At 38.7% G+C, this 57,671-nt stretch carries 59 protein-coding genes, 1 tRNA gene, 1 other RNA gene, 2 pseudogenes, 1 riboswitch and 1 other annotated feature (1 of these 65 running past the window's edge); of the genes and pseudogenes, 14 read left to right on the top strand and 49 right to left on the bottom strand.

The annotated features are described in order from the left end of the window. The 6 genes from IV86_RS07760 to IV86_RS07735 form a co-directional block, all read right to left on the bottom strand. A protein-coding gene (locus IV86_RS07760) for a glycosyltransferase family 4 protein (RefSeq protein ID WP_002833898.1) crosses the window boundary here: on the bottom strand, positions 1-930 show its 5' portion. It extends 87 nt beyond the left edge of the window; 930 of the gene's 1,017 nt are visible here — the first part of the coding sequence; its start codon is at positions 928-930; its stop codon lies off the left edge, out of view. Between the two features lie 49 nt (positions 931-979). Continuing rightward, entirely contained in the window at positions 980-2,155 is a 1,176-nt protein-coding gene (locus IV86_RS07755; protein WP_056979518.1) for a glycosyltransferase family 4 protein, read from the bottom strand. Between the two features lie 89 nt (positions 2,156-2,244). Beyond that, on the bottom strand, positions 2,245-3,018 hold the full coding sequence (locus IV86_RS07750) for an alpha/beta fold hydrolase (protein ID WP_002833900.1): 774 nt from the start codon (positions 3,016-3,018) through the stop codon (positions 2,245-2,247). A gap of 72 nt (positions 3,019-3,090) precedes the next feature. Continuing rightward, positions 3,091-4,815, bottom strand: a complete 1,725-nt coding sequence (ptsP, locus tag IV86_RS07745; RefSeq protein WP_002833901.1) for a phosphoenolpyruvate--protein phosphotransferase — start codon at positions 4,813-4,815, stop codon at positions 3,091-3,093. Continuing rightward, a complete protein-coding gene (locus IV86_RS07740; protein ID WP_002833902.1) occupies positions 4,815-5,081 on the bottom strand; it encodes a phosphocarrier protein HPr in 267 nt (88 codons plus the stop codon). The genes ptsP and IV86_RS07740 overlap by 1 nt, the downstream gene beginning before the upstream one ends. 145 nt (positions 5,082-5,226) lie before the next feature. Further along, on the bottom strand, positions 5,227-5,415 hold the full coding sequence (locus IV86_RS07735; protein ID WP_002833903.1) for a hypothetical protein: 189 nt from the start codon (positions 5,413-5,415) through the stop codon (positions 5,227-5,229). 204 nt (positions 5,416-5,619) lie between these two features. Here IV86_RS07735 and IV86_RS07730 point away from each other — a divergent pair, with 204 nt between their 5' ends. Further along, positions 5,620-7,839 carry an ATP-dependent Clp protease ATP-binding subunit gene (locus IV86_RS07730; RefSeq protein WP_041526957.1) on the top strand — a complete coding sequence of 740 codons (2,220 nt, stop codon included), beginning with the start codon at positions 5,620-5,622 and terminating at the stop codon, positions 7,837-7,839. A gap of 54 nt (positions 7,840-7,893) precedes the next feature. Here IV86_RS07730 and IV86_RS07725 read toward each other — a convergent pair whose 3' ends face one another. The 8 genes from IV86_RS07725 to recX form a co-directional block, all read right to left on the bottom strand. Further along, a complete protein-coding gene (locus IV86_RS07725; protein ID WP_002833905.1) occupies positions 7,894-8,256 on the bottom strand; it encodes a DUF1634 domain-containing protein in 363 nt (120 codons plus the stop codon). After that, positions 8,256-9,101, bottom strand: coding sequence for a sulfite exporter TauE/SafE family protein (locus tag IV86_RS07720; RefSeq protein ID WP_002833906.1), 846 nt, complete (start codon positions 9,099-9,101; stop codon positions 8,256-8,258). Before IV86_RS07720 ends, IV86_RS07725 begins: the two co-directional genes overlap by 1 nt. A gap of 67 nt (positions 9,102-9,168) precedes the next feature. Continuing rightward, positions 9,169-11,343: an LTA synthase family protein gene (locus IV86_RS07715; RefSeq protein WP_002833907.1), complete on the bottom strand. Its 2,175-nt coding sequence runs from the start codon at positions 11,341-11,343 to the stop codon at positions 9,169-9,171. A gap of 105 nt (positions 11,344-11,448) precedes the next feature. Then, on the bottom strand, positions 11,449-13,017 hold the full coding sequence (locus IV86_RS07710; protein ID WP_002833908.1) for a peptide chain release factor 3: 1,569 nt from the start codon (positions 13,015-13,017) through the stop codon (positions 11,449-11,451). A gap of 67 nt (positions 13,018-13,084) precedes the next feature. Continuing rightward, positions 13,085-13,489 (bottom strand): glycerol-3-phosphate cytidylyltransferase, encoded by a 405-nt coding sequence (gene tagD / locus IV86_RS07705; RefSeq protein ID WP_002833910.1) that lies wholly within the window; start codon positions 13,487-13,489, stop codon positions 13,085-13,087. 75 nt (positions 13,490-13,564) lie between these two features. Then, positions 13,565-14,695 (bottom strand): AI-2E family transporter, encoded by a 1,131-nt coding sequence (locus IV86_RS07700; RefSeq protein WP_002833911.1) that lies wholly within the window; start codon positions 14,693-14,695, stop codon positions 13,565-13,567. Positions 14,696-14,776: 81 nt separating this feature from the next. After that, the gene (locus tag IV86_RS07695) at positions 14,777-15,331 is read right to left on the bottom strand and encodes a DUF402 domain-containing protein (RefSeq protein ID WP_002833912.1); all 555 of its coding nucleotides are present in this window, start codon (positions 15,329-15,331) and stop codon (positions 14,777-14,779) included. A gap of 102 nt (positions 15,332-15,433) precedes the next feature. Continuing rightward, on the bottom strand, positions 15,434-16,210 hold the full coding sequence (gene recX / locus IV86_RS07690) for a recombination regulator RecX (protein WP_002833913.1): 777 nt from the start codon (positions 16,208-16,210) through the stop codon (positions 15,434-15,436). Between the two features lie 93 nt (positions 16,211-16,303). On the opposite strand from recX, the gene IV86_RS07685 reads away from it, so the two are divergent. Next, positions 16,304-16,759 carry a flavodoxin gene (locus IV86_RS07685; RefSeq protein WP_002833914.1) on the top strand — a complete coding sequence of 152 codons (456 nt, stop codon included), beginning with the start codon at positions 16,304-16,306 and terminating at the stop codon, positions 16,757-16,759. Between the two features lie 101 nt (positions 16,760-16,860). On the opposite strand, the gene wecB is transcribed toward IV86_RS07685, so the two are convergent. Beyond that, positions 16,861-17,973: a non-hydrolyzing UDP-N-acetylglucosamine 2-epimerase gene (gene wecB / locus IV86_RS07680; protein WP_002833915.1), complete on the bottom strand. Its 1,113-nt coding sequence runs from the start codon at positions 17,971-17,973 to the stop codon at positions 16,861-16,863. Between the two features lie 93 nt (positions 17,974-18,066). Between wecB and IV86_RS07675 the strand changes: the two genes are divergently transcribed. After that, positions 18,067-19,305 carry an aminopeptidase gene (locus IV86_RS07675; RefSeq protein ID WP_002833917.1) on the top strand — a complete coding sequence of 413 codons (1,239 nt, stop codon included), beginning with the start codon at positions 18,067-18,069 and terminating at the stop codon, positions 19,303-19,305. 433 nt (positions 19,306-19,738) lie between these two features. Here IV86_RS07675 and IV86_RS07670 read toward each other — a convergent pair whose 3' ends face one another. Further along, positions 19,739-20,716, bottom strand: coding sequence for a GMP reductase (locus tag IV86_RS07670; RefSeq protein WP_002833918.1), 978 nt, complete (start codon positions 20,714-20,716; stop codon positions 19,739-19,741). Between the two features lie 238 nt (positions 20,717-20,954). Here IV86_RS07670 and IV86_RS07665 point away from each other — a divergent pair. After that, a tRNA-Arg gene (locus IV86_RS07665) sits at positions 20,955-21,028 on the top strand. A 263-nt stretch (positions 21,029-21,291) separates the two neighbouring features. Here the strand turns inward: IV86_RS07665 and IV86_RS07660 are convergent. The 5 genes from IV86_RS07660 to IV86_RS07640 all read right to left on the bottom strand — a co-directional run bounded on the left by IV86_RS07660 (position 21,292) and on the right by IV86_RS07640 (position 25,559). Beyond that, positions 21,292-21,546, bottom strand: a complete 255-nt coding sequence (locus tag IV86_RS07660; protein ID WP_029257834.1) for a helix-turn-helix domain-containing protein — start codon at positions 21,544-21,546, stop codon at positions 21,292-21,294. A gap of 299 nt (positions 21,547-21,845) precedes the next feature. After that, on the bottom strand, positions 21,846-22,085 hold the full coding sequence (locus IV86_RS07655; RefSeq protein WP_002833920.1) for a hypothetical protein: 240 nt from the start codon (positions 22,083-22,085) through the stop codon (positions 21,846-21,848). A gap of 22 nt (positions 22,086-22,107) precedes the next feature. Further along, positions 22,108-23,136, bottom strand: coding sequence for an LCP family glycopolymer transferase (locus IV86_RS07650; RefSeq protein ID WP_011673176.1), 1,029 nt, complete (start codon positions 23,134-23,136; stop codon positions 22,108-22,110). Between the two features lie 92 nt (positions 23,137-23,228). Next, positions 23,229-24,545, bottom strand: a complete 1,317-nt coding sequence (locus IV86_RS07645) for a DEAD/DEAH box helicase (protein WP_002833922.1) — start codon at positions 24,543-24,545, stop codon at positions 23,229-23,231. A gap of 6 nt (positions 24,546-24,551) precedes the next feature. After that, positions 24,552-25,559, bottom strand: a complete 1,008-nt coding sequence (locus IV86_RS07640) for a Gfo/Idh/MocA family protein (RefSeq protein ID WP_056979517.1) — start codon at positions 25,557-25,559, stop codon at positions 24,552-24,554. A 175-nt stretch (positions 25,560-25,734) separates the two neighbouring features. Here IV86_RS07640 and IV86_RS07635 point away from each other — a divergent pair, with 175 nt between their 5' ends. Next, complete coding sequence (locus IV86_RS07635) at positions 25,735-26,097, top strand: DUF4828 domain-containing protein (protein WP_002833925.1); 363 nt, start codon at positions 25,735-25,737, stop codon at positions 26,095-26,097. A gap of 30 nt (positions 26,098-26,127) precedes the next feature. On the opposite strand, the gene IV86_RS07630 is transcribed toward IV86_RS07635, so the two are convergent. Both IV86_RS07630 and IV86_RS07625 read right to left on the bottom strand, forming a co-directional pair. Continuing rightward, positions 26,128-26,901, bottom strand: coding sequence for a GH25 family lysozyme (locus tag IV86_RS07630; RefSeq protein WP_056979516.1), 774 nt, complete (start codon positions 26,899-26,901; stop codon positions 26,128-26,130). Positions 26,902-26,979: 78 nt separating this feature from the next. Beyond that, positions 26,980-27,621, bottom strand: coding sequence for an FMN-dependent NADH-azoreductase (locus tag IV86_RS07625; RefSeq protein ID WP_056979515.1), 642 nt, complete (start codon positions 27,619-27,621; stop codon positions 26,980-26,982). An 88-nt stretch (positions 27,622-27,709) separates the two neighbouring features. On the opposite strand from IV86_RS07625, the gene IV86_RS07620 reads away from it, so the two are divergent. The 4 genes and pseudogenes from IV86_RS07620 to IV86_RS08640 all read left to right on the top strand — a co-directional run. Next, on the top strand, positions 27,710-28,588 hold the full coding sequence (locus IV86_RS07620) for a helix-turn-helix transcriptional regulator (protein ID WP_056979514.1): 879 nt from the start codon (positions 27,710-27,712) through the stop codon (positions 28,586-28,588). A gap of 109 nt (positions 28,589-28,697) precedes the next feature. Continuing rightward, positions 28,698-30,020 (top strand): APC family permease, encoded by a 1,323-nt coding sequence (locus IV86_RS07615; protein ID WP_056979513.1) that lies wholly within the window; start codon positions 28,698-28,700, stop codon positions 30,018-30,020. Between the two features lie 34 nt (positions 30,021-30,054). Next, complete coding sequence (locus IV86_RS07610) at positions 30,055-30,576, top strand: VanZ family protein (protein WP_036673118.1); 522 nt, start codon at positions 30,055-30,057, stop codon at positions 30,574-30,576. Positions 30,577-30,699: 123 nt separating this feature from the next. Then, positions 30,700-30,869, top strand: a pseudogene (locus tag IV86_RS08640) (DNA/RNA non-specific endonuclease); the annotation flags it as partial. 72 nt (positions 30,870-30,941) lie between these two features. Here IV86_RS08640 and IV86_RS07605 read toward each other — a convergent pair. From IV86_RS07605 to thiM, 20 genes and pseudogenes are all read right to left on the bottom strand, one after another. After that, positions 30,942-32,360 (bottom strand): oligosaccharide flippase family protein, encoded by a 1,419-nt coding sequence (locus IV86_RS07605; protein ID WP_056979512.1) that lies wholly within the window; start codon positions 32,358-32,360, stop codon positions 30,942-30,944. Between the two features lie 3 nt (positions 32,361-32,363). Beyond that, complete coding sequence (gene glf / locus IV86_RS07600; protein WP_056979511.1) at positions 32,364-33,485, bottom strand: UDP-galactopyranose mutase; 1,122 nt, start codon at positions 33,483-33,485, stop codon at positions 32,364-32,366. An 11-nt stretch (positions 33,486-33,496) separates the two neighbouring features. Continuing rightward, complete coding sequence (locus IV86_RS07595) at positions 33,497-34,642, bottom strand: hypothetical protein (protein ID WP_056979510.1); 1,146 nt, start codon at positions 34,640-34,642, stop codon at positions 33,497-33,499. 75 nt (positions 34,643-34,717) lie between these two features. Further along, on the bottom strand, positions 34,718-34,864 hold the full coding sequence (locus IV86_RS08920) for a LicD family protein (protein WP_269780362.1): 147 nt from the start codon (positions 34,862-34,864) through the stop codon (positions 34,718-34,720). 14 nt (positions 34,865-34,878) lie between these two features. Further along, positions 34,879-35,415 (bottom strand): LicD family protein, encoded by a 537-nt coding sequence (locus tag IV86_RS07590; RefSeq protein WP_056979509.1) that lies wholly within the window; start codon positions 35,413-35,415, stop codon positions 34,879-34,881. 108 nt (positions 35,416-35,523) lie between these two features. Next, entirely contained in the window at positions 35,524-36,438 is a 915-nt protein-coding gene (locus IV86_RS07585; RefSeq protein WP_056979508.1) for a GT-D fold domain-containing glycosyltransferase, read from the bottom strand. Between the two features lie 11 nt (positions 36,439-36,449). Then, complete coding sequence (locus tag IV86_RS07580; RefSeq protein WP_056979520.1) at positions 36,450-37,328, bottom strand: glycosyltransferase family 2 protein; 879 nt, start codon at positions 37,326-37,328, stop codon at positions 36,450-36,452. A 7-nt stretch (positions 37,329-37,335) separates the two neighbouring features. Then, a complete protein-coding gene (locus tag IV86_RS07575) occupies positions 37,336-38,211 on the bottom strand; it encodes a beta-1,6-N-acetylglucosaminyltransferase (protein WP_056979507.1) in 876 nt (291 codons plus the stop codon). Positions 38,212-38,230: 19 nt separating this feature from the next. Next, a complete protein-coding gene (locus IV86_RS07570) occupies positions 38,231-39,010 on the bottom strand; it encodes a DUF4422 domain-containing protein (protein ID WP_056979506.1) in 780 nt (259 codons plus the stop codon). Between the two features lie 2 nt (positions 39,011-39,012). Continuing rightward, on the bottom strand, positions 39,013-39,648 hold the full coding sequence (locus tag IV86_RS07565; RefSeq protein ID WP_056979505.1) for a sugar transferase: 636 nt from the start codon (positions 39,646-39,648) through the stop codon (positions 39,013-39,015). An 11-nt stretch (positions 39,649-39,659) separates the two neighbouring features. Further along, positions 39,660-40,448 (bottom strand): tyrosine-protein phosphatase, encoded by a 789-nt coding sequence (locus IV86_RS07560; RefSeq protein ID WP_056979519.1) that lies wholly within the window; start codon positions 40,446-40,448, stop codon positions 39,660-39,662. A 2-nt stretch (positions 40,449-40,450) separates the two neighbouring features. Next, positions 40,451-41,182: a CpsD/CapB family tyrosine-protein kinase gene (locus tag IV86_RS07555; protein ID WP_056979504.1), complete on the bottom strand. Its 732-nt coding sequence runs from the start codon at positions 41,180-41,182 to the stop codon at positions 40,451-40,453. 9 nt (positions 41,183-41,191) lie between these two features. Beyond that, positions 41,192-41,977 (bottom strand): YveK family protein, encoded by a 786-nt coding sequence (locus tag IV86_RS07550; protein ID WP_056979503.1) that lies wholly within the window; start codon positions 41,975-41,977, stop codon positions 41,192-41,194. A gap of 15 nt (positions 41,978-41,992) precedes the next feature. Beyond that, the gene (locus IV86_RS07545) at positions 41,993-43,120 is read right to left on the bottom strand and encodes a serine hydrolase domain-containing protein (RefSeq protein WP_056979502.1); all 1,128 of its coding nucleotides are present in this window, start codon (positions 43,118-43,120) and stop codon (positions 41,993-41,995) included. Positions 43,121-43,292: 172 nt separating this feature from the next. Continuing rightward, on the bottom strand, positions 43,293-43,994 hold the full coding sequence (locus IV86_RS07540; RefSeq protein ID WP_055126127.1) for a matrixin family metalloprotease: 702 nt from the start codon (positions 43,992-43,994) through the stop codon (positions 43,293-43,295). A gap of 89 nt (positions 43,995-44,083) precedes the next feature. Continuing rightward, entirely contained in the window at positions 44,084-45,838 is a 1,755-nt protein-coding gene (gene recQ, locus IV86_RS07535) for a DNA helicase RecQ (protein ID WP_056979501.1), read from the bottom strand. 119 nt (positions 45,839-45,957) lie between these two features. Continuing rightward, positions 45,958-46,632 (bottom strand): thiaminase II, encoded by a 675-nt coding sequence (gene tenA / locus IV86_RS07530; protein WP_056979500.1) that lies wholly within the window; start codon positions 46,630-46,632, stop codon positions 45,958-45,960. Positions 46,633-46,643: 11 nt separating this feature from the next. Beyond that, positions 46,644-47,294, bottom strand: coding sequence for a thiamine phosphate synthase (gene thiE, locus IV86_RS07525; protein WP_056979499.1), 651 nt, complete (start codon positions 47,292-47,294; stop codon positions 46,644-46,646). Then, positions 47,291-48,107, bottom strand: a pseudogene (gene thiD, locus IV86_RS07520) (bifunctional hydroxymethylpyrimidine kinase/phosphomethylpyrimidine kinase). Before thiD ends, thiE begins: the two are co-directional and overlap by 4 nt. 3 nt (positions 48,108-48,110) lie before the next feature. Then, complete coding sequence (thiM, locus tag IV86_RS07515; RefSeq protein WP_056979498.1) at positions 48,111-48,908, bottom strand: hydroxyethylthiazole kinase; 798 nt, start codon at positions 48,906-48,908, stop codon at positions 48,111-48,113. An 80-nt stretch (positions 48,909-48,988) separates the two neighbouring features. Continuing rightward, positions 48,989-49,094: riboswitch (TPP riboswitch) on the bottom strand. A gap of 140 nt (positions 49,095-49,234) precedes the next feature. On the opposite strand from thiM, the gene IV86_RS07510 reads away from it, so the two are divergent. Continuing rightward, complete coding sequence (locus IV86_RS07510) at positions 49,235-49,450, top strand: CsbD family protein (RefSeq protein ID WP_002833966.1); 216 nt, start codon at positions 49,235-49,237, stop codon at positions 49,448-49,450. Between the two features lie 44 nt (positions 49,451-49,494). Here the strand turns inward: IV86_RS07510 and IV86_RS07505 are convergent, their stop codons facing one another. Beyond that, positions 49,495-50,466 carry a DUF916 domain-containing protein gene (locus tag IV86_RS07505; RefSeq protein ID WP_056979497.1) on the bottom strand — a complete coding sequence of 324 codons (972 nt, stop codon included), beginning with the start codon at positions 50,464-50,466 and terminating at the stop codon, positions 49,495-49,497. Positions 50,467-50,523: 57 nt separating this feature from the next. Beyond that, positions 50,524-51,012: a hypothetical protein gene (locus tag IV86_RS07500; protein WP_056979496.1), complete on the bottom strand. Its 489-nt coding sequence runs from the start codon at positions 51,010-51,012 to the stop codon at positions 50,524-50,526. Between the two features lie 463 nt (positions 51,013-51,475). On the opposite strand from IV86_RS07500, the gene IV86_RS07495 reads away from it, so the two are divergent. Then, entirely contained in the window at positions 51,476-52,099 is a 624-nt protein-coding gene (locus IV86_RS07495; protein WP_002833969.1) for a MarC family protein, read from the top strand. A 64-nt stretch (positions 52,100-52,163) separates the two neighbouring features. On the opposite strand, the gene asnS is transcribed toward IV86_RS07495, so the two are convergent. Continuing rightward, positions 52,164-53,558, bottom strand: coding sequence for an asparagine--tRNA ligase (gene asnS, locus IV86_RS07490; protein ID WP_011673134.1), 1,395 nt, complete (start codon positions 53,556-53,558; stop codon positions 52,164-52,166). 63 nt (positions 53,559-53,621) lie between these two features. Next, positions 53,622-53,861 (bottom strand) — a binding site (T-box leader). A gap of 62 nt (positions 53,862-53,923) precedes the next feature. Next, a complete protein-coding gene (locus tag IV86_RS07485; RefSeq protein ID WP_056979495.1) occupies positions 53,924-54,391 on the bottom strand; it encodes a MerR family transcriptional regulator in 468 nt (155 codons plus the stop codon). A gap of 80 nt (positions 54,392-54,471) precedes the next feature. Here IV86_RS07485 and IV86_RS07480 point away from each other — a divergent pair, with 80 nt between their 5' ends. Continuing rightward, positions 54,472-55,203, top strand: coding sequence for an SDR family oxidoreductase (locus IV86_RS07480; protein ID WP_056979494.1), 732 nt, complete (start codon positions 54,472-54,474; stop codon positions 55,201-55,203). Positions 55,204-55,221: 18 nt separating this feature from the next. Here IV86_RS07480 and IV86_RS07475 read toward each other — a convergent pair whose 3' ends face one another. Together IV86_RS07475 and IV86_RS07470 are read right to left on the bottom strand one after the other, a co-directional pair. After that, positions 55,222-56,007, bottom strand: a complete 786-nt coding sequence (locus IV86_RS07475) for a TMEM175 family protein (RefSeq protein ID WP_011673132.1) — start codon at positions 56,005-56,007, stop codon at positions 55,222-55,224. 15 nt (positions 56,008-56,022) lie between these two features. Beyond that, positions 56,023-56,835 (bottom strand): LicD family protein, encoded by an 813-nt coding sequence (locus tag IV86_RS07470; protein ID WP_023440168.1) that lies wholly within the window; start codon positions 56,833-56,835, stop codon positions 56,023-56,025. Positions 56,836-56,962: 127 nt separating this feature from the next. Between IV86_RS07470 and IV86_RS08810 the strand changes: the two genes are divergently transcribed. Then, positions 56,963-57,112: a hypothetical protein gene (locus IV86_RS08810; RefSeq protein ID WP_011673131.1), complete on the top strand. Its 150-nt coding sequence runs from the start codon at positions 56,963-56,965 to the stop codon at positions 57,110-57,112. Between the two features lie 42 nt (positions 57,113-57,154). After that, positions 57,155-57,523, top strand: a transfer-messenger RNA (tmRNA) gene (gene ssrA / locus IV86_RS08630). The last annotated feature ends 148 nt before the right edge of the window (positions 57,524-57,671 follow it).

Below are 57,671 nucleotides of genomic sequence, written 5' to 3'. Positions count from 1 at the left end.
CTTAAACTTATTCAGCCTTTCTTTATCTTCTGATACTAATTTGAGTTGAGTATTCATATCCTCATAATCTTGAGTAGGTATATAGTACCCCTTAATAATGGAATGATACAACTCTAAGTCCCTCAACATGACTGGAACACCACAGCTAAAGGCTTCTAAAACCGACATTGGAAATAACTCGTTGTATGAAGGTAATAGAAATAGGTCGGCCGCATTATAGTATTCTACCAACGCATTACGATCTACAATCCCCGTAAATTTTAAATTACGAGGTGGATTATCAACCACCTGCTTCAAATCGGCATATCCATCGGTTAATCGACCAAATGAAAAACCTCCTGCCCAGATAAAATACTTATCAGGGTTATTCTCCGCAAGTTTGATAAAATCTTTAACCCCTTTACGTTCTTGGACTTGTCCGATGCCTAGCACGGTAAAACGGTTATTAACCTCCAAACGTTCCCGTACCGCATCCCGATTTGCCTCTGTAAAACGGTAAAATTCATTCTTACGGACAAAATTGGGAATATAAGTAATAATATCCCGACTAATCCCATAAGCAACTAATTTATCAATAAATGTGGGGTTCACCACTACAATATGATCCATTCGCTTATAAAACGAGATAATGTATTTATAAAAAATAGAACGGAAAGGTTGTGGAATATTTAAACTTCCCTCAATCGTTTCCGGTAAAAAGTGCACATAACCGACCTTAATTCCCCTTTTTTTAGAAAAGGTTGATAAATAGAAATTAGGGTCGATGGTGTGATAGTGACTAATATCAGCCTTAGTAAATTTATTGATTGAAACATCGATTTGCTTTGGAAAATGGGTCTTCAACAAACGAATGAGTTCTTCATACGCACTGCCGACACCTTGCCCCTTTACCTTACTAGCTGATGAAAACATGTTGACCTTAATTGGCATACCTTAACCCCTAACATTAAACAAAATTATTCTGATTTTAACCCCGATTCTATTCAGAATCTTCGTCTAACTCTAAATCTGTATGTGTACTAATTGCACTACTATAGTAATCAACAACTTGCTTACCAAAATAATCCGCTGAAATCTCATAGAGTTTCTTTTCACGTGGTGCTGGATCATTATAAGCATCTGGATGTTCAATGTAGTCCTTGATTGCAGCTACTAATTGATCTTCAGTATTAAACACTTTTCCTAAAGAAATATCATCTAGTAGTTCATCTGTATAAGGACCTGACTTAGCAACCACCTTTAAGTTCGATGCTAAAGCCTCAATATATGTAAGACCTTGTGATTCAGTATCTGAAGCTGAAACAAATAAATCAGCTAGTTGATAAAAACCATAGACGTGATCATTGTTGATTTCTCCGGTAAATTGGACACTATCTTCTAAATGTAAGTCATGCACTTGGTTTTCCAGACTGGTGCGCGCTGGCCCATCCCCTACAATTAGCAGTTGTGCATTGGGTACCTCTTTTAAGATGGCTGGAAAACTATCAATCACTTCTTGAATATTCTTCTCGTAGGCTAAACGACTTAGTGAAAGAAGAATAGGACTACTTTCGTCGGAACCCAATTTTTCTCGCCACTGCTTACGCTTGTTTGGTTTTTGATACTGTTCTAGGTTGACCCCCGTTGGGATTACTCGAATCGGAACGTTAATGCCATATCCTTCAATCGTATCTAAAACTCGTTCACTAGGAGCAACAATTCCGTCGATATGATAACAAAAGGCCCGCGTCATCTGTTTAACATGATATGGCTTGAGCAATTTACCATTAGCAACGTAGTGCAAGTAGTCTTCGTACATGGTGTGATATGTATGAATAAGTGGTATTTTCAAAGACTTAGCCACAAACTTTCCCATCCAGCCTAGTGAAAACTCAGTTTGCGTGTGAACAATGTCCAAGTTTAACTCTTTGGCCAGCTGAGCAGCCCGAATAAATCCACTAACTGCAATCCTCCGATCTGTAAAAGATACGAACGGAACACTCGTAAACCTAAAGATGTTCCGTTCGTATACATTGGTATCGACCTTAGGATCTGTAGTAGTGAAGATATACACTTGATGACCTTGCTTTTCAAGCTGGTCTCGTAGTGTTTTTATCGATGTAGCTACTCCGCTTACCTGCGGAAAGTAGGTGTCGGTAAATAATCCAATATTCACAGCAAATCTCCCTTTCCATACTAAATAACTATGTGTTGGTGTTAATTATATTGGTTTAAAATGTGATATGCAAACCTCGCCCGTCAACCTTAGACAAATTGTAATACTAATCGATTGAATTCAGTGGGATCCTCTGCCATCGGAATGTGCCCCACATTTTTCATTACATTAACCGTGATATTAGCATTTAAGGCAGATAGTTCAGCGGTCTTGGTGCTATCAAAGAAGGGGCTTTTTTCCCCCATTATAAACAACACTGGTTTCGTCGCCTGTTCTAAGACAAAGCGCCAATCCTTTTTCGCATGCCCCTTAACCAAAGCTCGGTTCCGAGGTTGAGAAAATGGATAGGCCGAATCAATGGCCTTAGAATTTTTGAAGACAAAATCATCAATGTGTTTATAGGCTGGACGGACAATCGGTTCGTTCATTACTTCATCAAAATTATCCTCCGCTAAATTTTTAAATCCGAGGTGCCACTGTTGGTCATTTAACATCTTAGGTGACTGATCCACAAAGATGGCCTTACTCAAGAAATCCCAGCCTCGAAGGTTAATAATATTCCACAATACTGCTGCTCCCATCGAGTTACCAATTCCGATGGGTTCTTTTAATTGTAAATAATCTACTAATTGTAGAACTTCATCCGCTAAATCTCCGATTTGAAGTTCACCATCTACTCGATCAGATTGACCATGATTTAGATAATCTAATCGAATCACTCGATAGCCTCTTTGCAAAAAGAAGTTCACTTGTCCCGACCAAATTTCAGTATTGCCTCCAAAGCCCGTTAAAAACAGAATAGGTGTACCTTGTCCTTCATCTTCAAAAAAGATTTGGGCTCCCGACTTTAATTTTAATTTCATTGATTTTCCTCCTAGAGAATAAAAAAGAACCGCGACACTAAGGTCAGCGGTTCTAAAATAGTTTGCTTTAGATTAAATGTTGTCAACAGTTTCTTGAACTAACTTGATTACATCTTCGTTAGTTTCAGCTTCTGTAACAGCCTTTTCAGCTAACTTCTTCATATCGTCAGTTGTTAACTTCTTCATCAATGAACGGGTCTTCAAGATTGAAGTTGCACTCATTGAGAATTCGTCTAAACCAAGTCCCATTAAAATTGGAACAGCGATTTGATCGCCGGCCATTTCACCACACATACCAGTCCACTTGCCTTCAGCATGTGAAGCATCAATAGTTTGCTTGATTAAGCGAAGCAATGATGGGTTATATGGTTGATACAAGTATGAAACCTTTTCGTTACCACGATCAGCAGCGAATGAGTATTGAATCAAATCGTTTGTTCCAATACTAAAGAAGTCTACATACTTAGCCAACTTATCAGCAATCATAGCAGCAGCTGGGATTTCCATCATCATACCGACTTGGATTTCACCAACTTCTTGTCCAGCATCGACCATCTTTTGACGTTCGTCATCATAGATAGCACGGGCCTTCTTAAATTCGGCTACTGTAGCAATCATTGGGAACATAATTGCTAGCTTACCGAATGCCGAAGCACGGAGCAAAGCACGAAGTTGTGTACGGAATAAATCTGTACGATCCAAACTAATTCGGATTGCACGATAACCCAAGAATGGGTTCATTTCTTCTGGAAGTGGTAAGTAAGGAAGTTCCTTGTCTCCACCGATATCCATTGTACGAACAACAACTTGCTTGCCGTTCATGCCTTCAACAACCTTCTTATAAGCTTCGAATTGTTCATCTTCTGATGGTAATTCGGAAGCATTCATGTATAAGAATTCAGAACGGAACAAACCAACGGCTTCACCACCATTGTCAAGAACACCTTGTAAATCATCCGGTGTACCGATGTTAGCAGCTAAGTCAAAATGAACGCCGTCTTTTGAAACGGTCTTTTCATTCTTAAGTTTTTCCCATTCAGCTTTTTGAGCCTTAAATTCTTCACCCTTTTGTTGATAAGCTTTGATTTCGTCATCAGTAGGTGCAATAATTGCATCCCCAGTAAGTCCATCAACAATCATCATTTCGCCTTGTTTTACGCTAGTAGTAGCCTTTTCAGAACCAACAACTGCTGGAATTTCAAGGGTACGAGACATGATTGCAGAATGTGATGTACGACCACCAATATCTGTAATAAAGCCTTTAACGTAACGACGATCCAATTGAGCTGTATCACTTGGAGTCAAGTCGTGCGCAACAATAACGACTTCTGAATCAATCAAAGCGGGGTTAGGAAGTTCCACACCCAACAAGTGACTCATCAAACGTTTAGTAACGTCACGAATATCTGCGGCACGTTCTTGCATATAAGCATTATCAGTCATTGCTTCAAACATTGAAATAAAGTTATCCGTAACTTCTTTAGTAGCTTCTTCTGCATTAATTGTGTCGTTTTTAATTTTGTCTTCAATATTACCAATCAATTCTGGATCAGAAAGAATGGTTAAATGAGCTTCGAAAACTTCTGCCTCTTCAGCACCAAGGTTTTCTGCAGCCTTAGCTTTGATGAGTGAAAGTTCTTCTTTAGACTTTTCCAAAGCATCATGAAGGCGTTTGATTTCTGCATCAACGTCAGTAATGTTTTTCTTTTCAAAAGAAAGATCTGGATCCACCATCAAATATGCTTTAGCAATGGCAATCCCATCACTGGCCGCAATACCTTTTAATGTGCCAGCCATTAGTCAGATAGTCCTTCCTTTTTCATTGTATCTTCAAGTGCTGCGATTGCGTCTGCTTCGTCATCACCATCAGCTGAGATAGTAACGTCTGCGCCTTGGCCAACACCAAGTGACATAACACCCATGATTGACTTCAAGTTAACTGATTTGTCTTTGTAAGTTAATTGAATGTCTGAGTTGAATTTGCTAGCTGATTGTACCAACAATGTTGCTGGACGTGCATGAATACCTGTTTCTGCAATTACATGAAAGTCGCGTTTTTCCATAATAAAATATCTCCTTTTGATTACACATATATTTTTGACCCAAATAAGTAGTGAACGTACACTAATTATTTATAAGCCTTTGATAAGAATAATATCAATTTATTAGTTGCAAAGCAAGCCCTTACATAAAACTTAAATAAATCCGTTATTTATCTTTGATACGTTCAAAGTGATAAACAACAATCCCGCCACGGTCTGCTTTTCCAATTACTTGCTTTCTTTCAGGAAATTCCATAAAACGTGGCTGGAAATCTTGGAACTCCTCTGCAGTAATCTTTAGCTCTTTGATTGAACCATCCTTCAAATCATTCAAAAGCTGTAAATAATCTCGCATGTTGTCACCTCACTTCGGTCTATTTATTCTATACCATTAAGTACTTTGTTATCAACAATAATATTACCTAATTATCCATCTTTTTTTCAAATCAAACTACTTGCACTCTGAAATAGAGTGTGTATAATTTAGGTATGGTCAATATTGGTCAAACATCATTTGACTAATTATCGTTTCACATTTTTGAAAGAAGGGAGACAGCAGATGCTTTGTCAAAACTGTCAAAAGAACGAAGCAAGCATTCACCTCTATACGAACGTGAATGGTCAACGTACAGAAGTTAATCTGTGTCAGAATTGCTATCAACTTTTAAAAAATCAACGAAATAATAACATTAATAGAAACGGAGGTGCTCGTATGGCACAAGATCCATTTGGATTTGGAAACTTAGATGACATCTTCCGTGCGATGCAAGGCGGCAATATGGGACAACCCGAAAACCTCTATGGACAACAAGTTCCCCCTACTCAACCAGGTGGTGGAAATGGTTCAGGTGGTAATCCTAACAACCGTGGCAACGGCGGATCACTTTTAAGTCAGTATGGCTTGAACCTAACTGATTTAGCTAAACAAGGTAAGATTGATCCCGTGATTGGTCGTGACAGCGAAATTGAACGGGTCATTGAAATTCTAAACCGTCGTACTAAAAATAACCCAGTTTTAATTGGTGAAGCTGGGGTTGGTAAAACTGCTGTCGTAGAAGGATTGGCTCAGCGGATTGTGGAAGGTTCTGTTCCTCAAAAGCTAGTTAATAAACAAATCGTGCGTTTGGACGTAGTTTCTCTAGTTCAAGGTACTGGAATTCGTGGTCAATTCGAACAACGTATGCAACAACTAATGAAAGAAGTTCAAGCTAACAAAGACATGGTCGTCTTCATCGATGAAATCCATGAAATTGTTGGCGCTGGTAATGCTGAAGGCGGCATGGATGCTGGTAACGTTCTTAAACCAGCCCTTGCCCGAGGCGACTTCCAATTAGTCGGTGCTACAACGCTTAAAGAATTCCGGGACATTGAAAAGGATGCGGCCCTTGCCCGTCGTTTACAACCAGTACAAGTCGATGAACCTAGTGAAGAAGAAGCTATTAAGATTCTAAAAGGAATTCAAAAGAAATACGAAGATTATCATCATGTTCACTACACGGATGATGCAATCGAAGCAGCCGTAAAATTATCAAAACGCTACATTCAAGATCGCTTCCTTCCTGATAAGGCCATCGACCTCCTTGATGAAGCTGGTTCTAAGAAGAATCTAACGATTAACATCGCTGATCCAGAAACCATTCAAAAGAAGATTGATGAAGCGGAAGCTCAAAAGAAAGCTGCCCTTCAATCAGAAGATTACGAAAAAGCAGCTTACTACCGTGATCAAGTTTCTAAGCTTGAAAAGAACAAAGATGGTGCAACAAGTAGCGAAGAACAACCAACGGTCACTGAAGAAGATATGGAAAAGATTATCGAAACTAAGACTGACATTCCAGTTGGTGACTTGCAAAAGCAGGAACAAGAACAACTTCAAAATCTTTCAGAAAACTTGAAAGATCACGTCATTGGACAAAATGAAGCTGTCGATAAGATTTCTCGGGCCATTCGTCGTAACCGGATTGGTTTAAACGGAACTGGTCGTCCGATTGGTTCCTTCCTCTTCGTCGGTCCTACCGGAGTTGGTAAGACTGAGTTAGCTAAGCAACTTGCGCAACAATTGTTTGGTTCTAAGGATTCTATGATTCGCTTTGATATGAGTGAGTACATGGAGCCTCATTCAATATCAAAATTAATCGGTTCGCCTCCAGGGTACGTTGGTTACGAAGAAGCGGGTCAATTAACTGAACAAGTTCGTCGTCATCCATACAGCTTAGTTCTCCTAGATGAAGTGGAAAAAGCTCACCCAGATGTCATGCATATGTTCTTGCAAATCTTGGATGATGGTCGTCTAACTGATTCACAAGGTCGGACAGTAAGCTTCAAAGATACCATCATTATTATGACTTCTAATGCCGGAACTGGTGACGTACAAGCTGATGTTGGTTTTGGAGCAGCTGCTCAAGGTAAGACCCACTCCGTCCTTGACAAACTGGGAAATTACTTCAAGCCTGAATTCTTGAACCGTTTTGACGACATTGTTGAGTTCCAAGCCTTAACTAAGGAAAACTTAATGCAAATTGTCGACTTAATGATTGCAGACGTTAATAGCATGTTGGCAACCCAAGGACTACACGTTGATGTAACCAAACCAGTTGAAGAACGCTTAGTTGATTTAGGCTACAATCCTAAGATGGGTGCTCGCCCATTGCGTCGGGTAATTCAAGAACAAATTGAAGATCGCATCGCGGACTTTTATCTTGACCATCCAGCAGAAAAGCAACTAAACGCTAAGATTAAAGATGATCAAATTGAAATTACTGGTGCTCCTAAAAAAGATTAAATAATAAAAAGAGGTTAGGTAAACCAATTATGGTTTACCTAACCTCTTCTTTTTTTATCCGCGATAACCAATTGCCATACCAATAATTAGAATTACTAGTACGATTGTAGTAATGACCACGTACAAACGGTCGCCTTCTTTAGCAAAGGCATAAATTGAAACAATTACTCGTAGAACGGGTGTCAAAATTAATAAGAAAATTCCAAACATCAAAACCGCATAAGGTTTAAAAGCTAACACCCCATGAAAGATAGGCGTAATCCGAGTCGGTAAAGCCCCCGAATATCCAGAACCATTCTTAAATAACCATAGACCAATTCCTAATAGAATCACTAGCGCTGAAATATATACTCCCACTTGAAGGACACGCCCAATGACTAATTCCACGTGTTGCATCTCTTGTTTTTTAGCATTCATTAGATGTTCACCCCAAATCCTTTAAGAATCATTTGCAATCCCATATATAAAAGAACGGGAATAAAAATCATTCGAATCCAACGGGGTTGTAGATGTTGCATAATTCGACTTCCCAATTGAGCTCCAAATAAAATTCCAATCGCTAATGGTCCTGCGATATCAGCATGAATGGAACCGTTAAAGAAATAGACCATGGCACTGGCAGCAGCGGTGACTCCCATCATCAAATTACTGGTAGCACTAGAAGGCTTAAGTGGCATCTTCATAATGTTATCCATTGCCATAACTTTGAAAGCTCCACTACCAATTCCTAATAATCCACTGGCTAATCCGGCCCCAAACATTACGGCTGAACCACCGGGAACATTTTCTACTTGGTAATCAACATTTTTCTTAAGAGCTTTATCATAGTAGCTACCATTTAAGTTGAGTTGATTTGCTAAACGATCATTTTTAGTACTACCTTCTTCACCACCGCCGCGACGCAACTTGCGGTACATATTCCAAGAAGAAAATACCAAGAATGAACCAAAAAGCACAAAAAGGACGGTCGAGTTAAATATTCCGGTCATAATTGCCCCAACAATCGCCCCGACGGTCGTCGCAATTTCTAAAAACATCGCTACTCGTAAATTAAGCATCTCATCTTTTAAATACGCAATGGTTGCCCCCGAACTCGTTGCAATCACCGCGATGATACTAGCCCCAATCGCATACTTAATATCTAATCCCATTGCCACCGTTAAAACTGGAGTAATAATCATTCCTCCCCCAATTCCCAGGATGGCTCCAAAAATTCCGGCCATTAGTCCCACTAATAGTAGAATTATCAAATGACTTGCCATAAAATCGCTTCCTCTCTTAATAAAAAAACTGAGAAGCACCCCTAAAGGTCTCTTCTCAGTCTTTAAGTTACTTACTACTTTCAGATGATGAACTAGAGCTACTACTTGAATCACTGCTTGAAGACTTCGAAGCTGAGCTATCTGAAGAACTACTGCTTGAACTAGATGATTTATCAGCATTGCTTTCTAGTTCAGGAGCATCCGTTTCATAATCATCCAACGTTGATTTGCCGTGGTTTTGTTCAATCAAACTCGTCTTAGAACTTTGAGCTTTATTTAGTTGTTCGAGCGCCGACTTCATATTGTAACTGTAGTCTGACTTATTAACCTTCTTAAACCAATCCAACTTGGCAAAGCGCAAGAGATCACCATTAATAATCTTATCTGAATATTCGAGTTCTTTATTAACGTAATCTTGGATCTTTTTCACTTCTTGTTTTTGAGCAGGTGTTTCGTCTGTGACTTGTTCACCAGTGGCCGTCAAGTAGAGGTCGCCCCCGTACTTGGTATACTTCTTCGAAACAAAGTCCCCATTTCGGAACGCCACAATCTGGTTGTATTGTTTTGAATTAATATCATGTCCAAATTGGTAAGCGCCTGGCGTCTTGATGCCGAGTAAATTCAATAAGGTTGGCATCACATCAATTTCACCACTGTAGTTGTGGTTAACACCACCCTTTAGACCAGGTGAATGAATCATGAAAGGAACCTTTTGGAACATGGCAAGATCATAGTTGGTTACACCCTTCAAACCTAAGATCTTGGCAATGGCCGGCTTATGGTTGTTAGAAATCCCATAATGGTCACCATACATCATGATGGTGCTCTTATTGTACAAACCAGTTTTCTTCAAGTAATTTAGTAATTCCCCAATTGATTGATCTAAGTAATGCGCAGTTTGCACATACGGATCAACGGTTGAATCACCGGTATCCCATTTGTCGATAGAAACGTTCTTCTTTTCGATTCCGTATGGATAGTGGTTCGAGACCGTAATCAATTTAGCATAGAACGGTTGTGGTAATTGTTCCAAGTACTTAGCCGATTGTTGTAAGAAGAGCTTATCCTTCATCCCGTATCCACTAACGTAGCCCTTCTTCAATGTGTAATATTGCTTACTGAAGAAGTACTGGTAACCAAATGACTTATAAGCGTTGTCTCGGTTCCAGAAACTAGCTACATCCCCATGGAAAGCGGCCGTCGAATACCCATTTTGTTGCATTAAAGCGGGCATCGATTGGAAAGTATTGGTGGTCCCGTCAGTTACCATCGCCGAACCTTCTGCCAAACCAAATAAGGAATTTTCCAGCATCATTTCGGCATCCGCCGTCTTACCTTGACCAACTTGATTGAAGAAGTTGTCGTAGGCTAAAGTATTTTTATCCTTGTAGAACTTATTAATGTTCGGCGTAATTTCTTCGCCTTTCCATTTTTTGTTAATTACAAATTGTTGAAGACTTTCCAAATGGATGATAATGACATTTTTGCCCTTAGCCACCCCTTTGTATTCAACATTAGCAGGAACATTATTTTCTTTGATGAACTTCTTAATCGGATCTAATTGTGAACCCTTAGCTTCCTTTTTCTTATTGCTGTTTTCAAATGACTTAACCCCATCATACAAAGTGAAACTTTGTAGTCCTAGGTACTTAACAATGTAGTTATTATCAAAGGTCCGCGTCAATAATCCTGAACGGTTGGAATAAGCTAAAGCCAAGTTAGCTGCTAAAACCCCAATCGATAGGACCGTCACCGCAAAGGAGTTCATTAACTTGAACTTGCTTTGGTCTATCTTAACGAATCCAAACGCTAAAATAGCAATAACGAAAATTACATCAATAAAAACTAGGAAATCAGTAGTTCGTAGAATTCCCATCAGACTCTTTCCTAAATTATCGGAGGCTGACCCAGAACCCTTAATTAAATTAAAGGTAATGAAATCTGAAAACTCGCGATAATAAAGGATGTTGGCAAATAGCCAAGTCGATAAGATGGTATCCATAATAATCATGTACCAGTAGGCCCACTTACCACGGATATACAATCCAATCCCGAACAAAAGTATGGCAAAACCCAGCGGGCTGATGGCGAGAATCAATTCTTGCATGCCACCCTGAACACCCAACGTGAATTTTGTTTGATATGCTATGTACGATTTAATCCAAAATAAACCTGTAATTAGCATGAAGAAGCCAAATTTAGTATTTAGCCCCTGTCGAAATTTACCCCATAAACGATTCATGCTATCGTTCCTCCACGTGATATTTCTTGATACAACTTAACCATTATATATTAAAAACTAAAAAATTAACCCCATTTGAGGTGTTAATTTAGAAAGATTTAGTTTTTAGAGTTTGGCCGTTAGTTTAACATCTGGGTATTTACCAGCAAACCAACGTTCTGCAAATTGGTTTTCAAATAAGAACAATGGTTGTCCATAACGGTCTTTAACCAATAAGTTACGTGAAGACGACATTTTTTCATCGAGTTGTTCTGGGTCAATCCAGCGCGCAGTCTTTTTACCCATAGGTTGCATAACTACTTCGGAATTGTATTCATTTTGCATCCGGAATTGGAAAACTTCAAATTGAAGTTGACCTACGGCACCGAGAATATAATCTCCAGTAGTGTAGTTAGTATAAAGCTGGACAGCTCCTTCTTGAACCAATTGCTTGATTCCCTTATGGAAGGACTTTTGCTTCATCACGTTTTTAGCGGAAACTTGCATAAATAGTTCCGGTGTAAATTGTGGTAATTTTTCAAATTGAATGGCATGTTTGCCAGCGTAAATAGTATCCCCAATTTGGAAGTTACCCGTATCATAAAGTCCGATGATATCTCCCGCAACCGCTGTTTCCACGTTTTCACGTGTGTCTGCCATGAATTGAGTGGAATTAGAAAGGCGTAAAGTTTTACCCGTCCGGTTCAAAGTGACGTCCATCCCACGATCAAATTCTCCAGAGCAAATGCGCAAAAAGGCAATCCGGTCACGGTGATTAGGATTCATATTAGCTTGAATCTTGAAAACAAATCCTGAAAATTCTTCTTCAGTTGGTTCGATTTCTTCACCGGCTTCATCTTTATGTGAAGTTGGTGCAGGAGCATATTGGAGGTAAGCATCCAAGAAAGTCTTAACCCCAAAGTTAGTCAAAGCCGAACCAAAGAAGACGGGAGTCAATTCCCCAGTAGCAATCTTGGCTTCATCAAATTGATTGCCAGCTTCTTTCATTAAAGAAACTTCCATCATGGCGTCTTGGAAAACACTTTCCTCTTCGATCGGATTGCTTTCTTTGAGTTCGCCGTCAGCATTAAGTTCCAAAAATTCTGGTTCATCAGTATGTAGTTCAATGCGGTTGTTGTAAATATCGTACAATCCGGCTAGTCCCTTACCCATTCCAATTGGCCAATTCATCGGATAAGCTTCTACGCCTAAGACTTCTTCCAATTCATTAACCAAGTCTAGGGGTTCGCGTCCATCCCGATCCAACTTGTTCATGAAAGTGAAAATTGGAATACCGCGCATTTTACAAATTTGGAAAAGCTTTTTAGTTTGGGGCTCAATCCCTTTGGCGGAGTCAATTACCATGACAGCTGAATCCACGGCCATCAAGGTTCGATAAGTATCTTCTGAGAAATCCTCATGTCCAGGAGTATCCAAGATGTTAATTCGTTTACCAGCGTAATCAAATTGCATAACCGAACTAGTAACCGAAATTCCACGTTTCTTTTCAATTTCCATCCAGTCCGACTTAGCATAATTGCCAGATTTACGGGCTTTAACCGTTCCGGCTTCGCGCACAACGCCCCCGAAGAGCAATAGTTGTTCTGTAATCGTCGTCTTACCAGCATCCGGATGGGAAATAATGGCAAACGTCCGGCGTTTTTCCACCGCATTTTTTAAATCTTGTTGATTCATAGTAGTTCCTTTCTCTCTAAAAAATAAGATTGGAATCGTCTAGACATCCCAATCTTAGTTTGTAGTCCTAATCTTTTTTGTAATCGCCTAGTCCAAGATCTTTTTTGATCTTAGTAGTTGAGATACCAGCCGTACGTGGCAAGTAGACGACCTTGCAATAATCTTTTAGGAAATCAAATTGACCTTCCCAGTCGTCACCCATCACAAAGATATCAATGTCATGGTCCTTAACATCGCTAATCTTTTGATCCCAATCACGTTCTGGAATAACTTCATCAACATACTTGATCGCTTCCAAAATGTACTTACGATCTTCGAAAGACGTATAAGCTTTTTTGCCCTTAATGGCGTTGAATTCATCAGTTGAAACACAAACGGTTAAATGATCTCCTAGTGCCTTAGCACGCTTGAGAAGACGGATATGACCTTTGTGTAGTAAATCAAAGGTTCCGTAAGTAATTACTTTTGTCAAGATTTATTCTCCTTGAATTATATTATTCAACTCTGTAGATATTACCATACTATCATTATATCTACCAATTTATTATTATTTTTGAGGCTTAATTTTTTCTTCAATGGTTTCTTGATCTAACTTCCAGATGTGATGAATGAAGTTAATCAAAACTTTAACTATCGCATATGCTGGCACCGCTAAAATCATTCCGAGAATGCCAGAAATCTTTCCAGCCACCAACAATAAAATAATAATGGTCAACGGGTGAATTTGAAGTGACTTACCAATCACATTAGGATAGATAAAGTTTCCGTCCACCTGTTGAACAATCAATACCACAATAATCACTGAAACAACTTGGCCCGGTGATTGAGCAATTGCCACTAGTAAAGATGGGAAAATTCCGAAATATGGACCCACATAAGGGATGATATTGCAGATTCCCGCAATCACTCCGAGGAGTAAGCCGTAAGGTTGTTGGATAATCATATAACCGATAACCGTGAACGTCCCAACAAACAAACATTCAATGACTTGTCCTGAAATGTACGAAGATAAAGTATCACTCATAGTATTAAATAAATCCACCACATTCTTACGATTCCGGTGTGGAACCACTTGGGCAACTGTGGGGATCAATTTGTAACCATCTTTTAGCATATAGAACAAGATGATTGGCACAGTAATCACCACCACTGTGGCATTAGTTAAGGTGGAAATCAGATTACCGATATGCAGGGCCGTCCCTGCTAAAAAGCCTTCCGCATACTTACCAATCTCACTATTGATATTTTTGATAAAGGGCGCAAAGTCAATCTTCTTCAACCACGAATGTTCTAACAACTGTGGGACGGTCTTTTGCAACCTTTTGACAATGTAAGGCAAGTTCCCCAGCATTTGGGAAACCTGATCAATTAAGTTCGGTAAGAAAGAACTAATTCCCCATACAATCAACGTGATAAATAGGACAAACACAATCACGATTGCTAAGGTGCGGGGAATCTTAAATTTCTTGTAACGGACCTTAGTTAACAACTTTACCAAGGGATTAAGCATATAATACAAAAAGGTGGCTAAAATGATTGGCATAAATACAGTACTAATGAACGTCCCAATCGGGGTAAACAGGAAATCAATCTTCGTGCACACCCAGATTAAAGTCGCCACGATTAGTAGCTCCAAAGACCAATACATCAATGGCGTTTTTCTAAATTTTTCAAACATAACGTACTCCTCGCATGATATCGTCATTCTAATTTTAGTATTTTTTACACAAAAAGGAAGTGTTATGCACACCTCCTTTTTTTATCGAGTATTTCGCTCCGCTATATTTAGATAACGTTTGTACCAAATATTAATAAACTCGACCGAAAATGGCCCACGTTTTTCATCAATCCAACCCGTTAATTCGCGAACGCTATCCAATAAAATTTTGATTGTATCCTGAGGATAGCGCCATTTTTTACTGAATTGTTCAAATTCGTCCATATCAAGTAGGCGCCGTTCGCCATTTGGAAAAACCTTTACGTCCAAATCATAATCGACATATTTTAAGGCTTCGCGATCCAACACAAACGGCGACGCAATATTACAATAATACGAAACCCCACTGTCTCGAATCATCGCCACCACATTGAACCACGTATGTTTATTAAAATACACTAGCGCAGGCTCCCTGGTCACCCAACGACGACCATCATCTTCAATGACCACCGTATGGTCATTACATCCAATAAACTCATCTTCGTTGTTTTTCAGGACCATGGTCTCACGCCAAGTCCGATGCAAACTCCCATCATGCTTATAGCTTTTTATCGCAATATACTCGCCCTCTTTTGGTCTTTCTGAGTACTGAGACATAGCCTAAGCCCACTTTCTACAGCTGAAAGCTTTGAATTTCTCTTCAATTATAACAAAACCAGCCTTAGATTTGCACCATGCTTTAAGCTTTCCTACAGAATTCTATAACTCGTTTTCACGCATGAACCGTTCAATCAAGTCAATTTCAAAGCCTTTGTTGTACAAAGCCTGCTTGATTTTGGCTTTTTTACTATAGGCAGGGAGACCCGCATGTTTTCGAACTAAACGTTCACCCAACTTAACTAACTTTTCATATTCGGCCTCCTCGTCAACCTTAAATTCGATTTTCTGGAGTGCTAAATCAATCGTAGCCGAATTAAAGCCCTTATTCATCAAAGTCTGTCGAACTTTGAGTTTCTGTTGTTTAAGGGCGGAATTACTTTGGCGTTTTTGAATTTTGCTGCCGACTTGGACCGCCAGCTCCACTTGGTCTTCGGCAGTGAAAAGAGCAAGGCCCGTTTGGATGTCATTCTCGTAAACCCCTTTTTGACGCAAATGGTTGATTAGATAACGCGGTCCCTTGTCCCCCGTCTTCATCATCGTCCGAACGTAACTCTTGGCATATTCGGCATCATCCAGCAAGTTCAAATCAGTCAGCTTAGCTAACACAGGACCAACAACCTCTTCTGGGAAATCCAGCTTGAAGAGTTTCTTAGCCACCTCATCTTGTGTCCGCAATTGACCCGTTAAGAAATTTAAAGCCTTATTGTAGGCTTCCGCACTCGTCTCATATTCACCAATCTCTTCTAAGAGCGCGCCCGTAATTTCCATCCCTTTACTTAAACGAAAATGGATAAAGGTTTCTTCACTAATGGGAAACGCATATTCACCATTAAGAAAAACATTGTAGCGACCAGCCTTTTTCTGGGCGGTAATCATGGTAATTTTTTTAGTTTCTGCTGAATTAATGTTAATCAGCTCCTTTTTTGCTATACTTTGATAAGAATTAATTGGAAAGAAGGTTACTTAAATATGCCCACTGCTAAAGTAGTTTTTGCCACTATCACTGGTAACAATGAAGATTGCGCCGACATCATCACCGAAGCCCTAGAAGACCTCGGCGTTGAAGTCGATGAAACTGAAATTTCACAAACGGATGCTGCCGAACTAAAAGATTATGACATTAACGTCATTGTTCCTTACACCTACGATGAAGGAGCTCTACCAGAAGAAGGAATGGATTTCTTTGATGACCTCGCTGAACTTGACCTTTCTGATAAAGTCTTTGGAGTAGCTGGTTCTGGAGATACCTTTTACGCTGAATATTATTGCTTAGCGGTCGATAAGTTCAGTGAAGCCATGACTAAAGCCCACGCCATTCAAGGTGCGGAAAATCTTAAAATTAACCTTGCCCCTGAGTCCCAAGAAGATTTAGACCGTTTGGATAATTTTGCAAGTAGCCTAGTGGATAAATTTAACGCCCAATAGCTATTAATAATATAAAGGGAGCTGTGACAGCTGCTAGATAACCGACAAGTTATCGTAGCTTAGTCACAGCTCCTTTATTATATCGAAAACTAATACAATGATTACTGATTTTGCCATTTAGCAATGGCGTCTAGAATTTGTTTCGACGCTGTCCCGTCTCCATACGGATTCTTAGCTTGAGCCATTTGGTTGTAAGCCTCCGCATCATTCAACAACAAGGTCATTTGTTTTTTAACCTCTATTGGATCGGTACCGACTAACTTCAAAGTTCCGGCAGCAACCCCTTCGGGACGTTCTGTCGTATCGCGGAGCACGAGGACTGGTTTGCCGAGGGATGGGGCTTCTTCTTGGACTCCACCGGAATCAGTCATAATCAAATAACTCCGAGCAGCAATGTTATGGAAGTCCAGTACATCTAAAGGAGCAATTAATTTAATTCGAGCGTCATTGCCCAATTCCTCTTCTGCCATCTGTTGAACCTTAGGGTTGAGATGGACAGGGAAAATCACTTCCACATCAGGAGTTTCGTCGACCACTTGGCGGATGGCTTTAAACACTCGTTGCATCGGAGCGCCTTGGTTTTCACGGCGATGCATGGTAACTAAGATAATCCGATGTTCGGCCTTGATTTCATCAAGAACCTCATTTTGGTAATCTTTTTGGACCGTATCATGTAAGGCATCAATCGCCGTATTACCAGTCACAAAAATTTGTTTTTGTGGATGATTTTCCTGAAGCAAGTTCGCTTCACTGGTTGTGGTTGGAGCAAAATAAAGATCTGTTAGCACATCAGTCATTTGGCGGTTCATTTCTTCTGGAAATGGGGAATACTTATTCCAAGTTCGTAAACCAGCCTCCACGTGTCCAACAGGGATTTGGTGATAAAAAGCACTCAAGCCTGCTGAGAAAGTTGTCGTCGTGTCTCCATGTACCAAAATTAAATCCGGGCGATCGTGATTTAAAATTTCGTCCATGCCGGATAAGACCTTACTTGTAATGCTACTCAAAGTTTGACCCTTTTCCATGATGTTCAAATCATAATCTGGTTTAATCTGGAAAATTTGTAAAACTTGGTCGAGCATTTCACGGTGCTGACCAGTCACCACCGTGATGGGTTCAAACCGGTCGTCGTTTTTCATGGCTTTGACCACTGGTGCCATCTTAATGGCTTCTGGTCGTGTGCCAAAGATACTCATTACTTTAATCTGCTTCATTTTATAGCCACCCTTCAACTTCTAAGAATATTATATCAGCATTCCTGCATAAAATATGCTAGGATAGTAAAAAAATAAGGAGGTTTTCCCAGTATGAATGACAGCGAACTTGAAAAAAATTTAAAGAAGTATGCCCAATTAATCACCCGTGTTGGTGTGAATGTTCAAGAAGGACAAACGATTATCCTATATGCTTCCGTAACGCAAAAACATCTAGCCAACCTGATTACCGCCGAAGCCTATGCTTTAGGAGTCGCAGACGTAATTTTAGAATGGAGCGATATTGAAACTACTCGCCAATTCTTAATGCATGCGTCTGAAGCACGGATTGGTCAAGTTTTTGATTACGAAAAAGATAAATGGCAATTCTTAGCTGACCAACGCGTGTCGCGCATCAGTTTGATTAGTGATGACCCTAATGCCCTCGCCGAGGTTCCTAGTAAACGCATCGCTGCTTATCAAGCTGCCCAAGGTTTAGCTAAGCGCCCAATCATGCAAGTCACTACTAACAACGATATTAGCTGGCTGGTGGTGGCCGCCGCTGATCCTAAGTGGGCTGAATTGGTCTTTCCAAAATTAAAGGGCGCTGAGGCCGTCCAAGCTTTATGGCAAGCCATCTTCAAAACCACGCTGGTCGATCAAGCGGACCCGGTTGCAGCTTGGCAAAATAAAATTGCGGACCTTGCTCACCATGCGGATTGGCTTAATCAACAAGCTTTCGCTGCCTTGCATTACCAGGCCCCTGGAACCGATCTTACTGTAGGTTTACCTAAAGGTCATATCTGGGTCGCCGCTGATGCAAAGGATGCAGCTGGGAACACCTTCGTCGCTAATATTCCTACAGAAGAAGTTTTCACTGCCCCAGATAATCTCCACATCGACGGTACCGTCACTTCGACGAAACCGCTAAGCTATGGAGGCACGATTATTGAGGGAATTCACCTCACTTTTGAACGGGGTAAGGTAATTAAAGCTGCCGCTGATCGTGGTGAAGAAGTACTCTTACACCTCCTCCAAACCGACGATGGTGCGAAATCACTCGGTGAAATCTCTTTGGTTCCCGATGATTCACCAATCTCACAATCAAATACAATTTTCTTCAACACCCTTTTTGATGAAAATGCTTCTGACCACATGGCGTTGGGAGAAGCTTATCCATTTACCATCGAAAACGGAAGTTCGATGACTCCAGATGAATTACAACGTCATGGCATGAATATCAGTCAGACCCACGTTGATTTCATGGTTGGCTCGGATCAAATGCACATTGATGGAATTAAACCCGACGGTAGCATCGTTCCGGTTTTCCGAAATGGTAACTGGGCTAAATAATAATAATTAATTAAAAAAAGGCATCGGTCGCAAATTGCGATTGATGCCTTTTTTTCTGGTTAACCCAGTATAAGCGCAAACCTTTAGTTCAGATTTGCGCTTAAGTTGAGTTATTTTTTTAGATTTTGGTGTTGGAGATGTGTGAGCAAAACCGGGTTGGTTTCATCCACACTCTTTTTTCTGAAACCTGTTCCCGAAACCTGCCTTCTCCGGTTAACCTAATGCAGACACAAATCCATAGCCCGGATTTATATCTCCATCATGTTAATCCTCAAAGCCAACCCGGTTTCGCTCACACTCTTTTTTTATTTGAAACCTGTTCCTGAAACCTAACCTCTCCGGTTAACCTAATATCGACACAAATCCCTAACCCAGATTTATGTCGATATCATGTTAATCCTCAAGGTCAGTCCGGTTTCATCCACACTCTTTTTTACAATACATCACCATTAAAAATCGAATTCTTCACAATCACATAATCGACCTTACGGATGGCTTCCAAATCTCTACCACCCGCATAGGAAATCGATGATTGGAGATCTTCACGCATTGCTTGGAGTGTATCACGTAAATGTCCACGTTGATGGATCCAAATCTTCTTACCTTCAACGTTTTTAGCTTCACCCTTTTGGTATTGCGAAGCACTACCGAAGTATTCTTTATACTTCACGCCATCTTCCACCTTAGTTTCACCTGGTGATTCGATATGTCCGGCAAATAATGAACCAATCATCACCATAGTTGCACCAAACCGAATTGATTTAGCAATATCACCATGAGTTCGGATTCCTCCATCAGCGATTAATGGTTTACGAGCCACTTTGGCACACCAACGGAGAGCTGATAATTGCCAACCACCAGTTCCAAAACCGGTCTTAATTTTAGTAATACATACTTTACCAGGTCCAATTCCGACTTTAGTTGCATCGGCACCAGCATTTTCCAGTTCACGGACTCCTTCTGGTGTTCCAACGTTTCCTGCAATCACGAAGGCAGCTGGTAATTTTTCTTTAATGTAGTGGATCATGTCGATTACACTTTGAGCATGACCATGAGCCACGTCGATGGTAATGTAATCGGGAGTAAGATTTTCTTCAGCAAGTTGATCAATTAGTGCATATTCATCGTCTTTAACCCCAACACTAATTGAACTGATCAAGCCTTTGTCTTTCATCTTTTTAACAAAGTCCATTCTTCTTTCAGGTTCAAAACGATGCATAATGTAGAAGTATCCATCCTCAGCTAACTTTTCAGCAATCTCTTCATTGATGATAGTTTGCATATTAGCTGGAACCACGGGTAGTTTAAAACGATGTTCTCCCAAGACCACTGTAGGATCACATTCGGTTCTACTACGGACGATACATTTTGCTGGAATTAATTGGATGTCTTCATAGTCAAATACTTTCATTTTTGTCCCCTCGAAGTGCATAAATTTGGTGTACTTTTGTTACCACGAAATAATATACACTAACTTTAAATATAAAACAAGCATTTAATGTTCGTTTTCTTCTTTGTATCAGCACAACCAAAGTCCTAAAAAGACCGTATCAATTCAATTTTAACGAAAGATAACCCATAAAACGTTATAAAAAGGCTCATCCACTGCTTTACATCGTTAAAAAATCGTGCGAAAATAAACTAGTTAAGTCTCCGTGGCTCAACTGGATAGAGCAATCGCCTCCTAAGCGATAGGTTGCGAGTTCGATTCTCGCCGGGGACATTTGAATACAGACAGAAGTGTTGATAATACTGGGATTCGTTAATCATATGCGAACCAAAACAAAAAAATCACCCAATCTTAATTAGATTGGGTGATTTTTTCATATCAAATTAAACTAAAAAGCCATCTAGCCCAACAACATTGGATCAAATGGCTTTTCGGTTAGGACTGTAAAAAAGAATTTCCTAATTTCTATCGATGTAGTCGGCGTCGACCTCTAAATTAGAAGTCTAATCCAGCTACCTGTACTCTAAGTCAAAAAATTATTTGTTTTCTTTAGCTTTGTTGATGTCTTCTTCTTTTAGTTCTTCGTATTTAACTCCTGTGACTTTTTCCATACCATCACGAGTTACAACTAACTGCTTACCGAACTTACGGATAGTGCCTTCCGGAAAGCGCTTTGGATATTTGTTATAAATTGTGCGAACATAATCCTTTTGCTTGCCCCACATCAAGCTAGCTTCGCGACTGCCAATCAGTTCATCAGAGTTAAGATCAATCTTTTTTGACATTGTCATTCCCCTTTTCTCTATCAATAATATTACAATATACCGTTGGATATGCTTACAATATTTATAATAGCAAAAGCAACTATAAAATACTTATCAAAAGCCTCATACATCATTAAGTTTAGATAAACTTAATAATGTACAGATAATTCCTTATACGTCTTTAATGTAGTATTTTTATTGTACACAATCTAACTTCATGTATTTTATCATAAACAACCCTTTTTTGCTTACAAAAATAATACATCTTAACAAAAAACTCTAAAATTGGCGGTTAAGTTACGCCAAATTTTAGAGTTTTCCTAACCCTATTTTTTCTTAGCTTCACTCATTCGAACGACTACCCGTCCGTGAAGATCATGCAACTCCTCCGAGCGTGGATTAGAAACGCTGTTCGGATCAATTTCAATTAAAATTGAGTTTTCATAAACTTTACCCACGGTTCCTTCGAAACCAGTTGGTAGCAAATCGGTCTTTGCTACGGTAACTTCGTCACCAACATCAAATGGTTTTTTTTCTTCTTTTACTGCTTCTGACTCTGCTGCCATGATTCTATCTCCTTAGTTTTCCTTAATTTCCTGCATTGATATTAGCTGCTTCCACACTACTATCACTAGTGTTAGCACTGCTTGCAGACAGGGCTGCGGTGCCCGTCTTTTCGTGTTCTAAACTTAATCCATTGCGAATAAAGTTAGTTACCCGTTGTAATTCGGTGTTTGAAACAATTTCCATGGATTGACCATTAACCATCTGCCCATCCCCTTGAGCATGGGTTTCTTCAATGCTACCGGTCGATGAACGATAGTTTTTAGCCAAGTCGACTAGATCGTTAAAGGTAAAGTCGGTCTTAGTTTCATTAGAAATTGAATCTATAAAATCTTTGTTTAATAAGCTTGATACAGAACTGCTCTTGCTGATGATAGCAGTTAACACTGCCCGTTGTCTAGTCTGACGTCCATAGTCATTTTGAGGATCATCGTAGCGCATTCTTGAATAAGCCAAGGCTTTCTTCCCGTTCATATGGGTTTTAACCCCTTTAGTAAAGGTATATCCATCATACGTAAAGCTCAAAGTTGGCGTGATATCTACTCCACCAGCTTCGTCAACAACTTTTTCCATACCACCCATGTTAACTAAAACATAGAAATCAATCGGAACGTTGAACACTTGTTGGACAGTTTTAATCGCCGTTCCAGCTTGACCAAAGGCGTAAGCAGCATTGATCTTAGAAGGTGACTTCGATTCATAACCTGGGATAGTAACACCTAAATCACGCGGAATACTAGTAATCGTGGTCTTTTTAGTCTTCGGATTAATGGTTACCACCATCATACTATCCGTCCGTCCCTTATATGAACGACCTAAAGCCCCCGTGTCAGTTCCCATTAATAAAATCGAAATGGGCTTCTTACCATTTAACAAACTATTTGTATTACGTTGTTTTTTAATTCCTGCACTACTATAGGTGTTATCCACGGCATTCTTCACATTTTGATACTTCCGAAAACCGTAGACCCCTCCTCCAAGTAAAATAACTGCTAGAACGATTAAAATCGTGTTTCGCACAGTATGCGATTTTTTTGTATGTTCTCTACGCATAAAAATATACCCACCTTTCAACAGTGACTATATTACACTATTTAGGCCTTTTTTTAACTATAAAAAATATAATTAACCAAAATTCAATAAATTTATAACTCTTTCTTAACGCGTCGCATTCCTTTACGCTTAGAATGTTTCTTTTTACCCTTCTTCTTGGGGGTTGCCGGAGGGTTATCAAATTGCTTTTGACTCTTTGCTTTAGAGTTTTTAGGAGCCTCAGCTCCAGCTTGTGATTTTTGTTCAGGAGCTGATTTTTTGGTTAAAGTAGCCTTGATTGATGGTGTTTTAGGTGCTTCAACGTATTCACTAGCCAAAATGATTTTCCGGTTTTGGATGGCTAATTTTTCAGCCTCAATTCCCAATTCCTTTGTCATCTTTCGTAAGTCCCGAATATCATGATCATTTCCCAGACTGATGACATACCCATCTTGCCCCATCCGACCAGTCCGCCCCACGCGATGCGTATAGGTAGTAGCGTTGTGAGGAATATCGTAATTAATCACCGCTGGTAAACGATCGATGTCTAAGCCTCGAGCCGCTACATCAGTTACCATTAATAGTGACAATTCTTTTTTCTTAAAACGTCGCATGGCTGCTGCACGATCAATTTGGACTTGATGTCCCGCAATTTTACCGACATCTACGCCTTCATGCTTCAATAAAGCCGCTGTCTTTTCCATCGTCGAAACGTGGTTAAAAAAGACCAGACCTTGGAAGTTTTTAACTCGACTAAGTTGTTTTAAAATACGCGCTTTCATCTTTTCAGGCACTTCAATCCAACCATGTTGAACGTGACCGCGAGTGTTGTCTTCAGCACGGACGTCTACCACTTGTGGATGCACATCAAACCAAGCTTCCAAATCATCTAGCGCTAGGTCGTTAGTAGCGGAGAAGAAACTTAATTGCACATCAGCTAGGAGTTGATCTTCAATTTGGCGGGTTCCTTCAAGGTTTTCACCGGTTAGAAGTTCATCGGCTTCATCAATGACCAAGCTTTGAATTTCACTCACTTTTAAGCGACGTTCATTGATCAACGTTAAAACTCGACCAGGAGTACCGACCACGATTTCTGGTTTCTTCTTCAAGCGTTCGATTTGACGTTGGACGTTGGCACCCCCTGTAATCGAAGTGACCCGAAGTCCAATCAAAGCTGCCCATTCGCGGAAAACATCCGTCGTCTGAATGGCAAGTTCTTGTGATGGAGATAGTACTAATAATTGAGTTCCATCGCCAGGCGTGATTTTTTCCATCAACGGCAAGGCAAATGCGAGGGTCTTTCCCGAACCAGTGGGTGATAGTCCGAGCACCGATTCCCCATTTCGAAGGGGTTCAGCGACTTTTTGTTGAATCAAAGTCGGTTCTGCAAAACCCTTTTCGTTAAAATGCTTTTTAAATAAATCATTCATTAATGTTTAGTCCTCTTCTTTTTCATTGGTAAAATATATCTTACCATTTTGACGGAGATTATATAGTAGTTTATTTACATTTCGACTTATTTCTAGCCAATTTTGATAATCGGTGGCGTTTTTTTCATTTTCCCGATCATTAATAATGCGCGCAAAGTCCCGTGCTTCTGCAATCATTGGATTGTCATCTGGTGTTTCACTAATCACCGTTCGTTGACCTTGAGCGTCAATATATTCAACTTGATTGAGCTCGGCCGCATTATCCATGACGATACTGTCCTTAACGCCATAAATTTCAGACGCAAGTTCTGAATTAACGTTCTTCCCAATATTTAAAGTTACATCAAATTCGGGATAGCGTAGGATGGCAACGCCCTTACCATCAGCTCCTGTCCGCAACTTTTGGGCGAAGTAAGCCACTTCTTCCGGCATCCCAAACCAAGCTACTGCATCGTACGCAAGGTAAACACCTAAGTCTTGGAGAGCTCCACCAGCAAATTTCAATGAGAAAATGTTTGGTTCGTTGCCAGCGAGGTAGCTATCATAACGGCTGGAATATTTAGCATAGGTTAACGTAGCCCCTTGGATTAATTCCAACTCGCCGACTTGTTTTTGAATGGCTTGGAAATTAGGTTCATGTAAGTGCCGAGCCGCTTCAAATAAACGAGCTTTTGGATGGGCTTCTAGAGTTTGATAGAGTTCTTCCCATTCCGTTGGATTAGCGACGATTGGCTTTTCTACTACCGCAGCTTTGTCCGCTGCCAAGACTTGTTGGGCTTGTTGAAAATGCAAACTGTTTGGCGAAGCAATGTAAACGGCATCAATTTCGGGGTCGTTAGCTAAGTCTTCAATCTGATCGTAGAACTTAGTAGCACCATTCTTTTCACCAAATGATTTTGCTTTTTCAATGGTCCGTGAATATACCCCAACTAGCTTCCATTCGTTGGTAGCGTGAGCAGCGTCAACGTATTGTTGTGTAATCCAATTAGTACCAATAATTCCAAATTTAATCATGGTAGTTCCTCCTTTTAATTTCATACTTCTATTTTACCTTAAAACTACAGTATTACGGAATTATTTCACTTTAATTCATTTTATTAACAACTCCTAAAAACAGAGTCTTTTCGCTACTTCCCCGGTTTAATTAATGGTATATTTAAACGGAAGATTGAGAGAGGGAGTTGAAGCGATGAACTGGCAAAAAAATGCGTTCGGTGAACTATTTTCATTCATTGGACTTGATTCAAAAAAACCGGCTAAGGATCCTAAAGGTGTGAGTCCATTTTTTTTTGCTGGGACATGGTTGTATCACGATCAAACTACTAATCGGGAGCATGAATTAGACATCCGTCCTAACTATGATGTCTATTTGGATGGCAAATTGCTCAAGACCGTCGTGGAAGCTCTAGATGATTATGGAATTACCTTTATCGACCGTTTTGGCTATCATTTAATAATTAAAGCGAATGATTATCGTCCCATCAGCATTTATGACGAAGCGAATAATGAAACCTATGCCATTATTGAATCTAAAAAAAATAAAGAGTTGTGAGTAACCCCGTTCGGTTACCCACAACTCTTTTTAGTTAGTCTGTTCATTCCAAGTCTTTTGTGAACCATTAAAATAGGAGACGGGAAGTTCCAAATCACTATGATCATTTTTAAATTTTTGTTCCGCATCGTATTCGACAAATTGAACCCGCCGATTGTGTTTTTTAATCTGGGGTTCTTCTAGCCAAAACTTACTTTGTTTAATGTAAGTAGGATCTAGCTGTCGTTTGATGACCGGCGTCGTCTTAATCACAACCGCCTGTCCATAGTAATTAGCTAGCAATTTAACCAAGTCAGCTAAATCGGGACCCGCCTTTTTCCAATCAACCCGCTTAGCATTATAATCCCCATAGTAACTCACTCGAATCACTACGGGCAGCTGTCCCGTATTACTCTTGACCTTTTGACTAATAAAACGCAGTTGGGCTTTGGGACGCTTTTGGAAACTAAAGTTATGCACAATACCAACCTTAAGATCAGTCGATTGAATCCGACTATAATTTGTATTGAAACTATCATCAAAGTAAGTCGCCCCGGTCGTGGCATTGAGATACACAAATGAAATGTGCTGCTTTTGTAAGGAATTAAAATCGATAATGCCATTTTCCTGATCAATCACACAGCCATGAACGGGATACGGCGCTAGCGCCAACCGTGCCCCGCGTTGTTGGTTTTTAACTACCCAGACGCCAGCCGTGGCTAGTAGCACCACGAGCAGAAAAGCTCCTAAAATTATTCGTCGACGGTGATGGACAAATCGCATATTAAATTTAGGCCGATACTTAGCATGTCTTTTACGCTCCATGGGCTACCTCCTTTTTGAATATTGTACTCTAATCTAATCCAATATTCGAATCGGTTTAACTCGGTAGCCTACTACTAGTTAGTTAGCGTAGAATTGATCAAAAGCTTTTTGCATATCAACTGGGACATTCGCCCAAACGGCTTGAGGAGTAATGACGGACGTTCCTTGGGCCCGCACAATTGAAAATTGATCAAAGCCCATAATTTCTTCAAACATTTTTTGGAGATAGAAATGAGAAAATTCCAAAGGTGTATAGCGATCGTGGTTCGTATAGATAGAGCCGCTAGCTTGAAGCAAGAGCACCCGATAATCATCGGTCATCAATCCCACAGATCCGTCTTCGGTGTATTTAAAGGTTTCCCGGGCAATCATAATATTATCCATGTAGTCTTTCATGCGGGACGTGACGTTAAAGTTATGGAGCGGTGCCACAATCACAATCCGGTGATGTTCCTTGAATTGAGCCAGTAAGTGCGCTGATTGATCGGCAACTGCTTGTTCAGTAGCTGATAGTGGTTCTCCTGCGATTTGTTTTTGCCAAACATCCATAAGTTGGCCTTTTTCAATGCGAGGGACCTCGATATCATAAAGGTTTAAAAGTGTTAGTTGGTCAGCGGGAAAACGTTCTTGAAATTTCTCCATAAATATCTTTTGGAGCTTAATGGAGTAATGTTCCTCGTTAGTAAAATCTGGATGGGTGTTAATAATCAATGTTTTCATCTTTAAAATCTCCCTTTTCACTTCGTTAAACCGAGTATATAATAAAAAGGCGCCAAAACATGGCACCTTTTAAATAGGAGATTAGCAATTGAAAAAATCAGAACGTTTAAACCAAGAATTAATCTTTCTCAGAGACAAGTATTCCTTTCAACTAAAGGACCTTATCGCTGAGTTTGACATATCTAAACGGACGGCCTTACGCGATATTCAAGAATTAGAAGCAATGGGCTTAGCCTACTATACCGAACCGGGACGCAACGGAGGTTACCGCTTATTGAATCAATCCAACCTCATCCCAATTTATTTTAATAAGAAGGAAGTCCAAGCCATCTTCTTTGCCTTAAAGGCTTTGCGAGTACTTTCTGTCACTCCTTTTGACGAATCTTATGCTCGGATTCAACAAAAACTATTTGCGACAATGTCTCCAGAAAATCAGCAGGATATTTCCAACCTTGAAATCATTCTGAATGCCATCTTAGAAGAACAGGTTATCCAAATTCACTACACCCAATACGAAGACGTCCACATTCAGCTCCAAATCTACGAACTCTTCTATCGTAATGGAATTTGGTTTACGAGTGCGTATAATCCGGACACCCAGCGCTGGGGCACTTACCGGTGTGATTATATGCATGATTTAAAGATAAATCCGACTAAGACCCCTACCTTAACGCTGGCAGAACTCAAAGCTTTACAGGACCAGTATGAAAGCACCTACCATAACATTCCATTCAAATGCCGGTTAACGCCCTTTGGTAAAGAGCTTTTCTTAAAACATAGTTACCCCAACATGCACTTAGAAATGATTGACGATGTGCCTTACATCGTAGGTGGCTACAATCGAGCTGAATTGGACTATATGACCCACTACCTAGTTTCCTTTGGTAAACACCTGACGATTGAAGCACCCGAACAGCTTAAGACCAGCTACTTAAAGCGACTACAAGCCATGTTAGCTAAATATTAAATCCACCTTTCAGCTAGAAAGGTGATTTATTTGTTAGATAATTACCACTCCTGAGCAAAATTATTTATAATAGTAAAATAAGTCTTAAAGCATATAGAGGAAAGAATTTATGAATAAAAACGAACATACCCACCTGCAAAAGAACATCGGGCTCTTTGCAGCCTTTTCGACCGTGATGGGGACGGTGATTGGAGCGGGAGTCTTTTTCAAGGTTTCTAGTGTAACGGCTAGCACGCAATCCGCGGGACTAAGCCTGTTAGCTTGGCTAGCTGGTGGTCTACTAACGATTTGTGCCGGACTGACCAGTGCCGAATTAGCTTCGGCGATTCCGGTTACCGGGGGCGCCATTAAATACCTTGAAGTCACTTATGGGAAACTAACTGGTTTTCTATTAGGTTGGGCGCAGACCTTAATTTACTTCCCCGCTAACATTGCTGCCCTTTCCATTATTTTTGGAACGCAATTTACGAACCTCTTTCATTTGAAAGCTGGACTAATCTTACCAATTGCGGTCATCTGTGGCGCCTCAATTACGGGAATTAATTTACTAGGTACCAAGCACGGTGCACGTCTCCAATCGGTGGCCTTGATTGCCAAGTTAATTCCGATTGTAGTGATTATTGCCTTTGGACTTTTTGCTCCAAGCAATGTCCATCTTAGCTTGATTCCGGAACATTTTACGACTTCTCAAACTTTAACCGGTTTTAGTGGCGGATTGTTATCAACCCTTTTTGCCTATGATGGTTGGTTAGGAATTGGCGCAATTGCTGGAGAAATGAAGAATCCTAAACGAGACTTGCCCCTTGCGATTGGTTTGGGACTAACTGGCATCATGGTCGTCTATCTTGGCATTAACCTGGTCTTTTTGAAGACCCTCCCAATCAGCGATTTAGCGGGCAATCTAAATGCAGCTTCTACCGCTGCTGGACAGCTCTTTGGTAACGTCGGTGGAAAACTAGTGACCATTGGAATCTTAATCTCCGTTTATGGAGCTTTGAATGGTTATACGATGACCGGAATGCGCATCCCCTACGCCATGGCTAAAGAAGATTCTCTGCCAATGAGTAATCATCTAAGTAAATTATCACGCACAGCGGTCCCTTACGTGGCTGGAATCGTCCAATTAGTAATCGCTGGACTAATGATGATTGTCGGTTCCTTTGACCTGTTGACCGACATGTTAATCTTTGTCATGTGGATCTTTAACGTTTTGATTTTCTATGCGGTCATTAAGCTACGTCGCACGCAACCAGATTTAGTGCGACCATATAAAGTCCCCCTCTATCCATTTTTACCAGTGGTTGCCATTCTGGGTGGAATTTTCGTCTTAGTCACGACGATTATCGACCAACCGATACTGGCCACGACCGGAATAGTTATAACTTTATTAGGAATTCCAGTTTACCTTGTAACCAAGCGCAAATCATCATAAGATAGATGGTAAATCTTTAAGGAGGAGACTACTTATGTTCGTAATTAAATATCTACCGTTTCTCGGTCTCTCCCTGTTGATCGTGATTGGTTGTTTAGTGGCATTTGAGCGACGTCCAAGTGTTAAAAGAGCAATTGTATATGGAAGTCTAGCAATTTATCTAGTATGTGTGGCATGGCTATTATTTACACCAGGACAATATTTCATCGACCCTTACTACTATGATGTGCGCTACTTCTATTGGCATCATGCTAAAATCATTTATATTCCGTCAGCCTTACGTTCGATGGGTTCATTCATGAACATCGTGATGACGATTCCAGCAGGAGTTTATCTAGGAATCCTTTTCCATAAACATCTGAATTGGTTCCTCGTAGTGATAGCGGCTGGAATGACCGGCTTGTTCAATGAAGGGATGCAGTTAGTACTCGACGTGTTGATCAACATTCAAAGAACCGTTGATATCACTGATGTCATCACTAATGCTTGCGGAGTCATTGCTGGTTACATTCTCTTTTCAGCGTTTGTTAAACCATTAATGCAAGATAAAAATTAAAAAACTAGTGGAGAGGAAAATTCCTTTTCACTAGTTTTTTTATATACAAAAGTGATTCTAATCCTCTGTAATAATCCAACCGTCAAGATCAAAGCTAAGACGGTGATAAAATATACTTACCCGCATGAAAGGGATATCGCTTATTACCTGAAACAAGATAAAAATCACTATATAAGATACCGTGTTACTCCAATCTTTAAAGGTAACAATCTTTTAGCTCAAGGATTCAAATGGAAACTCAGTCAGTTGGAGATAATTCTATTAAATTTAATGTTCAAGATGATATTAAGTAAAACTATTTGAATGGAACTAGCAAGTTAAAATAAAAAACACTTAATTTCCCGCAATGGAAATTTAAGTGTTTTTTATTTACTTTTCAATATTGATTTAGCATCTTCTATAATTTTAGCTTTCGTTATTATCAATAAGAATGCATAAATTGCAATCCCAATGAATACTTCGATAATTAACGTTGTCCAATTATTAACCAATTTACCATCTAAAACAAAAATTACTAAAAACATTATAATTCCTGCTAATAAATATTTCTCAGTATCCTTAAATAAACTACGATAACTAATTTGGTGTCTTAATACATAAAGTTGATAACCCGTAACAGCTAGTTCTGAAAGTACTGTCGACATCGTTGCTCCTAAAACTCCCCAAAACATAATAAATGGAATATTAACAATAATGTTAACAACTGCGCCAAAGACAACTGACCTCGTAAACGCTCCATTTTGATTAGTTGGCAATAAATATTGTGTACCTAAAGCATTACTCCAAGCAATCAATAATATAACTACTGATTCAATCATCATCAATGGTGTTACGGCCAAAAATTTGTCCGTAAAGAATAATGGAACAAATTTTCTTGCAACCGCAGCAATCCCAAACATCATTGGTACTGATAATGCCGTAACAAAGGAAAAACTGTTGTACAGAAACTGTTTAGTTTTTTCGACTTCGCCTTTCATAAAAGCATTAGCCACATGTGGCAGCATTACCGTTCCTGTTGCTGTCACAACTGCCAAAATCATCTTAATCATCTTATCTGATTGATCAAAATACCCTGCCGATTGAACTGACGTCATTGATCCTAACATTGTTTTATTTACTACTAAGTAAATTTGAGTAGCAATTTGAGGTACAAACAAAACCATGGATGGCTTTAAGTGTTGCCAAATTCTTAAGTTTTTGAATTTAGCCTTACCAATGTAGCGTTTTAAGTTAGGAAAGAGTGTCATATTACCAATTAGCAATGACAGAGACAAAATCATGATATAAATGTTCAAATCATCAAGGGATTTTACAAAAGTAAATATACTAATCAAAGTAACAATTTTAACTACAAAGTTCCGTAAAACAGTTACGCCAAAATTTTCAACCCCCATAAAAAACCATGAGATATCAAATGCTGCCGCAATAATTGAAACAGATTGTGCAAGATAATAAACATGATAACTACCAGTCGTCATCAAAAATATTAAAAATGCGGCGTACGCCAATACAATGGTCATAATCCGCATCAAAAATATTTCGTAGAACGTTTTCGTCATCTTATCTTTATTATCTCTGACAAATGCAATCTGCCGATTTCCATACAAATTTACTCCAATACTTCCAAAGAGAATAAAATATTGGATAATAGAATTTGTATATGCATTAATTCCCACTCCAGTTGGTCCCAATACTCGAGCCAAATATGGTGTTGTAATTAACGGAATTAATAATACAAATACTTGATAGGAAGCATTATAAAGATAATTCTTAACGACTTGCATAATCTATTTTCCCTCAAATTCATGTTCAACGGTTTGTAAAGCTGCCATAATCGTTTGATCCATGTTGTAGTAACGATATTGACCTAAACGACCACCGAATAATACACTTGGTGCTTTAGCTTGAGCTAATTTGACATACTTTGTATAGAGTTCTTTATTACGCTTGTTGTTAATTGGATAGTATGGTTCATCTCCACGTTTCCAAGTTTTTGGATATTCGTGAGTGACTACAGTCTTATTCTTATTACCTTTACCAAATTCAAAATGTTTATGTTCAATAACACGTGTATATGGTGTGTCAGCGTCTGTATAGTTAATTACAGCATTTCCTTGATAATCATCAACATCTTTTACTTCAGTTTCAAAGCGGAGACTACGATATTCAAGTTCACCTAATTCATAATCAAAGAACTGATCAATCATACCCGTAAAAATAATCTTTGCTCCAGAATTAATATATTCTTCTTTATGATCAAAGAAATCAACACCAATCTCAACTTCGATTAGTTCGTGGTCTAACATCTTTTCAATGATTTGGGTATATCCACCTACTGGAATGCCTTGGTATGGGTCGTTGAAGTAGTTATTGTCGTATGTAAAACGTACTGGTAAACGACGGATAATGAATGAAGGTAAATCAGTTGCAGCTTGTCCCCATTGTTTTTCTGTATAACCTTTAACTAATTTTTGATAAACATCGGGACCAACTAAAGAAATTGCTTGTTCTTCTAAGTTAGCTGGTTTGCCATCAAGCTTAACGCTCTTCTTTTGTTCCTCAATTTTAGCCTTAGCTTCATCCGGTGTAATTACACCCCAAAGTTTATTAAATGTGTACATATTAAATGGCATACTGTAGATTTCACCATTATAATTGGCGACTACAGTATTAATGTAGTTATTAAATTCAGCAAATTGATTCACATAATCCCATACATTTTTCATGCTGGTATGGAAGATATGTGCCCCATATTGATGGACTTGAATACCTTCAACTTCTTTAGTGTAAATATTTCCTGCGACGTGGTCGCGCTTTTCAATCACTTTAACCTTGTGTCCTCGTTTTGCTGCTTCGTGAGCAAATACTGAACCAAAAAGTCCTGATCCTACTACTAGATATTCTTGCATAGTGTATCCTTTCATCTCTTTAAATATTTAAAATCTGCAGTTTTCTTTAATAGAAGAGGTACCAAGATATTAGTTACTGGGCTTTGTAATGATTCTTGAGTGAATCCATTAATACAAACCACTGCAAAAACTAAAGCAACTACTACAAATCCTTCTCTTGATAAAGTAGAGATTCTCCAAAAAAATATAACCATCACCATTATAAATAATAATAAACCACCTAAGAAAAGTAACCTAGCATAAGAATTATCGATATAGAAATATTTTAAAATTCTTTCTTGCCCTTCATACCCACCATTACCATTTTCTATAATATAATGACCAAATAAATTCACACCATAACTATTTAGTAAAGTATCTTGTAAATTCATACGACCACTTAATAAGGCATTTAAAATATCATAAAGTCTAGTGCCATAAGGTACCAATTCAGTTACAAAATTAACTAATACAGCTAACATAATAATTATTATAGATAAAAAATTAGTCTCCAACAAACTAATTTTTTCTAACCATGAATCCCAAACAACGATTATTGCTAGTAATATAATTGTTATTGCATCATTTCTAGAACCCGTAGCAATGTATGATAGATAACCTAAAATTAGTAAAATGGTAACTGTGATTATTTTTTTTTTCCTAAAAAGAAGTGTGATACATACTGATATAAAAAATACATAGGTAGACATACTAAGGGGATATATCATTCCAAATGACTGTCTTGCAATACCGGCTCTATAATAAACAAGATTAGGTAGTTTACCAATCTCAGATAAACTAAATATTATTGTTATTCCAATAAGAATAGTAAATAATGTCGCAAAGAGTAATTTTTTTACATTAACTTCCTTCATGCTAAACATTATTAAACCCAAAAGCACGTATGTATAATACCCTGTATGCAAAAAATTTATTATAGCTATCGCAACAAAACCTCCACCCAGAATATATTCATAAAGTGTATGTTTTTTTAGTAAAGCTATTAAAAATAATATACTAGCTATACCTAGCTGGATTTTCGATAAAAAACTAGTACTTACGGAATATCTAAACATTGATACCTGTAGGATTCCGGTTAGTACTATCAATTCGTATAAAACAATAAAAAAATTATCAAAATTTATACTTTTTTCATTTTTACTTGTGTTATTTACCATAAGTGGCCCACCTTAACATAGATATATATTATAACGAACTAAAAATTAACTGCTCCTTATTTTTGACTCGATTTACTATTTTAAATTAAGATGCTTGGCATTTCTTTCTTCTGGCTTGGGAGGAATCATGTAATTTCCATACTGTCTTGTTAAGATTTTGTCATATGCTTCAGGAATGTTTAACTTAATATTTTCAAATGTAATTTGTTTCATTTTGTTCATTTCTTTTTCTTTTATTACTTCTTTTTCAGGACCGTACTGCGAGGGTATATTATAATAATCAAATTTTTTTGTTTATTATACTCTCGCATTATTTTATCGCGTTTCTTAACGAAGAAGGTTATTTTCTTATTAGAAAAGATATTTATCAAAAATGAAATCATCTCATTTTTAAAGTTCTTACTACGCCATCCGAGTTCATATTCTATATAAGAATTTAAAAATTTGAATCTAAAAATTTGTATTTTTCGTCTTATAGTCGATTTTGGCATACGATCAAATGGAAAAACATCGACAAAAATACCATTTAAGCTGTCTTTATTTCTGCTTCTATTCTCTTTAACTTTATATGCTGTGTTTAATACCTTTAAAAAACTTAATGGATAAGTATTATCAGAGTAATAGTTTTGAACTTTTATCTTACCTGTAAATTCTTTAGAACTTACTTGTATAAATTTTTCGTAGTTTTCTCTAGTCATTCCAATGTCAATATCATCGTCCCACGGTATGAATCCTTTATGCCGAATAGCTCCCAGCAAACTACCGCCTATCAAAAAAATTCAATATTATAAAAATCACATATCCTCTTTATCTCTATAAGAATGTCCAGCTCAACCTTTTTTATATCTTTCTTTTCCATTTTAACCATTACTTTCACTTAATTATTCTATTACATTGACAACTTGGCTTAAATATTTTTTTTCATACTCTACTGGTAATTTCTCTACCTTATCCCCATTTTTTACTTCATTTACATACTTATAGGGAACTTTAACTTTGTCTCTAGCTCCAATCAGTGACCAATAATACTCGATGTCTAGGTGCCCTATATCGATTACCTGAACACTCTCTTTCAAACTAAGATCATGTGCTAAAATAGTTGCCGTTGGACCAAGCGATGCTAAAACTAATAAATCTTTAGACCTATTACTTTTTACGTACTCACTAGTTATGTTTAAAATATGTTCATACTTCTCGAAAGCGTTTTTGGATGGACATATAATCCTAGATACTGACTTTGCATTAGATAATAAATCGTCCCCAATACCAAATCTTGTTTCCCGGCCCTCAATTATTAAAATATTACGTTGCTTCCAAATACTCTTAAATAGGTCAAATAATTTTCGGCTTTCATTTTTATCCCTATAAATCATATATGGCCTAGTTATTAACGAGTCTAGATATTCATAATCAGAGTCTAATTTTTTTACCCATTGATTTCCATGCTTAACCAACTGTCCTGCCCAAAATATCTTGGACTTTTCCCTATACTGATCAAGCCCTTCAAATATGTCCGGAATACAAACTTTAAAATCATTTCTTCTAGAAGAAATAACCCTTTTTAAATCATTCTGTATTTTTTTAGAATTTTTTTCAAAATTATCATTTTCTCTTTTTCCGTATAACCACTTAAACTCCCCATCACCAAATCTTCCAACTGATAATTTTTTTTCCTTCACATTAATTATTGAGTCTTTAATGTTTTTAACATGAATTCTTTTATTTTTTAACTTTGTTTCTAATAGAAAAATTTGATATAAAATCAATACAATATTTTTTTTAATAAAATTCTTCATTATTTCTCCCTTTATTTTTTAATTTCTGGGTTAAAAAACAACCCTTTCACTGTACCAACCACTGCAGCTTTTAATCTTTTCAATCTATGATTTTTTGCAGATAATGCTCCAAATCCTTTAAGTAAATTTCCAACTATCATTTTAAGGACGTCTTTTTTACTTCCAAATTTTCTTTTGATATATATTAAATTTCTAAACATTGCTTCAAATCTGCTGATTCGATTCGCTTCAATATTTTTTAATGAATCCTTCACTAAATTGTAAGCTGTTTTATGGATTACCACACTGTCAGCTACAAAATAACTTTCTTTGTAAGAAGATAATCTAGTAGTATACTCTGTATCGTCACCCCATATTTGCATTTTCCCTATAGGATATCCTTTAATTTTAATATTATCCTTTGGAACTAATATGGAAACAAAAGTTGCTGCATCAACTTGAATTAAACCTTCGTTAATTTTACTAGGCCAGTTTGTATTAACATGCGCAATATTCGATGGTGTATTATCAATCCACCTAACATTTGAACATAAAAAGCCAAATTTATCTTTCAACAAATCTGCTGCTCTAAGTAAATTAATGGCCGCATTTTTATTCGGAATAGTGTCATCATCCATAATCCAAACATAATCCCCAAATCCTTGCTGTGTTGCTTTCTTAACTCCATATTCAAATCCAGCTGCACCGCCTATATTTTCTTTGAGCGATTCCGCATTTACCTTGGGATCCGTTTCAAACATAGACAGATATTCCTCTGTTCCATCATTACTATTATTATTTATAATAAAAATTTTAGATATTCCTTCTTGTTGTAATAGAGCTTCTAAGCATTCCTTAAGCAAACTAAGTCTATTATATGTAACTAATACCACATCAATTTTTTTTGTCATAAGTGTCCTAGTCATTCCCTTTTGTAATTTCTTTCAAAAATAAATTAGATATATTTTTATCGAATTTTCTAGCAAAAAAATAATTCTTATTTTTTAATAAAGTCAAATCTTTCTCAGTTATAAATCGAGGTGTAAAATTATGCTTTGCTTTCCAGTAGAAATCTACGTACCTGAGATTTTGTTTTTCAGATACAGTATCCATAAAATGCGTATCTGCTATTAAAGTTTGAATGAAAGCTTCATCTGGACAATAAGTATTTTTAAAATGCTTATTTATCCATTTTTCATGCTCTACAATATAAGCAATTAGTTCTTGATTTAAACTAAACCATTGAGCTCCAGACTGAATATTTACTTTTCTTGTTCTATTTATTCCTATAAACCTTTGAATATAACAACTTGCAAAATCTACATATTTAAAAATATTGTGCTTTTGTCCAATAAATCTATCTTGGAGAAAATGATACTGTTGGTATCTTAATTTAAATCTATCTCTGTTCTGTTCAGGTATTCTATCACTAATTTCTAAAAAATTTTTATTTTTATTTTTTTCAAAAAATTCATCAATTTGTTCATTATTCTTAACCGGGAAGTCTTCACCCGAAAGCAAGTGAAAATGATCAAATTTTCCATAAACATTTGCATTCTTTATCAAAGAAAGCTCAGCCTGAACGATAGAGAATCCCCCCCATGTAACCTTAACACGTGGGACAAAGACTATATCAGATTTTTTTGCTACATTTTTAATAGTTTCAGAATCGATATCTCCAGATTTTTTGTCTACATGTATGAAAATAGTATGATTAAAACTATCTAATGCTTCTACTAAATTCAATAATTCTTTATTTATATCTCTAGTCATTATTAAAAATGCTTGCATCATTATAGAAACTACTTCCTTTCTAAAAGTGGGTCTTCTTTTCAGAACTACTACTAAACTTCCTTTTCAAGAAATTTAACGCCTTTAATATTAACTTCCGATTTCCAATTTGAATCCAATTAGTTTCAATATACCTCTTATTATTTGTTTCAATCCATACATCCAGCAAAAGTTCAGAGATATATCCGAATACTCTAGCTTCCTGAACAGAATATTCGGATATATTTACGTTTTTTTTAACTTCAAAGAGAACGTCAAATAACCAATTCGCATATTGTTTAAATTCTTTATTTTTCATAATAAACATATTAAACATATGGGCCGATTTTTGCTTCATTACTAAATCAAAAGCATTTAAATATTTAGGATAATTCTTTTGAATAACTTTTCTAGTTTCATCAAGAGGTTCTTTATGATGCGCATGTACATAATGTGAATAATTAGATTCAATGTAATACTTTCTTTTCTTAGGTAATACAATTGGCGCTCTATCTAATAATTGCTCAATTTGTTCTTTATTAAGAATATTATCTAATTCTCTTTTACCGCCTTTACTAAACAATCGACGGTAATGTACTAAACCAATTGCATCTGCATCTAAGTTTTTCCATGCCCAATATACCGCAGTTAATTCATTAAAATTAGGATTCTTTAAAGAGATGTTTTCTCCCTCATCATCTCTTTGATAATCGATTTCTTCTTTATAATTTTTAGCCGCACCTACTAATACTGGCATATATAAATCTTTATTTTCTGGCATCGGAAATTCTTTATGGGCCGCTACCATTACCTTTATTTTCATTACTAGTAAGCACCTTTCCCTCTAAAAATATTGAATAAGTTCATAAACATTATCTTGATATCAAAGCCTAGAGACGCATTATCAATGTATTCCATTTCAATTTCTGCTCGCTCTGGATAGCCAATTTCACTTCGTCCACTAGCTTGCCATAATCCCATTGCACCCGGTTTTACTGACAATAATTTTTCTGCATCATATTCAACTAATTCGGCTTCAACTACTGGTCGTGGTCCAACTAAACTCATATCACCTCTCAAGATATTAATAAACTGAGGAATTTCATCAATTGAAGTTTTACGTAAAAAAGCACCTACTTTTGTAATTCGAGGATCATCAGCTGGCTCTAATTTATAGTTGTTAGCAACGTACTTTGCATATAATTCTTTATCAGCATGCAATTTTTCATCTGCATTAACAACCATCGATCTAAATTTATACATACCAAATTTTTCACCGTGATACCCCATTCTAATTTGTTTATAGAATAAGGGTCCACGATCACTTTTATCGACTTGATTTATAATTAAAACCACGAGAAAAACTGGACTTAACACTATTAATGCAAGTCCAGCTAAAGTTACATCCATCACTCTTTTAACACCTAAATAGTAAGAGCCGTTAATTTTTGACTGGGGCATTTTCTTCTCCTTTAAAATAGCCAAAACTTCTTTTTTTTCTTTGTCTTTGTTGAAGACACGTGCAGAATGCTTTCCGTCTTAATTGAATCCCCATTCACAATTGACTTAGCATTATAGTTGAAAAGTTCGGCCTTCCGATCTGACGTTTCTTTAATTAATTTATTAAAAGCGTCTTGCATTAGAAAACGCCGTCCTTCAAAATTGTGCGCATCGGATGAAAAGACAAAGCCTAAACGTGCATCAATAATTTTTTGCGTTAACTGTTCTACCTTTTCTCCAAATACTCCCAGATAACTACTACTAGTGAGTTGGGTTAAGCATCCCATCTCCACAAAGTCATACACCCGATCGGGATTTTTTTGAAAGCCATGGTTGCGCTCTGGATGGGCAATTACCGGAGTAATTCCCCGAGCCAACAATTCAAAAATTACGGTTTCTGTGTATTCTGGAATTCCACTGTGAGGCAGTTCTAATAACAAATACTTGCCTCCCTCATCCATAAACAAGATATCATCACTATCGATTGCATCTAACAGTTCTCCCGTCAAATGAACTTCTTGACCTGGAAAAACCGTCAAAGGAATCCCCGCCGCATCTAGTTCTTGTTGGAAAGCCGCTGTTTTACGAATCACATCTGCTTTATGGTTCATATACATGCCGTCCATGTGATGCGGAGTTAATAAAATGTGCGTAATGTTTTGTTTAACTGCTTCACGGGCCATGTCGAGTGCCATCGGTAAATCTTTGGCACCGTCGTCGACACCTGGCAGTATATGGCAATGTAAATCAATTAAATTCATCATTATTTATCATCCGTTCCGTAATAACCACCATAGTAACCACCATAATATCCCGTTGATTTTTCAGCGGTTGCTCGGTTTAAGATTGCCCCTAGAATGTTAGCTTGAACTGCTTCAAGTAATTGCTTAGCATGACGCACCCCGGCCTTATCGGCAATTCCTTGAGGGACAACCAAAATTGTTCCGTCGGCGCGGGCTGCTAGAACTTGGGCGTCGGTTACTGTATTAACAGGTGGGGCATCGATGATTACTAAATCATAAGCTCCAGTTAATTGGTCTAAGAGAGCAGCCATCTTGGTCGAACCTAATAATTCCGATGGATTAGGTGGAATCGGTCCACTTGGCATTACCGAAAGATTATTAATGATTGTTTCATGGATGGCATTTTCCAAGCTGCCAGTCTCTGCTAGAAGGTTACTCAACCCCACTGCATTACTAACACTAAAGGTACGATGCACAGTAGGACGACGCATATCCGCATCGACAATTAAAACGCGCTTGCCTTGATCCGCCCAAGTGACTGCCACGTTGTTACTTACGGTGGACTTCCCTTCCGATGGTGCGGATGAAGTAAAGACAATTGATTTCAACGCCTTATCAACTGATGAAAATTGAATGTTAGTCCGTACGGTTCTAAATTGTTCTGCAATCGTGGAAGTAGGATCAGTAAAGGTAACTAATCCTACACCATTTTTAAGACTTTCGTTATCTGACTTTTGTTTTTTCTTAAACATTTCGATTACCTATACCCTTCTCCGCATTCTAGATTGTCCGTCGTCTTCATTCGAAGATACATTAAGTTTCGGTGTGATTTTACGACGAATATCTCGTTCATTAATTTCACTAATAATTCCCAGACCCTTAAGTCCTAATTCATCGGTTAAGAATTCTTCAGAAGTAACGGTTCGATCACTAAATTCACGTAAGAATGCTAATCCGATTCCTAAAAGTAAACCAATTACTAACCCAGCTGCAATGTTTAGCTTGGTTCTTGGACTGACGGGTTGGTCATCAGGGGTCGCCTTCGAAACAATCGACACGTTATTAATACTCATAATCTTAACCACTTTATTCTTGAAAGTTGTGGCTGTTTCGTTCGCCATCTTAGCTGCTGTATTAGGATTGGTACTCTTAGCGGTAATGGAGAAGACTTGAGAGTTTTGTTGACTATTAACTGAAAGTGACCCCTTTAAACTATCAACATCACCCTTTTCATAGCCAGGCTGGCCTTGTAATTTAGTGTTAACTGTCTTCAAAACCGTGGGACTGGTAATGATATCTTTATATGTACTAATCATTTGAACATCGGCTTGAGTTTGTTGTAATTGGGCGCCCGCCATATCATCTGACAATTTACGGTTAACCAAAATTTGAGTCGTAGCACTGTACTTTGGTGTCATAACAAAAAAAGTCATAAAAGCGGCTAACAAAGTTACGATAAACGTACTAGCAAAAATTAATCCAATGTGTTTACGTAGTATCGACAAAATCTGACCGATACTAATTTGTTGTGATTCTACTGATTCCATGAGTTCCTCCAAGGTTTATTTTAGGTAATCAAACATATTTTTCGAAATTGATGACAGGTTATTTTCCCCATTGATGTAGTTACTAAATAGGAATGTTCCGGCCTGTTTCTTAAGATTCCATTCGATACGGTTTCTTCCGCCACTCACGGCTTGAGTGAGACTCAAGGCATCCCCCTTGACCGCAAAGCCAGCTACATGACCACTAGCCTGACCGAAGGCTTTATCTAAAGTCGAACTGGAAACATAATCACTATTAAATAGGTAGTTATACAGCTGAGCAATATCGGCTGGCGAGCTCACCAACTGGTCGCTACCCAAGCGGTTGAGTTCCGCTGTATCTAAAGTGGAGTTGCTTACCTTCGATGCTGAACCTACATCATCCACCCGATAGTAATCGACAGTCTTATTTTTCATTCCCCAAGCGGTATTGGAGAGCTCTAACTGATCAATCAGATCACTGACAACTGAATGATATGATTCGCCAGTAGCTTTTTCGATGATCGCCGCTTGTAAAATGGTATTGGCTCTAGAGTCTGCAAAAGTTCCTTGCATTGTCGAATCATAGGTAGCATTTGCATTAACTTCTTTGATTAAGCTCTTAGCCTTACCACTACTAGAGATGGTATCTGCTGTAATCCCCGAAGTCTGATTCATCACATCGGCGACCTTCACGGATTCCGCTCCAGCGACTTCGCTGTCATACTTTGAAAGCTTATCGTTGAGCTTAACTTTGCCTGTATCAATTAAATGCATGATAATCCCAGCATTAATCGTATCTTGGATTTTTCCTACTAAAAATTGACTATCCGCCGTCATTTCATTTTTAGCAGCATGGTTAGCATAGCCACGTGAGCTAGTAAGAATCTTCTTACCCGTCGCTAAGGCTGCTGAACCGTTATATTCACCATTATTTAAAATCGAATCTAAATTGGAACTCTTAGCAACTTTTAAGGTTGCTGAGTCTTCTACTGAAGAAGATGTGGTACTAGAACTACTTGAGGAAACATTACTTTTTCCCGTGTACTTTGCAATCATATGTGTAGCAAGTGAGTCCTTATTGACCAAGGTTACACCGAACCCTGCACCAGCAAAAACGGCTAACAAACCAACCGCCACTCCTAACCACGTTAGTGTTTTTTTCATACAGTATCTCTCCATTTTTAATAAGTCACAATTAAATCTATCATTTAATCTATAAATTTTCAACGTCTTAACCCGAAAACGGACTTTGTTATCGGGCATTTACTCCATATTGTAATATTGCCGTAATGTTTTGTAACAAAATAAAAGAGCTCCTAATTTGCATTAGTAGCTCTTACTTAGTTTCTCCATAAATTGATTTTAACCCCGCAAGGTCGGCTGGTGATAAAGCCGTTTGCTCGCGATCCAACGGGTACATGACCGAATCCTCAGCTTGGCTGTGGTCTAAGCCCAAGGCATGCCCTACTTCATGGGTGGCGACGGCTTGTGAAACGGCTTTGTTGTAGTAAATGTTGAGTTTGGCGGACGCATGGTTAGCGATTCGACTAACTACACCCGTTTGTTCCATAATTTTTGGCCCACCAATCCCTAGCTCAATTGTGCGGGATTGGTTTAGCGGTACATTTTTACGATAGGTTCCCAGCTCTAAATGATTTAGCCAGCCTTGTTCCGCTCCCGGAACAATTTTAACAATCCCCGTGGCATTGTAAGTCGCAATGGCGCGCTTAAAAACGTTCTGGACAGCCTCCGGGGTTCCCGCTTGATAACTGTAGTAGTATTTATTCGATAAATTTTTGTTTTTGACAATCGATTCCACCGGGGTTGCGTCGTCGCTGACATCCTTTTTGGTCGACGTCTTGTTCTGATTAAAATTCCAGTTTGAATCCAAAATCGAATTTAAGTTAGTCGTCACCCGACTAACTCCGTTTCGAAATGTCTGTTGCACATTATCTGGTATCTGGACTATGTTATTTTTGATGACCCACGTTGCTCCCAAGAAAAGCAACAACCAGGTTAGCAGTGTTCTGATTCGCAAGTAGCATTCTCCTCACTCATTGGCAGTAGCAACATTTTATACCTATCCTTATAAATTCTAACAAAAAAAGCTCAGCACTTTAACAAATACTAAGCTTCTTGATAATTTCGTAAAATTTGGAAGAACTGTTCACCATATTTTTGGAGTTTGCTTTCCCCGATTCCTTTTACATCTAACATTTCATCGAGGGTGTCTGGCATGACTGTACACATATCGTGCAAAGTTTGATCGGAAAAGATGACAAACGGTGGAACGTTTTGCTTTTCAGCTAGTTCCCGACGAAGCGCCCGCAATTCTTCAAACAACGCATCGTTTTCTGGTAAGGACTTATTTGCCTTAAGTGCCACTTTTCGAGCAACTTTTTGCTGACCTAAAAGAACGCGTAAGCCCTCCTCGGTGATTTTCAAGACGGGAAACTGGCTGCCGTCTGGGGTGATGTATCCAGCCGCTGTGAGAAAATCGATTAATTCGGTCACGCTCTTCTTGGTCCGTTGCTGCATTAAACCGTATGTCGACAATTTTTCATAGTGCAGCTGTTTTACCCGCTGATTTTTCGAACCCGTCAGTACAAGGGCGACCATTTCTTTTCCAAACCGTTCCCCCATTCGCCGGATACAAGACAACACTTGCTGAGCCTCAATCGTCACGTCTTGTAGAGCTCGTGTATCCAAACAGTTGCTACATTGCCCACAGTCTGGAGCATCCTCATTGAAGTAATTTAGAATGTAGCGCTGTAAACACTTTTGCGTATTACCATACTGACTCATCGCCTGTAGCTTTTGGTATTCCATCGTCATGCTGGCTTCGTCTCGTTCAGATTGTTCGATATAGTAGTGCTGAATCTGAACGTCGCGCAATTTGTATAACAAGATGGCTTCACTGGGTAGTCCGTCTCGCCCCGCACGCCCCGCTTCTTGATAGTAGGATTCGATGCTACCCGGAATCTGGTCGTGGATGACAAAGCGCACGTTACTCTTATCAATCCCCATCCCAAACGCGTTGGTTGCAATCATAACTAGCACTCGGTCATACAGAAAGTCGTCTTGATTTTGCCGACGTTCTTCTTTCGAAAGTTGTCCATGATACATGGCCACTTGGAAATGCTTTTTAGTTAAAAGGCGATGGAGGCGTTCGACCTCTTTCACCGTGCTGGCGTAGATGATGCCCGATTGATCTGGATTCAATTTTAAGTAATCGATCAAAAAACGGTCGCTGTCTTGATCCTTGACGACTTTAAACGAAAGATTAGGTCGGGCAAATCCAGTTTGAACTTCCTGTTGGATGGCTAAGCGTTGCTTAATATCCTCAGCTACTCGGGTTGTTGCCGTAGCAGTGAGAGCGATAATCGTTGGTCGAGTCGGAAGATGATGGATGATATCCGTTAATTTTAGATAGCTCGGTCGAAAATCATGCCCCCACTGTGAAATACAGTGGGCTTCATCGATGGCAATCAAATCAATCGGTAGTTCTGCTAAACGATCAAAGTATTCGGAATCGAGGCGTTCTGGTGAAATATAAAGCAGCTTCACCGCACCCTGGCGCGCTTGGCTAAACCGCTCTTTGATTTCCGCATAATCTAAGGAGCTATTGATGAAGGTGGCATCAATTCCGTTGGCTGCTAGAGCATCAACTTGATCTTTCATCAAAGAAATCAAAGGCGAAATAACTAAGGTTAGTCCGGCCTGCATCAAGGCTGGAATTTGGTAACACAGTGATTTTCCTCCGCCCGTTGGCATGACGGCCAAAACGTTTTGGTGGTCCAAAACTGCGTTGATGGCTTGCTCCTGCCCTGGTCGAAACGCATCATATCCAAAATTTGATTTCAAAACTGCCTGTGGATTCATGTAATTCCTCTTCTTCTCTCTGGGTTGTTAATGACGGGTAAATAATAAAAGGAGTCTGACAATTAAGTCACCTCCTCTTAAATTCGTCACCTATTTACTTTTATACTAACACGCTTGGCCTAATTTTTATATTTCCAATCTTTTTGATAGTATGCTTGTTCCCAAAATTCATACTCTAATTCGCAACTTCGCAAGAAACGTTGTTCGATTTCATGTTGGCGTTCCTCGCTGAGATCTAGTGCTAATTCGTCAACCATACCAAATAAAGTTTTTACCATGCTGTCATCAATTTGACCTGGTTGGGGTTGATAAAATTCAATCCATGGTAAGAAGGGATTATCTGGTGCTGCTCCGTCCACAATTTGCTGACTAATTTCAGTATACGTCCAAGGACAAGGTAACATTGCCGCAATTAAGTCGATTAAATCTCCCGTTCGTAAAGCGTTAAAAAGATGCTCATTATATAGGTAGGTAATTGGTCGCTGTTCGGCATGTTGATGGTCGCTAAGCTTTTGACCAGCGATGTCACATAGGATTTGATGCGCACCAGCTTCGTCATTTAAAGTGTAGCGAATCTGTTCCTCAAAAAAGCGCATCTGGTCTTTAGTAGTACATTTGGAAAGGGCGCCCGCATAGACTTTGGCGAAAGCATCTAAAAAACAGGTATCCTGTTCAACGTAGACCATTAAGGCCGCTGCCGGAACGGCGCCCGCTTGAATTCCTCGCACGAATGGATGATTTTCAATATCGGCGAGGACTGGTTGAGCAATTGCTTTTAAACGTGCTGAAAACATAACTTTCCTCCTCATCCCTTAACGATCGCTTTAATTTTTTGCATTTGAGTGGGCACTGCCGTCATCTGCGTAAACATACTAATGGCCGCAAAGCCTTTGATTCCCGTAGCCATCGTCTGGGGGAGATTATCAAGCGTGATACCCCCGATGGCGACGATTGGATAGCGACTCAGTTCGACGAGTTCTTGGAGTTTGGCTACACCGAGTGCGGCTCCCGCGTCGGCTTTAGAAGTCGTTTCAAAGACCGTCCCGGTTCCCAGATAATCAATTCCATCGAGTTGGTTAGCCTGTTTGACTTGCGCTTCGGTGTTACAAGATAACCCGACAATCATCGAACCCTGAACCCGTTTTAAAACTGACTCAATTTTTTCATCTTTTTGACCCACGTGAATGCCTTCAGCATGAATGGCTAAAGCTAAGTCCACGTCATCATCAATGAATAACGGTACGTGATACTTTTGGGTTAACTGATGGCATTTTTCAGCCAGTTCGGTTAATTCAGCTGGATTATCGATACTGTTATAACCCTTTTCCCGTAGTTGAAAGGCCGTTGCTCCAGCTTGTAAGATTTCTTCCACTTTAGGTAAGAAGTCCGCCTTATTAGCAATATCTTGGGTGCCGGCCACAAAATAAATTTTTAACATATCTGAATTGAATTTCATTGTTCTTCCTCGCCATAAGCCCAATGGTTCAAGGGACCATGTCCATGGCCAACTTGAATCCCATCACTAATCGCCGCATTGATAAATGCTTTACCGGTGCGCAAGGCTGCTTTCAAAGATGCTCCCTTGGCTAGTTCGGCAACAATCACGGAAGAAATCGTGTCGCCTGTGCCATGGGTGTTATTCGTTTCAAAACGGGGTCCCGTCAATTCCATTTCTTCGCCATTTTCAAATAGGACGTAATCTCGACTTTCAGGTTGATCACTAAAATGACCGCCCTTAATTAAGACGTTTTTAACCCCGAGTTGTTGCAGGCGACGAGCGGCCTCTTTCACATCGGCATTATTTTTGATTTCCATCCCAGCTAATTTTTCTGCTTCCGGTAAGTTGGGGGGTGATTAAGTAAGCCAGCGGTGCAAGTTGGGTACGCACGGCATCAATCGCATCATCACTCAGGAGCTTTGCGCCCCCTTTAGCAATCATGACGGGATCGACGACGAGTGGTCCAAAGTCGTATTTTTGATAGTTTTCCACCACGGCGTTTACCACCGCGGTGTTAGCGAGCATGCCAGTCTTGGCTACCTTGATATCTAGATCTTCCGCCAAGGCTTTAAATTGTTGGTCAATCATTCGTTTGGGCATAACTTCTACATCGAGCACGCCTAACGTGTTTTGAGCGGTAACGGCCACCACCACACAGGTCGAAAAAACGTGACGCTCCTGCATTGTCTTCATATCGGCTTGAATGCCGGCGCCACCACCACTATCGGTGCCGGCGATGGTTAAAACTTGAGGTACTAATTTACTTTTCATGATTTATGCTTCTCCAATTTTCATAAGGTCTTGAACTTGTTCAGGGGTGATATTAGCTAATTCGTCTAAAAGATAGGACAAAAAACTGCCTGGTCGATTTTGTTGGTCGAGTTGCGCCGCTGCGCGTTCTCCCGCACACGAGAGAACCAAACTAGCGGTAACGGCAGCATTTAAGGTGTTTTCAGCTACGGCGCTGAACGCTCCTACGATACTGGATAATAAATCACCGGAACCCACGATGGCTGGTAACAACTTAGTGTTATTGTGCACCGTAATCACTTGTTGACCGTCGCTGATATAATCGACTTCACCACTAGCAATCACCACGTTGTTAAATTTCTGGGCACAAGCTTGGACAACTGCGCTCATGTCGCCGGTCCCATTTCCAGCGTCGATGCCGCGCGTTTGCCAATCGATACCGGCTAAAACGGCGATTTCTCCGATATTTCCACGAATCACATCGAAATGATATTTTTCTAGTAACATCAAATTGAGGGCTTTGCGGTACTGGGTGGCACCGACTGCGACGGGATCTAAGACGAGTGGTTTTTGATATTGATTAGCTGCTTCACACAGCTTATTCATCAGTGGCCAGCTCTCTTTACGAGAAGTGCCAGCATTAATCACCACGGCCGATGCGAGTTGGACGAGTTCCTCCGCTTCACTGACTTCATCACTCATGATGGGAGAAGCTCCCACCGCATTTAAGCCATTCGCCACCAAAAATGGGGTAACAAAATTAGCATAATTAACTACTACCGGATTAACTTCCCGGATTTTGGCAATATCTTGAAGGTTCATAATAAGCTCCTTACCAATATCTATCACTGCCCTTAATGTCGAAAAAACCACCCTTTGGTAGACAGAAGGATGGTTTTGGTTTCAACAATTAAACACTTTCCTTCGCAAGTACTAACTTACAGGTTCAAAGGGATCACGCTGAACAAGCGTATCTCAGTTCTTCTAAGAACACCCCTAGTGCAGATATTTATTAAATTTTGAATTCGGTTTCATGATACAACTTTTTGTCCATCGACTCAAGTTGAGCATATCATTACTACTTTAGATGGTGGACTTGCTACAATGGAGATGAACCAAAAAACTTAACTTTTAGGAGGTATTGTTTTATGTCTGATAACGAAAGATTGGAAAACACTAAAGATAGAGTTACAGGTAAAGTTCGTGAAGGTGCCGGCAAAGTAACTGGCGACAAAAAAGAAGAAACTAAAGGTAAAGCTCAAAATATGACTGGTAAAGTCAAAGATAAGCTTAAAGACGTCAAGGAATCAGCTGAAGGCGCCATGGAAGAACTCAAAGATAAAATGCATAAAGACGACAAATAAAAAGAAGGTTCGCTTAACGGCGAGCCTTCTTTTGGGTTAAAAAACTATTTTCGTTTTAGCTTCTTGAATATAATCCAGCCACCGCCAATTACGATGAGCGCAATTACCGCCAGTCCGATGAATAAGGCCGAATGATTTTGAATCTGATGGCGCTTAGCAACCTTCAAATCAGCTGGCTTAATCTTGAAGTTCTTTTCAAATTTCCAATGATCTTTTCCGTGTTGCATGGTCAAAACAAGCTTGTATTGACCTGCTTTGATATTTTTAGGTACTTGGATAGGATTCTCAAAAGTTGTTTCAGGCGTAATGTCAATCCGCTTAGTTTCCTTTTTGAGGGTTTTATTATCCATATTTTTGATGGACGAAACCGTTTTGACACTCTTAAGTAAATTTTGATGATGGTTGGTAAGCTTTGCATCTAATTCGTAAGTACTCAAGTTAGGTTTAGTCATCTTCAATTGATCTAGGGATAACCGTGGTGTGGGACGTTGGTCATGATTTCCGCGGATTACGAACGGAATGTTATAAGCAACCGTGTTAGAAACTGTATTTTTCTTTGCTGTTGTCGTTTTCTCCGTAAAATGTAATCCAGCCATCAAAATTCCATTGAAATCTTTAGCTGGAAAACTAATGCTGCCATGAATAATTTGGCTACTGTTGGGAGCAACTTCGACTTCTTTAGGCAACCTAATCATTTGAGTTAATTTGTAAACTGTATTAGCTTTTTCCGGAGTATGATCAGAATAGTCAACAATACCGTTACGATTAGTCCGAGCTTTGTTCACTTCAATTTCAAATTGCTTGGTCTTTTTAGTATTATTTGTGATTTTAATACCAAATGATTCCTTACTAGCTGGTGGCCATTTGATGTCAAAATAGCTATCGGCTCCATCCGTCTGATGTTCCGAAAAAATGGGTGTCACTGAATAACTAGCAAGTTTATGATCAGCATGTACATTCGTCGCAGTTAGAATGCTGATTACAAATATAAATACCAACGTGAATATTTTTTTCATATCGATCTCTTTTCAAAAAAAGAAGAGAGAACTAAGTCTCTCCTCGGAATAATGGTGCTATTCTGTAATTTGTTCTGTTTGAGTCTTAGTTAAATTCCATTGAATAGCAGTGCTATAGTCCTTTACTTCTTTTATTCCATTATATTCAAGGCTTACAGATAATTTATCATCGTTTTCCCCGACGATATTAGAATCTTTAGATGCTACTACGGCTGCAGCATCAGAGAGTGTCGTGTCACCAATTTTTACCGTACGAGTTGCATCTGTGTCACCTAATTTAGCAGATAGTTGGTATCCTTTAGTATCTCCAGAATAATCTGTAACTTTATAGTTAACATCTTGAGAACCAAAGTTTACATCCCCACTTAAAGGTTGTGGATCAAAATTGATTGCAGAATCAATGTCTAACGTGACATCACCTTTAGTAACTGTAGCAGTTGCGGTTGTATTCCCGGTTAGCTTATCAGCTGCATGAGCTACACCACTATTGGCAACACCTAATAACATACCACCACATAACATTGCACTTAAAATAATTTTCTTCATCTTAATACCCCTTTTTTTAATCTGCTTCCCCGATACTACAACTAATCTAATCATCAATAATTCCAATGTTACTAATGACTCTTATTTATACATTGTGAATACCTTCATAATATATAAATAACTTATTTTTATGTAAAATTTTTAACCTTCTCTATTTTGGATTAATACTATAATTCTTAATTAAGGGCGTCTTTAGGGATATTGACATACTGAATCCCAGCATTCAGTATGTATAAAAACGCATAAAGATAGATAAGTGCTGGCTAATGTTATCTATCTTCACAAGCATTATATTATACACGTTTAGTTAAATACAAGCTCTTTTTTTAAAAATCGAGTATTTTTGGAGATTCGTCTTTAAAGACCGCTTTTCCCTTCTTAACCAGCCATATTAATTGGGTTTTAAATCGTTCCCCCATATAATTAAGTTAAGCTAATTCAACTTAATTAACGGAGGTGCACTATGAATTTAGTTCAAGCTTTCTTGCTATCATTTACCGCCTTTTTCGCAATTATGAACCCTTTTGCTAACTTACCCATGTTTGTGAGTTTGACTGCTGATAATAGTAGAAAAGAAGTCAATGCCATTGCGCGCTTAGCCTTCATCGTTGCGACCGTGATTGTGGCACTTTTTGCGCTATTAGGTAATTACATTTTTAGTATCTTTGGTATTAATCTTTCAGCTTTACGGATTATGGGTGGAATCATTCTAGGTTTGATTGGTTATCACATGATCCAAGGGAACGTGTCCCCTATTCAGCATGATCCCAAGCAGTCGGTTAAGGATTCCATTAACAGTAATAATACTGACGTAGCGATTTCTCCACTGGCTATGCCGGTGCTGGCTGGTCCTGGAACCATCGCCACTACTATGAACTTGTCGAGTAGTACCAATCCCTTCATCGTGATTAGTGCTTTTGTCGTTCTATCGGTCATTACTTATTTCATTTTTATCTACGGAGAACAAATTATGGCCAAATTAGGTAATAATATTATGAACGTGATTACGAAGTTAATGGGATTGATTCTGGCAACGATTGGAGTGCGGATGTTGATTATGGGGGTGCAGGTGGCGTTTCATTGGTAGGAAAATTTTTCAAACAAAAAAGCATCCAATCTGTGATTGGGTGCTTTTCATTTTAACGATTAAATTAGAAACTAGCATTCCCTGGTGTACGAGGGAATGGAATTACATCGCGGATGTTTTCGATTCCGGTTACATACATAAGTAATCTTTCGAATCCAATTCCGAAACCAGAATGTTCAGTTTCACCGTATTTTCTTAGTTCAGCGTACCATTCGTATTCCTTAGGATCGAGATGGAATTCGGCAATCTTTTCGTTAATCTTGTCGAGACGTTCTTCACGTTGACTACCACCGATTAATTCACCGATACCAGGAACCAAAAGGTCAACTGCAGCTACAGTCTTGTGGTCTTCATTTTCACGCATGTAGAAGGCCTTAATGTCCTTAGGATAATCCGTGATAAAGACGGGTTTTTGATATACCTTTTCACTTAAGTATCTTTCGTGTTCAGTTTGTAAATCAATGCCCCATTCGACTGGGTTTTCAAACTCTTGGTCGGCATTCATTAAGATGTCAATGGCTTCTGTATACGAAACTCGGGCAAAGTCAGCATCCTTAGTAGCTTCCAAACGAGCTTTTAATTCTGGATCAACGGCACCGTTCAAGAATTCCAATTCTTCCTTAGCATTTTCCAAAAGATAGTTAACTACATACTTCAACAAATCTTCAGAAGTATTCATAATATCTTGAAGGTTAGCAAAGGCCATTTCTGGTTCAATCATCCAGAATTCTGAAGCATGACGCGTAGTGTGTGAATTTTCAGCTCTAAAAGCTGGGCCAAATGTATAAACATTTCTAAAGGCCAAAGCAAAAGCTTCTGCATTCAATTGTCCACTAACGGTTAAGTTGGTAGGTTGTTTGAAGAAGTCCTTGCTTGAATCTACTTCCCCAGCTTCGTTCTTAGGTAAGTTGTTCAAATCTAGCGTTGTTACCTTGAACATTTCACCGGCACCTTCAGTATCACTGCTAGTGATGATTGGTGTGTTAACGTAAACAAAGTTGTTGCTTTGTAAGAATTGATGAACAGCAAAAGAAACCAATGAACGAATCCGGAAAACAGCATAGAAAGTGTTTGTCCGAGGACGTAAATGAGCTTGTTCCCGCAAGAATTCAGGAGTATGTTCCTTCTTTTGCAATGGGTAGTCACTGTTTGAGCTACCTAAAATTGTGATTGAACTAGCTTGAATTTCAAATGGTTGCTTAGCCTTAGGTGTATCAGCCACTTTACCCACAACTTTGATTGTAGAATAGATTGCTGCCTTACGAATTTCTTCAGAGTTTTCAAGGGCATTGTTGTCCATGATAACTTGAACATTCTTGATGTAAGAACCATCGTTAATTTCTAAAAAGCTGATTTTCTTTGAAGAACGGATGGTTTTTAACCAGCCAGTTACTTCCACTTCTACGTCAGCATCATGTTCTGCTTGAGAGTAGAGTGTTTTAACTAATGTGTTTTCCATGAATAAATCCTCCATTCTTATCCTCGTAAAAAGTCCGGTACAAATAAAAAAGTCCTCCTCCCCAGAAGGGACGAAGGACTTTCGCGGTACCACCCAAAATTCGTTTAATTAAATTAAACATCTTAAAATAAGCATTGAAATACTTTCCAAGCTGTAACGGGCCGGGCCGTCTAAGCCTACTGTGATTTCAGCTTAGAAACAAAGAAGATGTTTTTCTTAAAAGAATAACTTTTTGAGCTCGCACTATCCTCAATTCGCTTTAAGTTATGGGCTTTAAATACTCGTTCTTCTTACGGTTGATAATTATATCTACTTCTCGTTAGATTAGCATATAAATTCAGTTTTGTAAATTTCAAATCGCACTTTTACTCGATAAATTTATTTGAAGCAGGATGGAGTTTTTGATAATGATCATATAAGGCCGGATCTGATCTCTGAGTACCTGGTTTAAAATTAACTGATTCCGTTTTAGCGGCTTTAGCCCGGGCGTAATACCACTTCTTCCATCTTAAGAACGCGAGCTGCGTTTCTAATTCTTTAATTTGGCGTTCCAAGGCCGCTTCTCGTTTAACCATAAAGTCATAGCGTTGTTCTAAGGTTTGATCCCCTTGCATACACCACTCGATGAATTGACCAATTTTTTTGACAGGCACCGCCGATTTTTTCAGGCAGTTAATCACTTCCACGTATCCTAAATCATCTTCCGTGAAAATTCGCCTACCCGCTTCATCTCTTTTAGCAAAAGGTAATAGCCCTTCTTTATCGTAATAACGTAAAGTATCGGTTGTTACATTCATTTTTTTAGCAATATCACCAATTAAATATGTTTTCATTTTTAAAATTTCTCCTTGACTTGGAGTTAACTCCAAGTAGTAACATCAAATATATCATAAAACAAAGGTAGGTACATAATATGAATAAACCATTAATTGTTATTACTGGCGCTAGCTCTGGTTTTGGAGCAGAAATAGCCAAAATTTTTAATCAGGCAGGTTACCCTGAATTATTACTAGGTCGACGAGTTGAAAAGATTCAAGCTTTACCACTTAACTTTGAAAACGTCATGATTGAAAGCGTCGATGTGACAAATCAAGCTCAATTTAAAACAGCTATTGATCATGCTGAAGCTAAATTTGGACCAGTTGACTTACTCGTTAACAACGCTGGGGTAATGCTATTAGGCAACGTGACTACCCAGAGCCCAACCGAGTGGCAAACCATGTTGGATACTAATGTTATGGGCGTTTTAAATGGAACCCAAATTGTTTTGCCCAGCATGTTAGAGCGTGAACATGGAACCATCATTAATATGTCATCCCTAGCTGGTAAGAAGACCTTCGTTAACCATGCGGCTTATGTTGCTTCTAAATTCGGTGTTCATGGACTTAGCGAAACTATCCGAGAAGAAGTTTCTGGTAAAAATGTCCGAATCTCAATGGTTGCCCCAGGCGCTGCTGAAACTGAACTCCTCACCCACATTACTGACCAAAATGCCTTGGTCGATTATGGCGAATGGAAAAAGAGTATGGGTGGTATCACGATGGATCCTAAACATGTTGCTGAAAGTGTTAAGTTCATTTATGATATGCCACAAGCGGTTAACATTCGTGAATTAGCAATCGCAGCCACTCGTCAAGATAGTTAAATAAAAGAGGTCATCGCATTAAAAGCGACGGCCTCTTTTATTTTTCAATTCTGGGTGACTCTGGAATAGCGCCGTTAGTTCGGCCTGCATTTCAGGATTATTGCGGCCTTTTCCACGATATTTACGCATAATTTCACGTTGCATTAGACGTAATTCACGAAGACTACTACCTGACGTCTCTAAGAACTGTTCCTTTTCATTTTTAGGTAACTGTGCGACATCTTGTAAGTCCGTATAATCATGGCGTGTCGTCACAAAAGAAATAACGGGCATCGCTAAGTAAACGACCACCATCGCTTTAGGAAAAAAGTACGCTAAAACCAAGATGGTAATACTGGCATAACCCAAAAAGTTATTATGATTACCGTAGACCTTATGAAAAATACGTTTAATATCTTGTTGATCGGTATATTTTTGTTTGATGACCGCATAGCTAAGCCTTACAAACAATCCATTAACAATAATATTTAAAATTCCATAGGCTAAAACTGTTGTCCGATTGGTATCGTAAGTAATAATTTTTGTAAAAATTGGCATCAAACTTAAGAAAGCTAAAAAAATGAATTCCCGAATAAAAATATGATCATTCATTGTTTTTGCATCATTAAATAACATGGAATGTTGGTACCAAATATTTGCTACAAAACAAAAACTAATAAAAAAGATTCCAACTGCTTTACCAAATTGCATATATTCGCTAAATAAATCATGCTTGGGGATTGGCAATTCCAATACCATAATTGTAATGATAATCGCAATGACCGCGTCACTAAACGCATCCATGCGCTCTTTTAGTTTTTCCATTAAAATTCCTCGGTTCTATTCGATTCGTTTTCCATTAATAATCACCGTATCAATGTGCTTAGAAACGCGCTCTTTTTCTGGTGGCAGCTGCATGTAATCACCATACATCCGTTTCAAAATACGGTCGTAGTGTTTGGGAATCGAAACCTCAATGGATTCAAACTTATGCGTGGTTAGTTCTGTTAATTCGGACTGACTTAAAACTTCTTTATCATAGGCGTACTGAGAAGCATAATTTTTATAATGATGAAATGGCTCATTATCATACAGGCGCATGATATTTTCACGTCGCTCTTTTAACTTGGCTACACTCATGAACAACTCTAAAGGCTTCTCGTTAGGCGCTTTACGGAACGGTGTTTTGATAATGTTGTACCCTAGTCGTACGAGAATTGCGGCGTCATTAATCTTAAAGCGATTGTAGACTGCCTGGCGAATTTCAGGTTGACGAGGAACCTTATCAAAAGGAAAAATATCAATAAAAATTCCCTTGTGGGCATCATTAACATTATTTTTTTCTTCTATATAAGTATTAGTATCTAAAACCTTCATATAACTAAATGCAAAATTGGGATCCGTATCCGCTGTTTGCATAAAGTAATGTGTATTTTGGAACTCAACTGGCGCGACCCTAGCGAACTCGTCGTAATTTTCACGCGTCATCCCTAGATCGACATCATCATCCCATGGAATAAATCCGTCGTGCCGGATCGCCCCCAGCAATGTTCCACCGATTAGCATGTATTTAATATCATGTTTATCGCAAATTTCGATAATAACTTTTAACATCTCAATCTCGACTCGATGAATTTCATCAATCTGGCTCATGGCTCTCCTCCTCTTTTCCTAGTTACTTAAATTGTGACATTTAAGGAATAGTTAAGCAATAGGCAAAACTGTTTGACTTTCTTGAATCATGTATTATGATGAGTGCATATAGAAGGAGGAATTTCTCATGAAAAAAACTAAAAATGCTTTGCTGGATTACCTTTTAAAGAACCTCCAAAATTCAGAATTGCTTGACCGTCTTTTAAACAATCTCCAAGGTCAACAACAGTTAGCTTATCGACCAATTCCGATTGAAAACGATAAAAATCGCCGTTAAAACCTGGCATCCTATGATATAATAGATCATAGGTTCTATTTTGGGGTCGTTATGGATTCGACAGGTATGGGTCGAGCCATGACTGCATTTCGTAGGTTACGGCTACGTAAAAACGTTCAGTTTATTATAACTGCAAAAAATAATAACAATTCTTACGCTTTAGCTGCCTAATAGTAGCTTGACGTAGATCCGCCTAGTCTCGTCCATGGGCTAGATACGGGTCCTAAATGAAGTGGACTTGCGCTTAAGTACTGGCCTGGGTGCTTAAGAAGAGGATTTACAGACTAGCGTTTTAATGAAGCCCCGACATACGGCGTCTTATTTCGCGAAATTTAAGTAGTATGAATATGAATGTAGATGTCATGGTGGCGACATGCTTGGACGCGGGTTCGACTCCCGCCGACTCCATTTTTTAAGTTTCATCCTTTGTTATAAGCTGTTAAAACGTTGATATATTAAGACTTTCAAAAAAGAGTTTTTTGTCTAGTTCTACTAGATAACATTAAATGGCAACGAATATGGCAACGAATATGGCAACGAATTTTCAGGGGAGAATTGG

The sequence above is a fragment of the Pediococcus pentosaceus genome (assembly GCF_001437285.1).
Taxonomy (GTDB): Bacteria; Bacillota; Bacilli; order Lactobacillales; family Lactobacillaceae; genus Pediococcus; species Pediococcus pentosaceus.
This window is presented reverse-complemented; position numbering and strand designations above follow the sequence as displayed.

Bases quoted from the DNA above. Each gene is read 5' to 3' on its own strand.
- IV86_RS07605 (WP_056979512.1), bottom strand. From the start codon at position 32,360: ATGCAAGTCGTTAAGAATTATCTTTATAATGCTTCCTATCAAGTATTT.
- IV86_RS07675 (WP_002833917.1), top strand. From the start codon at position 18,067: ATGAATGACAGCGAACTTGAAAAAAATTTAAAGAAGTATGCCCAATTA.
- IV86_RS07740 (WP_002833902.1), bottom strand. From the start codon at position 5,081: ATGGAAAAACGCGACTTTCATGTAATTGCAGAAACAGGTATTCATGCA.
- IV86_RS07480 (WP_056979494.1), top strand. From the start codon at position 54,472: ATGAATAAACCATTAATTGTTATTACTGGCGCTAGCTCTGGTTTTGGA.
- IV86_RS07645 (WP_002833922.1), bottom strand. From the start codon at position 24,545: ATGAATGATTTATTTAAAAAGCATTTTAACGAAAAGGGTTTTGCAGAA.
- IV86_RS07595 (WP_056979510.1), bottom strand. From the start codon at position 34,642: ATGGTAAATAACACAAGTAAAAATGAAAAAAGTATAAATTTTGATAAT.
- IV86_RS07695 (WP_002833912.1), bottom strand. From the start codon at position 15,331: ATGTCTCAGTACTCAGAAAGACCAAAAGAGGGCGAGTATATTGCGATA.
- IV86_RS07545 (WP_056979502.1), bottom strand. From the start codon at position 43,120: ATGAAAAAAACACTAACGTGGTTAGGAGTGGCGGTTGGTTTGTTAGCC.
- IV86_RS07610 (WP_036673118.1), top strand. From the start codon at position 30,055: ATGTTCGTAATTAAATATCTACCGTTTCTCGGTCTCTCCCTGTTGATC.
- IV86_RS07570 (WP_056979506.1), bottom strand. From the start codon at position 39,010: ATGAAAATAAAGGTAATGGTAGCGGCCCATAAAGAATTTCCGATGCCA.
- thiM (WP_056979498.1), bottom strand. From the start codon at position 48,908: ATGAACCTTCAAGATATTGCCAAAATCCGGGAAGTTAATCCGGTAGTA.
- IV86_RS07670 (WP_002833918.1), bottom strand. From the start codon at position 20,716: ATGAAAGTATTTGACTATGAAGACATCCAATTAATTCCAGCAAAATGT.
- tenA (WP_056979500.1), bottom strand. From the start codon at position 46,632: ATGTTTTCAGCACGTTTAAAAGCAATTGCTCAACCAGTCCTCGCCGAT.
- IV86_RS07580 (WP_056979520.1), bottom strand. From the start codon at position 37,328: ATGACAAAAAAAATTGATGTGGTATTAGTTACATATAATAGACTTAGT.
- IV86_RS07655 (WP_002833920.1), bottom strand. From the start codon at position 22,085: ATGGCAGCAGAGTCAGAAGCAGTAAAAGAAGAAAAAAAACCATTTGAT.
- IV86_RS07625 (WP_056979515.1), bottom strand. From the start codon at position 27,621: ATGAAAACATTGATTATTAACACCCATCCAGATTTTACTAACGAGGAA.
- IV86_RS07550 (WP_056979503.1), bottom strand. From the start codon at position 41,977: ATGGAATCAGTAGAATCACAACAAATTAGTATCGGTCAGATTTTGTCG.
- wecB (WP_002833915.1), bottom strand. From the start codon at position 17,973: ATGAAGCAGATTAAAGTAATGAGTATCTTTGGCACACGACCAGAAGCC.
- IV86_RS07735 (WP_002833903.1), bottom strand. From the start codon at position 5,415: ATGCGAGATTATTTACAGCTTTTGAATGATTTGAAGGATGGTTCAATC.
- thiE (WP_056979499.1), bottom strand. From the start codon at position 47,294: ATGAAATTCAATTCAGATATGTTAAAAATTTATTTTGTGGCCGGCACC.
- IV86_RS07510 (WP_002833966.1), top strand. From the start codon at position 49,235: ATGTCTGATAACGAAAGATTGGAAAACACTAAAGATAGAGTTACAGGT.
- IV86_RS07565 (WP_056979505.1), bottom strand. From the start codon at position 39,648: ATGCCCCAGTCAAAAATTAACGGCTCTTACTATTTAGGTGTTAAAAGA.
- IV86_RS07715 (WP_002833907.1), bottom strand. From the start codon at position 11,343: ATGAATCGTTTATGGGGTAAATTTCGACAGGGGCTAAATACTAAATTT.
- IV86_RS07640 (WP_056979517.1), bottom strand. From the start codon at position 25,559: ATGATTAAATTTGGAATTATTGGTACTAATTGGATTACACAACAATAC.
- IV86_RS07500 (WP_056979496.1), bottom strand. From the start codon at position 51,012: ATGAAGAAAATTATTTTAAGTGCAATGTTATGTGGTGGTATGTTATTA.
- IV86_RS07505 (WP_056979497.1), bottom strand. From the start codon at position 50,466: ATGAAAAAAATATTCACGTTGGTATTTATATTTGTAATCAGCATTCTA.
- recQ (WP_056979501.1), bottom strand. From the start codon at position 45,838: ATGAATCCACAGGCAGTTTTGAAATCAAATTTTGGATATGATGCGTTT.
- IV86_RS07750 (WP_002833900.1), bottom strand. From the start codon at position 3,018: ATGAAATTAAAATTAAAGTCGGGAGCCCAAATCTTTTTTGAAGATGAA.
- ptsP (WP_002833901.1), bottom strand. From the start codon at position 4,815: ATGGCTGGCACATTAAAAGGTATTGCGGCCAGTGATGGGATTGCCATT.
- IV86_RS07725 (WP_002833905.1), bottom strand. From the start codon at position 8,256: ATGAATGCTAAAAAACAAGAGATGCAACACGTGGAATTAGTCATTGGG.
- IV86_RS07470 (WP_023440168.1), bottom strand. From the start codon at position 56,835: ATGAGCCAGATTGATGAAATTCATCGAGTCGAGATTGAGATGTTAAAA.
- IV86_RS07585 (WP_056979508.1), bottom strand. From the start codon at position 36,438: ATGAAGAATTTTATTAAAAAAAATATTGTATTGATTTTATATCAAATT.
- IV86_RS07555 (WP_056979504.1), bottom strand. From the start codon at position 41,182: ATGTTTAAGAAAAAACAAAAGTCAGATAACGAAAGTCTTAAAAATGGT.
- IV86_RS07660 (WP_029257834.1), bottom strand. From the start codon at position 21,546: ATGACAATGTCAAAAAAGATTGATCTTAACTCTGATGAACTGATTGGC.
- IV86_RS08810 (WP_011673131.1), top strand. From the start codon at position 56,963: ATGAAAAAAACTAAAAATGCTTTGCTGGATTACCTTTTAAAGAACCTC.
- IV86_RS07495 (WP_002833969.1), top strand. From the start codon at position 51,476: ATGAATTTAGTTCAAGCTTTCTTGCTATCATTTACCGCCTTTTTCGCA.
- IV86_RS07575 (WP_056979507.1), bottom strand. From the start codon at position 38,211: ATGATGCAAGCATTTTTAATAATGACTAGAGATATAAATAAAGAATTA.
- IV86_RS07685 (WP_002833914.1), top strand. From the start codon at position 16,304: ATGCCCACTGCTAAAGTAGTTTTTGCCACTATCACTGGTAACAATGAA.
- recX (WP_002833913.1), bottom strand. From the start codon at position 16,210: ATGATTACCGCCCAGAAAAAGGCTGGTCGCTACAATGTTTTTCTTAAT.
- IV86_RS07635 (WP_002833925.1), top strand. From the start codon at position 25,735: ATGAACTGGCAAAAAAATGCGTTCGGTGAACTATTTTCATTCATTGGA.
- IV86_RS07630 (WP_056979516.1), bottom strand. From the start codon at position 26,901: ATGGAGCGTAAAAGACATGCTAAGTATCGGCCTAAATTTAATATGCGA.
- IV86_RS07560 (WP_056979519.1), bottom strand. From the start codon at position 40,448: ATGAATTTAATTGATTTACATTGCCATATACTGCCAGGTGTCGACGAC.
- IV86_RS07485 (WP_056979495.1), bottom strand. From the start codon at position 54,391: ATGAAAACATATTTAATTGGTGATATTGCTAAAAAAATGAATGTAACA.
- IV86_RS07730 (WP_041526957.1), top strand. From the start codon at position 5,620: ATGCTTTGTCAAAACTGTCAAAAGAACGAAGCAAGCATTCACCTCTAT.
- IV86_RS07475 (WP_011673132.1), bottom strand. From the start codon at position 56,007: ATGGAAAAACTAAAAGAGCGCATGGATGCGTTTAGTGACGCGGTCATT.
- asnS (WP_011673134.1), bottom strand. From the start codon at position 53,558: ATGGAAAACACATTAGTTAAAACACTCTACTCTCAAGCAGAACATGAT.
- IV86_RS07650 (WP_011673176.1), bottom strand. From the start codon at position 23,136: ATGCGTAGAGAACATACAAAAAAATCGCATACTGTGCGAAACACGATT.
- IV86_RS07615 (WP_056979513.1), top strand. From the start codon at position 28,698: ATGAATAAAAACGAACATACCCACCTGCAAAAGAACATCGGGCTCTTT.
- IV86_RS07710 (WP_002833908.1), bottom strand. From the start codon at position 13,017: ATGAATCAACAAGATTTAAAAAATGCGGTGGAAAAACGCCGGACGTTT.
- IV86_RS07700 (WP_002833911.1), bottom strand. From the start codon at position 14,695: ATGTTTGAAAAATTTAGAAAAACGCCATTGATGTATTGGTCTTTGGAG.
- IV86_RS08920 (WP_269780362.1), bottom strand. From the start codon at position 34,864: ATGAACAAAATGAAACAAATTACATTTGAAAATATTAAGTTAAACATT.
- glf (WP_056979511.1), bottom strand. From the start codon at position 33,485: ATGCAAGAATATCTAGTAGTAGGATCAGGACTTTTTGGTTCAGTATTT.
- IV86_RS07720 (WP_002833906.1), bottom strand. From the start codon at position 9,101: ATGGCAAGTCATTTGATAATTCTACTATTAGTGGGACTAATGGCCGGA.